Consider the following 55,759-nt stretch of genomic DNA (forward strand, 5'->3'; position numbering starts at 1 on the left):
GCGCGCCGCTGCCGAGGGTGGCCGGGGCGGGGTGCTGCTGGTAGAGGGCCAGTCGGGGATGGGCAAGAGCCGGCTGCTGGCCGAAGCGATCGACGTCGCCGCCGGGCACGGCTTCATGCTTGCCCAGGGCACGGCCGACGAGTCCAGCCGGCTGCGGCCGCTGGAGCCGCTGATGTCGGCGCTGGGAGAATCAGCCCACACCCTGTGGGCGGCGTGGGCCGAAGCCCGCCCGGACGCAGCCGACGTGCGGTTGTGGCTGCTGGAGCGGTTGCAGGCCCGGCTGGAGGAACGCGTCGCGCGCGGCCCGATGCTGATCGTGCTGGACGACCTGCACTGGGCGGACCCCACCGCGTTGCTGGCGTTGCGGTCGCTGGTCCCCGAGTTGGCCTCCTACCCGCTGGTGTGGATCCTGTCCCGCACCACCGACGACGACCCCGGCAACGCGGAACGGCTGTTCGACTTCCTGGAAGGCGACGGCGCCACCCGGATCAAGCTGCGACTACTGGACCGGGTGGCCACCGCCAAGGTCGTCGCCGACGTGCTCGGCGCCGAGCCCGGCCCCGAACTGCTCGCCCTGGCCGAGGAGGCCGGCGGCGCCCCCTACGTGCTCATCGAACTGTTCGAGGGACTGCTGGACGAAGGCGCGATCGAGATAGCCGACGGCCGTGCCCGGCTGACCTCCCGCCAGGTCCCGCGGCGGGTGCAGGCGGTCACCCGCACCAGGCTGGGCAGGTTGTCGCCCGCCACCCGGCATCTACTGGAGGTCGCGGCCGTCCTGGGGCGTTCCTTCCCGGTGGATGACCTGGCCGACCTGCTCGGCGAACCCGCCAGCGCCCTGCTGCCGCGACTGGAGGAGGCCCAGCGCGCGGGGGTCGTGACGCCCGACGGGGACCTGCTCACCTTCCGGCACCACCTGATGTGGCGGGCCGTGACCGAAACCCTCTCCCAGCCGGTGCGGCTGGCCCTGCACCGGCAGGCCGGGGAGATGCTGCTGGCCCGCGGCGGCTCGGCCATCCCCGCCGCCGGCCACCTGATGCGCTCCGTACGGCCCGGCGACACCAGCGCCCTGGCCGCCCTGGACCAGGCGGTACGAGAAGTACTGCCCTCCTCCCCGCAGACCGCCGCCGACCTGGCCGGCCGGGCGGTGGAACTCACCGTTCCCACCGACCCCGAGCGGTTCGACCGGTCGATGACGGCCGTGTACGCCCTGACCGCGGGGGGACGGCTGGCCGAGGCGTCCGAACTCGCCAACGCCGTGCTGGAGCAGGCGTCCCCCGACAAGGTCGCCCGGCTGCACTACGAACTGGCCTACATCCGGCTCCTGAGTGGCCGGCCGGCCGACGCCGTCGCCGAGGCGGAGCGGGCGCTCGCCGAGGAGGGCATCTCCGACGAGCTGCGCGACCAGGCCGAGCACGTGCTGTTCCGGGCGCTGTTCGTCGCCTTCGACCACCCGCGCGGGCGGGAGCGGGCCGAGGCCGTCGTGGCGCATCCGGAACGGCACGGCCACGCCGTCCTGGCCGGGGCCCACGCGCTGCTCACCCACATCACCTGGGCGGAGGGACACGCGGCCGAAGCGATCGCCCACGGCTGGACGTCCATGCGCATCGCGGCCTCCGGGCCGATCCGGGCCCAGCACGCGCATCCGGCGCTGCACCTGGTCGCCCTGCTCATCAACCTCCGGCGGCTCGACGAGGCGGAGGCCGTCCTGCGCGCCACCGAGGAGGAGATCACCTCGCTGGGCCACACCGTGCACGCCGCCAGCCCGGCCCTGTTCCGCGCTCGGCTGCGGCTCGCCGCCGACCGGCTCGACGACGCCGCCGCCGAGGCCCGGGCCGGGCTGGCCCTGGCCGATGAACTCGGCATGCACGCCTACACCCTGCTGGGAATCACCGTGCTCGCCGTCGTCGCGGTGCGCCGCGGCGACCTGGACACCGCCGCCCGGCAGGCCGAACTGCATGACTCCAAGTACCAGGGTGGCCGGGGCATCATGTACGGGAGCGTGTGGAGCACCTGGGCCATGGCGACGGTCACCGAGGCCCGAGGCGACCTGGGCAAGGCGCTGGAGATCGCCCACCTCTGCTACACCGACCGGACGAAGCGGCGCTGGCTGCTCATGGTCGAGCCCGACGCCGCCGCCTGGCTGACCCGCACCGCGCTCACCGCCGGGCACCGCTCCGCCGCCGAAGACATCACCGCCACGGCCGAGTGCCTGGCCGCCGGCAATCCGGAGTTCCCCTCCCTGGCCGCCGCGGCCGCACACGCCCACGGCATCCTGCACCGCGACGCCGCCGCCCTGGCCCGCGCCGCCACCACCCACCAGGGGGCATGGGGCCGCGCCTCCGCGGCCGAGGATCTCGGGGTCCTGCTGGTACGCCAGGACACCGACCGCACGGCCGCGATCGGCGCCCTGGAACAAGCCATGGACGGCTACCAGCAGACCGGCGCCTCCCGGGACGCCGCGCGCGTCCGCGCCCGCCTGCGCGATCTCGGTGTCCGGCATCGGCACTGGACCGGCGTCGAACGTCCCGACACCGGCTGGGACAGCCTCACCGACACCGAACGCAAGGTCACCGCGCTCGTCGCCCAGGGGCTGACCAACCCCCAGATCGCCGGCCAGATGTTCATCTCCGCCCACACCGTGAAATTCCACCTGCGCCAGGTCTTCCGCAAGCTCGGCATCGCCTCCCGCGTCGAACTCGCCCGCCTGGCCGCCGAACAGCACCCGGCGAATCCGGGCCCCGCCCCACCTCACCTCCCCGGCTGACCGCCCGGCCGCCTCCTCGCCGGACCCGCGGCTCATCCACACCATCCGGTGGCCCAGTAATCACCGAAACCGGACTTCAGCCGGGTATATCGGCCCTGGACGACCAACCGGGGGAAACATGACCAAGCGCACCACACGCCTGCGGCACCTGCTGGACGCTCCGGAGATCCTGGTGGCGCCGGGCGCCTACGACGGGACCGGCGCACGGCTCGTCGAGTCCACCGGCTTCCAGGCGATCTACCTCAGCGGGTTCGAGACCTCCGCCGCCGTGCTGGGGCAGCCCGACGTGGGCTACCTGACGATGACGCAGATGGCCGAGCGGGTCGCCGCCATCTCCGCCGTGGTGGACCTGCCGCTGATCGCGGACGCGGACACCGGTTACGGGAACCCGCTCAACGTCCGCCGGGCGGTCCGCGCCTACGAGGACGCCGGGGCCGCGGCGATGCACATCGAGGACCAGGTCTCGCCCAAGCGCTGCGGGCACATGCTCGGCCGCGAGGTCGTCCCGGCGGAGGAGATGGTCCAGAAGATCAGGGCGGCGGTCGACGCCCGGCGCGATCCCGACTTCGTCATCATCGCCCGCACCGACGCGCGGACGACGCGCGGTCTGCAGGAGGCGATCGACCGGGGCGCCGCCTACCACGAGGCCGGCGCCGACCTGCTGTTCATCGAGTCGCCCGAGAGCGAGGACGAGATGCGGCGGATCTGTGCCGCCTTCCGCGGCACCGTTCCCCTGCTCGCCAACCAGATCGAGGGCGGCCGGACCCCGATGCCCGGCGTCCGCGCCCTCCAGGAGATGGGGTACGCGCTCGCGGTCTTCTCCCTCGGCACGGCGTTCGCCGCCGCCAAGGGCATCCGGGACTACCTGGAGGTGCTCGCCACCACGGGCGACACCCGCGCGGCGCGTGAGGGCATGATCCTGTTCGACGACTTCAACAAGCTGATCGGCCTCGACGAGCACACCGAGCTGGAGCAGCGCTACCGGATCGCGGGGGCTTGAGGAACACTCCGCCCCGGCCGGGACGCGTTCCGCCGGGCCCGGCTCCGGCCGCGATGCGCGGCCGGAGCCGGTCCCGGGTGGCCGGGGCCGGCCGGCCCCGGCCCTACGAAGGTCCGGGAGTACCCCGGACCGTGGTCAGTCGGCGCAGATGGCGAAGACGCTGATCCCGACGTCGTTGTAGCCGTCCTGGCGGCCGATGCCGATCCATCCCCGGCCGTCGCCGGTGGGGAAGGAGCCGACCAGGATCGCCCGGTTGCCCTGTGCCTCGGCTCCGCCGCCGAGAACCCGCTTGGCGCCGGGGCAGTAGAGGGTGCGGCGCTGGAAGTTGGGGACGTTGGCGTTGGGCAGGGTCACCAGCTGCCAGCCGGCGGGCAGCGCCCTGGCCTGCGCCGGAACCTGCGCCGGGGTCTGGGCGTTGGCCGCTCCGACCGTCGCCATGCAGGTGCCGACGGCCAGGCCGGCGAGGACGAGGGCAATGGACCTCTTCGAGTACATCCACTCTCCTTCTGTCGGCTCCCCGCCCGCCCGCGGCACGGCGCCGCCGGACGGGAATCGGGGAGACCAGCAAGGCCTTACACGAAGAGTGTCCATATCTTTACTGAGAGTTTCAATACCTATAGTGGTTGAATGACTACAGAAAGTGCCCCATCCCGGTCTAACTCGCGGTACGGACCACCGGGATCAAGCCGCTCACCTGCGAGAACGACGGGGCACGGGAGCACGGTCGGCCACATCCGGCCACGCCAGGCACCCGTGGGGAGCCTCGGGGCACGACCCCGCGCCCGGTCCCTCCCGGTGATCCGTACGGACGTGCGACACGCCGGCCGGTCAGCCGTCCGCGGCGTCCACCAGGCCCCAGGCCAGGGCGGTCGGCAGGTCGAGGGGCGCGCCGGTCAGGGCGAGGTACAGCGTGCGGTGCCGGCCGATGCGGCGGGGAATGCCGACGGTGCCGCCCGCACCGGGGATCAGCCCCATACCGACCTCGGGCAGCCGGAAGGTGGTCCCCGCGGCGGCCGTCACCCGGCCGGCGAAGGCGGGCAGTTCGATTCCGGCACCGACACAGGCGCCGTGCAGGCGGGCCTCGACCTGGCCGGCGAGGGCGTGGACGAGCCGGCCCGCGCCGGCGCGGGTGCGGACCAGGTGCGCGGTGGTCAGGTCGGGGGCCGTGCCGAACTCGTCCAGATCCCCGCCGGAGCAGAACGACGGCCCGGCACCGGCGAGCACCACCCGGGTCACCGTGCCGTCGAGCAGGGCCAGGTGCAGGGCGTCGACCAGCGCGTCGCGCACCTGGCGGCCGTAGGCGTTGCGCCGTTCGGGCCGGTTCAGCGTGACGGTCAGGCGATCCCCGGCACGCTCGACCAGCACCGGGTGCTCGACCGGCGAGGGCAGCGGCCGGGGGCCGCGGGACTCCAGCCAGCGGCGGAACTCCGGGCCGCCGAGCAGGGCGGAGTAGGCGAAGGACTCCACGTCCAGGGCGGCGCCCACCGGCAGCGCCTCCGTCGCCCGCAGCACCTCGCCCAGGACCGTGGCCGCCTGCGGGTTCCGCGTCGCCGCCCCGTGCAGGGCCGCCAGCGGTTCCTCGGGGTCGGGAACGGCGACGCACTCCGGCCCGCCCGCCGCCCCGCCCCCCACCAGGGTCAGGTCCAGCGCCCGCGCCAGCTCCGCCACCCGGGGGGAGAGCCGGCCACGGGCGAGACCGATCAGCAGCCGGTCACCGGACCGGGCGCGCTCCAGCGCCTCACCCGGAACCTCCGTGACGCCGTCCAGTTCCACCGCCACCAGCGGCTCGTGGACCCGCCCGGCGGAGTCGAGCAGCGGGGCGTGGACGGCGCCGCCGGCCAGGTCGGCGACGGAGACGCGGCGCGGGCCCGTCAATCGGCTCACCTCGCTCTCGGACCGGCGGGCGACCACGCGTCCGGCCAGGTCGGCGGCGGTGATCGCTTCCGGGCCGGAAGTGTATCTTCGGGACGTGCCGAACACCGCCCGTGATGCCGGTTTCCTTCCCGCGGTGGCCGGGTCCGACCCGGCGGCCGACTGGGCGCGCAGCGGCATCGTGGCCCTCACTGGCTGGGCGGACGGGCCGCCGCTGGTGCCGCCCGGGCGGGCCGCCACCGCCGCCCGGGAACTGGCCGACCTGTTCGCCGCCCGCACCGGGGTCCGGCTGGACGGCGCCCGGCTGCTGTCCGAACGCGCCGCGTTCACCGGGCACCGGCGGCGCGGGGAGTTCTCCGCCGGGGGATCCTGCCGGCTGCTGCCCACCGCCGACGGCTGGGCCGCCGTCTCCTGCGCCCGCCCCGACGACCCCGCGCTGCTGGGTGCCCTGGTCGGGGCCGCGCTGGGCGACGACCCGTGGCCCGCGGTCGCCGGCTGGCTGCGCGGGCACACCGGCGCCGAACTCGCCGAGCGCGCCGCGCTGCTCGGCGTCGCCGCCGGACCGGTCCGGCACCGCCGCACCCCTCCGTCCCTCCCCCGGCCGCCGGCCCACCGCCCGGTGCGGGACCTGCTGGTGGTCGACTTCAGCGCGCTGTGGGCGGGCCCGCTCTGCGCCCACCTGCTCGGCCTGGCCGGTGCCCGGGTCGTCAAGGTCGAGACGCCCGGGCGGCCGGACGGGGCGCGCCGCGGGAACCCCGGCTTCTACCGGCTGCTGCACGCGGGCCACCGCTCGGTCGTCCTGGACCCCGGCACCGCCGCCGGGCGGGCGGCGATGGCCGCCCTGGTCGGTGCCGCCGACATCGTGATCGAGGCGTCCCGGCCGCGCGCGCTGGCCCGCTTCGGGCTCGACGCCGAGGCCGCCGTCGCGGCGGGGACCACCTGGATCTCGATCACCGCGTACGGGCGCGGTGCCGACCGGGTCGGGTTCGGCGACGACGTCGCCGCCGCCAGTGGCCTGGTCGCCCGTGCCCCCGGCGGCGCCCCGCTGTTCTGCGGCGACGCCATCGCCGACCCGCTCACCGGGCTGACCGCCGCGGTCCTGGCCACCGGCGGCGAGAGCGCGCTGTGGGACGTCTCCATGTCGGACGTGGTCGCCGCCACGCTGCCGCCGGCCGCCGGGGCACCCGCGACCTCGCCCCCGGCCCGGGCGGCGGGCGGCGGGTGGGTGGTCGACACCGGCGCGGGGCCGGTACCCGTGGCCGTCCCCCGCCGGCGGGAGGCGGCCGGGCGGGCGGCCGGCGCCGGGGAGCACACCGGCCGGGTGCTGCGCGAGCTGGGGATCGCCGCGCCGTGACCGGCCTGCTGCTGCGCGACGCCGAACTCGACGGCGGGGTCCGGGCCGACGTCCGGGTCCGCGACGGCCGGATCGCCGAGGTCGGCGCGCTGCGGCGGCGGCCCGGGGAGGCCGAGCACGACTGCCGGGGCGGCGCGCTGCTGCCCGGCCTGTGCGACCACCACCTGCACCTGCACGCCCTCGCCGCCTGGCGGCGGTCCGTGCGCTGCGGGCCGCCGGAGGTGACCGGCCGCGCGGGGCTCGCCGCCGCGCTCGCCGCCGCCCGGCCCGACGAGCACGGCTGGCTCCGGGGCGTCGGCTATGTGGAGACCGTCGCCGGCGACCTCGACGCGGCGGCCCTCGACCGGTGGTACGCGCGCGGGCCGGCCCGGGTCCAGCACCGCAGCGGCGCCCTGTGGACGCTCAACACCCCCGCGATGGACGCGGTCGGCCTGGCGTCCGCCGACCACCCGGGCGTCGAGCGGGACGGCCACGGCGCCCCCACCGGGCGGCTGTGGCGGGCCGACGGCTGGCTGCGCTCCCGGCTGCCGCCCGCGGCCCCGCCCGACCTCGCCCCGGTCGGCACCGCCCTGGCCCGGCTCGGCATCACCGCCGTCACCGACGCCACCCCCGACCTGGACGCGGGCTCCGCCGGCGCGATCGCCGCGGCCCTGCGCGGCGGGGCGCTGCCCCAGCGCGTGCACCTGCTCGGCGTCCCGCTGGACGGGCCCGCGCCCGAGGGCCCGAGCGTGGGGCCTTACAAGATCGTGCTCGCCGACTCCGGGCTGCCGGCCTTCGACGCGCTCGCCGACCTGATCCGCGCCGCCCACGCGGCCGGGCGCGCGATCGCCGCGCACTGCGTCACCCGCGAGGCGCTGGTCCTCCTGCTGGCGGCCCTCGACGTGGCCGGGGTCCGGCCCGGCGACCGGATCGAACACGCCGCGCTGGTGCCCGCCGAACTGGTTCCGGTGCTCGCCGGGCGCGGCCTGCGGGTGGTCACCCAGCCCGGCTTCCTCGCCCACCGGGGCGACGACTACCTGCGGGACCTGCCCACCAGGGACCACCCCGACCTCTACCGGTGCGCCTCGCTCGCCGCGGCGGGCGTGCCGCTGGCGCTGTCCAGCGACGCCCCCTACGGGCCGCTCGACCCCTGGGCGGTCATCGCCGCCGCGGTCCACCGGCGCACCCCGGCGGGCCGGGTGGCCGGCCCGGACGAGCGGCTCGCCCCGGCCCGGGCCCTGGACGCCTATCTCGCGCCGCCCGGCGATCCCGGCGGCCCGCCCGCACGGGTGCGGCCGGGCGCCGCCGCGGACCTCGTGCTGCTGCACGTCCCGCTCGCCGTGGCGCTGGCCGGGCCGGAGCCCGGGCTGGTCCGGTCGGTCTGGATCGGCGGCCGGGCCCGCTGAGCCCGGCCCGCCGGCGTGCAGGGGGTGCGCCCCGCACGCCGGCCGGGTACCCGGTCAGGCTTCCTCGGCGGCCTTCCGCTCCGGCCGCCAGAAGACGGCGAGCAGCAGGGCCCCGCCCACTCCGCCGGCGCCCGCGGCGATGGCCAGCCCGAGCCACCCGTCGAGGGTGTCCTCGATGCCGAGGACCCCGTCCAGCGAGACCGCGCCGCCGCCGAGCGCCCCCGCGGCGCAGGCGACCAGGATCAGCATCAGGACGTACTCGTAGCCCTCGCCGGGCCGGAAGATGAAGAAGCCGTTGCGCAGGTGGTTGGTCACCATCGCCACCAGCATGGTGCCCACCACCCCGGCGGCGGCCAGCGGCGTGAACAGGCCCAGCGCCAGCATCGCCCCGGCGCCGAGTTCCGTGCCGGTGGCCATCAGGGCGTGCAGCCGGCCGGGCCGCAGCCCGATCGATTCGAACCAGCGGCCCGTGCCCGCGATCCGGCCGCCGCCGAACGCGTGGTTCCAGCCGTGCGCGAAGATCGTCAGGCCGACGGTCAGCCGCAGGATGAGGGACGCGATGTCCACGCTCTCCATGGAGCGCTCCGTTCTGAAGTGGTGAAGGTTCTGGCGGGTCGTCTATCTGGTCAGGGGATCGCGAGGCAGTCCGAGGATGCGCTCGGCGATCTGGTTCCGGGTGATCTCGGAGGTGCCGCCGGCGATGGACAGCGCCCGGGCGCCCACCGTCAGCAGCGCCGCCGGCGTGTCGGTGAAGGCCGTCTCCGGCCCGGTGAGCTCGGCCATCAGTTCCGCCGACCCGCTCTGGTGCTCGGCGAGCACCAGCTTGGTGATGTTGCCCTCCGGGCCGGGCTCTCCGCCCGCGACGGCGCGCTCGGCCCGGCGCAGGTTGAGCAGCCGCAGCGCCTGCGCCCGCGCCAGGTGCCGGCCGACCCGGACCCGGGCGCCGGGCGCCCGGTCGCCGGACTCGCGCAGCAGGTCCAGGAGGGCGGGCGCGCCGTCGCCGCCGAGGCCGCCGCCGATGCTGACACGCTCGTTGCCCAGGGTGGCGCGGGCGACCCGCCAGCCCTCGTTCGGCGTGCCCACCACGTCGGCGTCCGGGACGAACACGTCGGTGAAGAACACCTCGTTGAAGTCGGAGTCCCCGGTGATCTGCCGCAGCGGGCGCACCTCCACCCCGGGGGCCTTCAGGTCGACCACGACCATGGTGACCCCCGAGTGCTTGGGCGCGTCGGGGTCGGTGCGCACCGTGGCCAGGCCGCGCCGGCAGTAGTGGGCGCCGCTGGTCCACACCTTCTGGCCGTTGACGATCCAGCCGCCGTCCGTGCGGACGGCCCGGGTCCGGATCCCGGCGGCGTCCGAGCCGGCCTCCGGCTCGCTGAACAGCTGGCACCAGATCTCCTCGCCGGCCAGCGCGGGCCGCACCCACCGGTCGATCTGGTCCTGCGTGCCGTGCTGGACGAGCGTCAGGATCACCCACCCGGTGATGCCGTACTGCGGGCGCTGCACCCCGGCCGCCGCGAACTCCTCCTCGATGACGAGCTGGACGCCCGCGCTCGCCGCCAGCCCCCACGGCCGCGGCCAGTGCGGCTGGACGTAACCGGTCTCGATCAGCCGGGTGCGCTGCTCGCCCGCGGGCAGCGCGGCCAGTTCGGCGGCCAGTTCCCTGATCTGCGCCCGGGCCGCCTCGGCCTCAGGCGGCAGGTCCAGGTTCCCGCGCCGGGTCACGCCCGCCGCGCGCAGCGAGGCGACGTCTTCGGCCGCCGCGTCGGCGTCGAAGAGCGCGGCCAGCGCGGTGGCCCGGCGCAGCAGCAGGTGCGCGTCGTGCTCCCAGGTGAACCCGATCCCGCCGTGCACCTGGATGTTCAGCTGGGCGTCGGCGGTGAACGCCGGGACCGCCAGGGCCAGCGCGATCGCCGCCGCCAGTTCGAACTCGGCGGCCGGGCCGTCCGCCGCGCGGGCGGCGTCCCAGACCGCGGCCGTGCCCAGCTCGGCCGCCACCAGCATGTTCGCGCAGTGGTGCTTGACCGCCTGGTACGTCCCGATCGGGCGGCCGAACTGCTCGCGCGTCTTCGCGTACGCGGTGGCCGTGTCGGTGCACTCGCGGGCCCCGCCCACGGCCTCGGCCGCCACCAGCGTGCGGGCCACCGCCAGGGCCCGCGGCCGGGCGCCCCGGAGCACCCGCTCGGCCGGCACGGCCACGCCGTCCAGCCGCACCCGGGCCGACCGCCGGGAGTGGTCCACGTTCGGCGGCACCTCGACGGTCACGCCGGGGGCGTCCGCCTCGACCACCACCAGGTCGTCGCCCGCCGCCAGCACCAGCAGGCGGGCCGCCCCGGCGCCCAGGACGGCTCCGGCGTCGCCACCGGCGGCCCCGCCGGTCAGGGTGAGGGAGCCGCCGAGGCCGAGGGCGGCCGGGACGGTCCCGCCCGCCAGGCCCGGCAGCAGCGCGGCCCGCTGCGCGTCCGTGCCCGTGTCCGCGACCGCCGCGGCAGCCAGCATGGTGGGCAGGAACGGCCCCGGCGCCACCGCCCGGCCCAGTTCCTCGGCCACCACCACCAGCTCCGGCAGCCCCGCCCCGCCGCCGCCGTACTCCTCGGGCAGGTGCAGGCCGAGCAGGCCGAGCGCCGCGAACTCCGGCCAGAAGTCCGGCAGCGGCTCGTGCTCGGCCTCCAGCAGCGCGCGGCCGGCCGCGCGCGCCCGGTGGGACTCCAGGAAGGCACGCACGGTCGCGGCCAACTCGCGGTGCTCGGTACCGATCGCTATGCCGTTCGTCGTCGCCATGGGCTCTCCGCTCCTCGCTCAGCCCCGGTCCAGAGGGGTGAAGACCGGGGGCCGCTTCTCTTTCCGGGCTGTCAGTGCCTCGGCCAGGTCCGGACCGCCGAACGCGACGTCCATCCGCCGCAGCGTGTCGGCCAGGGCGTCGGCACGGGTGCGCTCCAGGTCCGCGTACACCTGTTCCTTGATGGCGGCCAGGGACGACGGCGCGCAGCCCGCCGCCAGGTCCGCCGCGTAGTCCAGCGCGGCCGGCAGGAGGTCCTCGGGCTCGACGACCCGGTGCACCAGGCCGATCCGCTCGGCCTCCTCGGCGTCCAGCGCCCGCCCCGACAGCAGCAGTTCCATCGCCCGGGACGTGCCGAGCAGCCGGGGCAGCAGCCACGCCAGCCCGTACTCGGCGACCAGGCCCAGCCGGGAGAAGCTCGTCGCCAGCCGCGCGCCGCGCGCCACGAACCGGATGTCGCTGCCCAGCATGTACGCGAACCCGATGCCGGCCACCGGCCCGTTCACCGCGGCCACCACCGGCGTGCGCAGCCGCAGCGCCAGGTCCGGGAGGTCCTCGGGGTCGGGCACGAACGCCCGGATCGCCTCGGGGCCCTCGCCCAGCACCGCCAGGTCCGCGCCCGCGCAGAAGCCGCGGCCCGCGCCGGTCACCACGATCGCCCGCACCGCGGGGTCGGCGTCCGCGGTGCGCAGCGCCGCCGCGTAGGCCAGCGCCATCGGCCGGGTGATCGCGTTCAGCGCCTGCGGCCGGTTCAACGTGATCACCGCGACCGCGCGCTCATGACGCACCAGTACGGTCTCCTCGCCGGTCTCCATCCGCTCCTCCTTCGCGCCGCCGGGAAAGCGTCCTGATCGTGTCATGCCAGGCTCAAACGATCATCAGCGGCTCGTCTCGACGGGCCCGCAGCGCCGTGACGATCCCCGCGACGACCTCCGCGGCGGGGCCGCCGGCGCCGGCGGGCCAGGCAACGCCGAGCCGCAGTTGCAGGTCCGGCTCGTCCAGCGGGAGCAGGGTGATGCGGGCGCCGGCGAAGACCCGGCGCGTCAGGGAGTTCATCGAGATCACCGCGATGTCCCGCGACCGCCCCACGTGCACCGCCAGCCGCACGATGTCGCTGTGCGGCAGCTCGCGCACCCGGCGCAGCCCGGCCTCGACCAGCCGCCGGCGGAACTCCCCCATCGCCTGCGGCTGGACCTTGGCGGACGTCAGCAGCACCGTCCGGTCGGCCAGGTCGGCGACCTTGACCGCCGGGAGCCGGGCGAGGTCGTCGTCGCCGCGCAGGGCGACGCCGAGCCGGTACCGCGCCAGCGGCAGGGAGTGCAGCCGCGGGTCCTCGACCGGCAGGTGCACCACGGCCAGGTCGAGCCGCCCGGCGGCCAGCAGCTTCAGCAGCGCGGCCGACGGCTCCAGGGTGACCGGCGGCTCGGCACCGGGACGCTCCTGCCGGTACGTCTCCAGGACCAGGTCCAGCACCTGCGGCGGAGCCAGCGGTGTGGCGCCGATCCGGGGCGCGGGCGGCTCCGGCGGCCCGTCGCCGGGGGCCAGCCGCGCCAGCGCGTCGAACCGCTCCAGGACGTCCCGGGCCGGGGGCAGGAACCGCCGACCGAAGCCGGTGAGCTCCACCCGGCGGTGGCCGCGGTCGAACAGGTCGTGCCCCAGCTCCTTCTCCAGGTCGCGGATCCGGCGGCTGAGCGGCGAGGGCGTGAGATGCAGGCGCTCGGCCGCCCGCCCGAAGTGGAGTTCCTCCGCGACCGTCACGAAGTACCGCAGTTGCTGGATCTCCACCGGGCCCAGCGTACCTTCGGCGATCACGGCCGGGCAGGGGCGGGCGGCTCCTCCAGCGCGCCCGCGACGACGAGCGCGTCGATCTCCGCCGCCGGCATGCCGAGGACCTTCGTGCAGACCTCCCGGGTGTGTTCGCCGGCCAGCGGCGCCGGGCGCAGCTCGGGGTCGGCGACGTCCCGGAAGGTCGCCGGGCCGTTCTCGGTGGGCAGGGGCGCGTCGAACTGCGGCTGGTGCAGTTCGCGGAAGAAGCGCCGCGCCGCCAGGTGCGGGTCCGCGGCGTACTCGGTGATCCGCTGCATCATCCCGGCCGGTACCCCGGCCGACTGCAGGTGGGCCGCCGCCGCGCGCGGCGGGTGCGCGGCCGTCCAGCCGCCCACCGCGGCGTCGATCAGCTCCCGGTGGGCCACCCGGCCGGCGGAGGTGGCCAGGCGGGGGTCGTCGCGCAGGTCGGGGCGTTCGATGGCGGAGCACAGCCGCCGCCAGTCCGCGTCGTCCCGGACGGTCACCACGCACCACTCGTCGTCGCCCGCGCACGGGTAGACGCCCTGCGGGGCGTCCCACTCGCCGGCGTTCCCCCGCGGCCGGAACGAGCCGGGTTCCAGTGACTCGCGCAGGAACGACTCCGCCAGCTGGACGAGGATGGTCTCGGCCTGCGACACGCTCACCGTGCCGCCCGCGCCGGTGCGGCGCCGGGCGATGAGGACGGCCAGCACCGCCGTGGCGCCCACCCGGGCGGCGACGTGGTCGGGGTAGACCGTGATGCCGTCGCAGAAACCGTCCTCGCCGTCGGGGACCTCGGGGTCCCGCCACAGGCCGGTCAGCCCGGCGACGGCCCGGACGAGCGGGCCGTACCCCATCTGGCGGCTCCACGGGCCGGTCGCGCCCAGGGCGCTGCTGTCGGCCACGACCAGCCGCGGGTTGATCCGCCGGAGCGCCTCCGGGCCGAGCCCGAGGGACTCCAGCGTCCCCGGCTTGAAGTTGGACAGCACGACGTCGGATTCGGCCACCAGCCGGCGGAACACCTCCGCACCGGCGGCCGAGCGCAGGTCGATCCCGCAGCTCAGCTTGTTGCGGTGGCCCCAGACGAAGGAAGGGGTGAGTTCCGCGCCGGTGGCGGACTGGCGGCTGCCGTCCGGATGGGCCCGGTTCTCGATCTTGATCACCTCGGCGCCCTGGTCGGCGAAGAGCCGGCCCAGCTCCGCGCCGACCACGATCACGCCCAGGTCGAGGACCCGCAGCCCCGCCAGGGGACGCCGGGGCCCGGCCGGTGCCGCCGGTGCGGCGCCGGGGCGCGCGTCCGGCGCGAAGCCAGCACCGAAGCCAGCGCCGTCGTGCTCGCCGACCTGCGGTGCCCGGTACCGGAAGCCCGCCCGGATCCCGTTCACCTCCACGTAGCCGGCGGGGACCCTGCCGTGCAGGCCCGGCGCCACCTCGGCGTCCACCAGCCCGCCGCGGGCCAGGAAGTGGTCGCTCGCCAGCACCTCCCCCGGCGTCAGCAGCGCCGCGATCGGCACGCCGAGCCGCTGCCCCCGGGCGACGAGCTCCTCCCTGTTCCGATGCTCGAACAGCGCTCCGATCAGCGGGTACAGCCGCCGGGCGGCCTTGTAGCGCGCGCGCAGCGTGTCGAACTCGGGGCCGGCGAACTCCGCGGGCTCGCCGAGCCAGGTGAACATGCCCCGCCACTGGCGCCTGGACAGCAGGCAGATCCGCACGTGCCCGTCGGCGCACGGGAAGATCGGGTAGAGCAGCCCGGGCCGCGGGCGCCCCCGCGGCAGCTGCGACGCCGTCATGCCGCCGGTCGCCGAGCCGCCGATCCCGAAGCCCGGGTCGAGAGCCTGGACGGTCATCTCGTGCACCGAGCAGTCGACGTGGTCGCCCCCGCCGGTGTCCAGCCGGCCGGCGTAGGCGAGCAGGGCGGCCCAGGCCGCCTGGACGCCGGCGGCCTCGTAGGCCAGCGATCCGGGCGGCAGCAGCGGCGGCCGGCCCGGGATTCCCGAGCGGGCCAGTACCCCGCCCATCGCCAGGTGCGTCCAGTCGGTGGCCGCCCAGTCGCGGTAGGGGCCGGTCTGCCCGAAGTCGGTGATCGACACGACGACGAGTTCCGGCCGGCGGGCCAGCAGGGCGGGCGCGCCGAGGCCCAGCCGGTCGAGCCGCCCGGGGCGTTCGGTCTCGATGAAGATGTCGGCCGCGTCCACCAGGTCCCGCAGCCGGTCCCGGCCGGACGGCTCGCCGAGGTCCACCGCGACCCCGCGCTTGTTGGCGTTGCGGGTGGCGAAGTGGAGGCTCACCCCGCCGTGGCGGGGCTGCCGGCGGCGCGACGGGGCTCCGCCCGGCGGCTCGACCCGGATGACGTCCGCCCCGAGGTCGGCCAGGTAACGGCCGCAGGTCTCCGCCCCGCCGTCCGCCATGTCGACGACGCGGAGACCGGCCAGCGGAAGGCCGGAACCGGCTGCGGTCATGGCGCTCTCCTCACCCGGGTCGCGGACGCGCCGGTGGCCCGCCCCGTGCAGCGAAGGGTGGCATGAAAGCGATCGCTTGCATATGTCCGATAGCGCAACGACGCACATGTCCGCACCCGCAACACGACCGGAAAAACCGGCTCGGGAACCCGATCGAACGCCCCGCATATTCCCGGCCGCTCCGGCCGCGGATGCGGCGATTTCCGGAATGCCGCGGCCGGCGCGCTAACGATTCTCCAGAACCGGGAGGCGGACGGTGAACGTCGCGCCGACGCCTGGGCGGCCGTCGGCGGTGATCGTGCCGCCGTGGGCGTCCACGACCTCGCGGGCGAGGGCGAGGCCGAGGCCGGACCCGCGGTGCCCGCTGACGGATCGGGTGAAGAGCCGTTCGGCGTCCCGCGGGTCGAACCCGGTGCCGTCGTCGCGGACGGTGAGCTGTGTCGTCCGGGGCGGGCTCGCCGACAGGGTCAGCCGGATGCGACCGCCCGCGGCGGTGTGCGTCAGCGCGTTGTCCAGCAGGGCGGAGATCACCCGGCGGAGCGCGGTTTCCGCGCCGCGGACGACATGGTCGCCGGGGTCCCGGCGCACCTCGACCGTCACCCCGCGCTCCCGGGCGCGGGCCGCCTCGGCGGCCACCGCCTCCTCGGCCAGGGCGGCGAGGTCGACCGGGCCGAACGGCCCGTGCGGCCGCCCGGACTGGGCCGCCAGCAGCAGGTCCTCGACCACCTCGCCGAGTTGCCGGGTGCCGGTGACCAGCCGGTCCATCTCGGCGGCGACGAAGGCCGGGGCGGCTCCCCGGTGCAACCGGCGGGCGACGAGTTGCGCCCGGGTGTGCAGCCGGGCCAGCGGGGCGCGCAGCTCGTGGCTGACGTCGGCCGCGAACCGCCGCCGGCGGGCCAGCGCCTCGCCCAGCGGCGCGATCGCCCGCCGGGCGAGGACCTGGCCGACCAGCAGCGCGGCCAGCAGGCCGGCGACCTCCGCGACGGCGAGCGCGCGCAGCAGCCGGCGCCGCTCCGCGGCCTGGTGGTGCAGGTCCATCGCGACCTGGACCACCGCGTCGCCGCGCGGCTGGGTGCGGACGAGATAGGCGTGTCCCGCCGCCTCGACCCGGATGGTCCGTGGCGCGCGGTCGGCGGCGACCCGGTCCAGCACCGTGCGCACCGGTAACGCCGCCGGGGCGCCGGGAGAGCCTTGCACGGCGCCGCCGCGCAGTTCGAACAGCCAGGTGCACGGCGGCGGGTGGGCGACCGAGGCGCGGCGCGCGGCGTGGGCCAGTTCGTGCCGGGCGGCGGCCTCCTGGCCGCTGACGGTGACGCCGTAGACCAGCGCTCCGGCCAGCGCGAGCACCGCGGAGATCGCGCCCGCCACCTGGACGGTGATCAGCCGGCGGGTCCGGGTCAGCAGCCTCCGGTCCCGGTCGAGGGGGTCGGGCACGGCAGCGCCCTCACAGCTCGCCCAGGCGGTACCCCACGCCCCGCACGGTGCGCACGACGCCCGTCCCCAGCTTGGTCCGCAGGTAGTACACGTAGGTGTCCACGATCGCCTCCGTCCGGGCGCCGTCGAAGACCTGCCGGCGCAGCGCGGCGCGGGTGTGCACCTGGCGCGGGCGGGTCGCCAGCGCGCGCAGCAGCAGGCACTCCCGTCCCGACAGCGTCACCTGCTCGCCGGTGGGCAGCCGCACCACCTGGGAGCCGGGGTCGAACCAGCCCGCGCCGAGCGGCAGCAGCCGTGCCTGGTCCAGGTTCCTGCGGTGCAGCGCCCGCACCCGGGCCAGCAGTTCGTCGATCTCGAACGGTTTGACCAGGTAGTCCTCGGCGCCCGCGTCGAGGCCCGTGACCCGGTCGGCGACCGAGCCGTAGGCGGTGAGCACGAGCACCGGCGCGGTGACGGCCCGCCGGCGCAGCCGCCGGAGCAGGTCGAGCCCGTCGATCACCGGCAGGCCGCGGTCGATGATCATCACGTCGTAGCCGCGGGTCAGTCCCAGATGCAGTCCGCGCTGTCCTTCCAGCGCGAGGTCGACGGTGTATCCCTGCTCGGCGAACAGGTCGGTCAGCATCCGCCCGAGCTCGCGGTCGTCCTCGATGATCAGCAGCCGGAGGGAGGGCCGGTCGGCTGATCGCAATGTCGCGGCCACGGGATAACGGTGGCAGCACCACCGGATAATCGCCATAGTGCGGACAATTGTGGACAATTTCCAATTTCTTTGAACCGATCCCGCGATCAGCACGTCATTTAGCTTTCAACTAGCTCCCTGGATCGCCCCGGCGCGGTCGGGCGGTTCGCTCGGGGGCACGTCGGTGGCAGGCTGGGACGCCTGGTCACGCTCGTACCGTTCCGGCAGTGCCAGCCGGTAGAGCGGCATGGCGCTGGCGGTGGTGACGACGGCCACCAGCACCAGAATGGCGAACAGCTCCTGCGTGATCATCCCCTGGGCCAGGCCGATGTTAATGAAGATGAGAATCATCAGCCCGCGCGCGTTCATCAGCGCGCCCACCGCGTACGCCTCGCGCCACCCGAACCCCAGGGCCCGCATCGACAGCGCGCAGCCGAAGTACTTCCCGGCGAACCCCGCGGCCATGATCACCAGGAGCGCCAGCAGCAGAGAGCCGCCGGTGATGCCGCCCAGGTCGGTGTTCAGCCCGGAGAAGGTGAAGAAGACCGGCAGCAGCAACGTCGAGACGACGCTCATCATGCGGCTGTGCAGCGCCTGGCGGAACGCCGGGTCGCGGGGCATGGCCAGCCCGGCGACGAACCCGCCGAAGACCGCGTAGATGCCGATCCAGTCGGTGATCCAGCCCGCTGTGAGCGGCACCAGGACGACGACGTACATGGCGGTGGGGCCGAGCTCCCCGGTCCGCGCGAAGTCCCTGCCCAGCGGCCGCAGCAGCCGGGTGACCAGCAGCAGCATCACCACCGCGAACAGCGCCGCCAGCACGATGGTGCGCAGCGCCCCCTCCAGGCCCGAGCCCAGGTGCACCGCCGACAGCACGGCCAGCAGGCACCACGCCGCGGCGTCGTCGATGGACGCCGCCACCAGGGAGAGCCGGCCGAGGGGGGAGTTCTCCAGCCCCCGCTCGTACAGGATCCGGGCCAGCATGGGGAACGCGGTCAGCGACAGCGCGCCCCCGACGAAGAAGGCGAACTGCCAGCGGCCGACGTCGGGCCGCGAGAGCACCCCCCACAGGGCCGCGCCCGCGCCGGCGCCCAGCAGCAGCGACGGGACGACCCCCGAGACCGCCAGCGTCGCCGCCCGGCGCCCCTCCCCCGGCACCCGCGCTCCGTGGTCCAGCCCGGCGCCCACCAGGAACATGTACAGCGTCAGCCCGATGGTGCTCAGCACGTACAGGATCGGCCTGACCTCGCCCGGGAACACGGCCGCCTGGGCGTCGGGGAACAGCGCGCCGAACAGCGTCGGGCCGAGCAGCACGCCGGCGACCATCTCGCCGAGGACGCGCGGCTGCATCACCATGAGCGCCAGCCGGCCGCAGATCGCCGCGGCCACCAGGATGACGACCAGGGCCGGCAGCACCTTGAGGACCAGTTCGAGGTTGGGGTCGCCGGGGGCGGCGACCTGGGTCAGCGCGGGCATCCCGCTCCTTCCGGCCGATCTCCTGGGGTGGTCGCGAAATGGCGCTCGCACGGCCGCAGCCGGCGCGCGTCCCAGACCATGTAGGTGCCGAGCACCAGTTGCACGAGACCGCGCCAGACGTCCTCCCAGCGGTCCCGCAGCCGCATCCGCAGCAGCGCCGGTCCCGGCCGCCCGGGGGCGTCCCGCGGGAGGAGCAGGCACGGCCCCCGGCTGGGCAGGGACCGGGTGTGCGCGGCGGACGAGCGCAGGACGTGCCCGCGCAGCACCTCCCGCGCCGCGGCCCGCAGGGTGATCGGCGCCAGCCGCCAGGCGGGGCAGGGCCGGTTGGCGGCGACGCCGAACGGGATGTGGTTGGCCTCCCGGGCCGCCGGCCCCGCCGCCCACCGGTCGGGGTCGAACCGGTCGGGGTCGGCGAAACCCGCCCGGTGGAACTCGGGGTAGTTGAAGCACAGCACCGAGCCGGCCGGGATCGTCGTGCGCTCGTCGAGGTCGATGTCGCCGGTGGTGACGCGGTGCGCGACGCCGAACAGGGGGTAGCGCCGCAGCGTCTCCGCGATCACCTGGTCGAGGTAGGCCGGGTCGCCCGTGCGCGCCCGGTCCTGCACGTCCGGATGCCGGGCGAGGGCCAGCAGCAGGTGGGCGGTGGCCTCCGCCATCTGGACGACCGCGGTGTTGAAGAAGGTGCCCTGCAGGTACAGCGCGCACTCCTGTTCCGACAGCCCCGCCGGCAGCGGGCGCCGCACCCGGGGCAGTTCCCCGGCCAGGTACCGGGTCAGCCGGTGGCGCCGGTCCATGTGCCGCAGCCCGCAGCCCTTGAGCGCGGTGACGACGTCGGCGGCGTTGCCGACGATCAGGTCGCGCGCCGCCCGCGGGCACGGCTCGCCGAAGACCAGCTCGTAGTAGAACTCGGCCCAGACCGGCATCATCAGGTCGCGCAGCCGGACCCGCCGCGGGGCGTCCCGCAGCGCCCGGGCGACGCACCGGCGGGTGAGCTCCTCGGCCTCGGCGCGCGGGACGGCGAGCAGGCCGCGGGTGGCCCGGGCGACCGCCTCGTAGCGCTCCCCCGCCTCCAGGTGCTCCTGGTGCACCTCGGGGCCGGGCGACAGCCAGTACCAGAACAGGTCCGACAGGGCCGCGCCCCGGCTCCGGCCGCCGGCCGCAGGGTGGGAGTAAACCTCCCGGAACCGCTCGACGCCGACCAGGTCGCCGGGTACGGGGATGCCCTCGTCCCCGTTGATCCGGGCGAAGACACGTACCCGCAGCGCCACCACCCGGCCGGGCAGCCACCACGGCAGGCTCGCGACGAACGCGACCGCCACCACCGCCGCGATCAGCATGACCGCCGCACCATGCTCGGCTCCAGGTCGCGCACGGACGCGCAGCCGCACAGGGTGAGGGCGTGCTCGACCTCGGTACGGAGCAGTTCCAGCACCCGGGCCGCGCCCCGCTCGCCGCCGGCGGCCAGGCCCCAGACCACCGGCCGGCCGACCGCGACCGCCGCGGCGCCCAGCGCCAGCGCCTTCAGGACGTCGGTGCCGCACCGGATCCCCCCGTCCAGCAGCACCGGGACGGCTCCCCCGACGGCGGTGACGATCTCCGGCAGCACGTCGATCGTGGCGGGGACCGCGTCGAGCTGCCGGCCGCCGTGGTTGGAGACCAGCAGCGCCGCGGCGCCGTGGTCGAGCGCGAGCCGCGCGTCCGCGGGGTGCAGAATCCCCTTGAGGACGATGGGGAGCGCGGTGATCTCCCGGAGCAGGCCGATGTGCTCCCAGGAGATCTCCGGCGACATGACGATCGGCCGCACCCGCCCGCCGTCGCGCAGGTTCTCGCAGCACAGCCCCGCGGGCAGGTCGTGGAAGCCGCTGTGCCGCTCCCGCTCCCGCAGCCCCCGGGCCGGCGAGTCCACCGTGACGACCAGGGCCGTGCAGCCGGCCGCCTCGGCGCGCCGCACGACCGCCTCGGTGAAGGCCATGTCCGGCTGGACGTAGAGCTGGAACCACAGGGTGGCCCCGGGCGCCACCGCGGCCACCTCCTCGACGGCGACCGTCGCGGCCATGCTCACGATCATGATCGTTCCGGTGGCGGCCGCCGCCCGCGCCGTGGCGCGCTCGCCCTCGGGGTCGGCGAGCCGGTGGAACGCGGTCGGCGCCACCAGCACCGGCATCGCCGCACGCCCGCCGGGCAGGGTCACGCCGGTCCGCGGCCGCCCAGCGCCCCGCAGCACCCGCGGCACCAGCGCCAGCCGCCCGAACGCGGCCTCGTTGGCCCGCAACGTGACCTCGTCGCCGGCGCCGCCGGCGAAATAGCCGTAGTGCGCGGGGTCGAGCCGCCCGCGGGCCACGGCCTCGAACTCGTGCAGGGTCTCCGGCGCGCGGACGCCCATCACACCGGGGCCGCGGCGGTCTGCCGGGCGAAGAAGGCCCACAGCGGCTCGAAGTGAACCTCCCGTGAGGTCCACTCGTTCTCCAGGTTCTCGGTGACGTGATGCACGGCCGGGGGCAGGCCGGGCCGGTGGTGCCGCACCACGGGGTGCAGGTAGTGGCCCTCGGCCGCGCGCGCGGCGTCGCTCTGCCGGATCCGGCCGACCGACACGTCGAAGGGGTCCACCTGGTCGTGCTCGGGCCCGTACTCCAGGGTGATCGTGAAGTGGCCGGCGGAGCCGATCGGCGGCCCCTCCAGGTCGACCGGCAACTCCTCCAGGTAGCGGGCCCCACCCCGGCCGTCGAGGACGACGACGTCGCCCAGCAGGCCGAACTGCTGCCACAGCGCCGAGGAGCGGTTGACCCGGTCGAGCACCGCCTCCGCCAGCGCCCCCGGGTCTGCGGTGAGGTCGCGGCCGGGCCACCGCTCGCCGTGGTGCCGCACCTCCAGCAGGCGGTGCAGCGCCCGGACGCCGTACCGGAAGCCGTGGATGAACCCGCTGGTGCCGCGCTTGAAGTCACGGGACTGGGTCAGCGTCCCGGCGAAGTACAGGCCCGGGACGTTGACCGACTCGTAGCCGGGGGTGAGTGCCGGGAACCGGTCCCCGATCACCAGGTCCGGGCGGCACTCCGCGGCGAAGATCGAGGCGTCGAACCGGAAGCCGGTGCAGACGATCACCTTGTCGTAGGGGATGTCCTTGGTGACCTCGTCGGCGCGGGCGAAGCTCACCGTCACCAGGTACGAGCCGTCGTCCCGCCGCTCGACGCGCTTGACGTCGCCGTCCAGCAGCGCGTTCTGGGACTTGAGCTGGTAGGTGTCGAGCAGGTTGTTGTTGACCGCGCGCAGGTGCCCGACGTAGTGGGTCCGCCACGCCATCTTGAGGGAGTTGGGCCCGGCGACGTGGATGACCGCGGCCGTCTCGACCAGGTTGTCGGCCGTCTCGAAGGCCGAGTTCCCCCGGCCGATGATCAGCACCCGCTGGTTCAGGTAGTCGGCCGGGTCGGTGGAGGCGGTGTTGTAGACCTCGGCGGTCTCGATGCCCGGGATCGGCGGGACGTTCGGCAGGCTCACCCCGGTCGCGACGACCAGCCGCCGGGCCGCATGGGTCCGGCCCTGCCCGTCGGTCGCCCGGAAGTCGCCCGCCGGGCCGCGCTCGACCCGGGCGACCCGGGTGTCGTAGGCGATCCGCAGGTCGCGGGCGGCGGCGAAGTCGGCCAGGTAGCGGACCATGTCGTCGGCGCCGGGGAAGTACCGGTCGCTGTAACGGGTGAACAGCAGGTCGGGGTCGTCCGACAGCAGCGAGTTCCAGTCCATCCGGAGGTTGAGCTCCGGGTCGTCCCATCCGGTGTGCTTCTTGTTGATCGAGATGAGCTTGCGGTGGCGCGGGAAGGTACGGAAGAACGCGCCCGGGGCGGGGCCCGCCTCCAGGATCAGGTACCTGCGGCCCGTCTGCTCCAGGAAGTGTCCCAGCTGCAGGCCCGCGGGACCCGCGCCGATCACCAGGTAGTCCAGGACGTCGTCCGGCACGGCCACCTCCGTTACGGCGATGCGATTCGGTACGGACGAGCGCCAGTATTCGCGCGGAATCTCAGAGAACGATCAGAGGCCGTGCCGGGCCAGCAGCGCGCGCTTGTCGGGTTTCCCGCTGGCGGCGACCGGGACGCCAGGCACCACGGTGATCGTCTGCGGCACGCTGTCGGCGCCGAGTTCGGCGCGGACCAGCGCGGCCAGCGCGGCGCGGTCCGGGGTCCGGCCGGCGGCCAGCACGACGAACGCGTGGACGGCCTCCCCGGTCCGCTCGTCCGGCGCCCCGGCCACGTACGCCTCGGCGACGTCGGGGTGGCCGGCCAGCGCCCGCTCGATCGGGCCGGCGTACACCACCATCGCATTCACCATGATCACGTCGCGGGTGCGGCCGACCAGATGCAGGAACCCCGCCTCGTCCAGGCGGCCGAGGTCGCGGGTGCGCAGCCAGCCGTCCCGCAGGGTGTCGCGGGTCTCCGCCGGGTCGTCCCAGTAGCCCGCCATCAGGTACGGGCTGCGCACGTGGATCTCGCCGGTCTCCCCGGGCGGGACCGCGCGGCCCGTCTCGTCCCGGACGCCGATCTCCACGCCGGGGTGCGGGCGGCCGACCGAGGCCAGGACCCGCGGCGGGCACCCGGCGATGTCGGCGGGGGTGAGCATCGAGATCGAGCCGGCCTCGGTCTGCCCGTACCCCTGGTAGACCACGGGGCCGAGCCGGCCGGCCGCCTCCGCCAGCCGGTGCGGGCTGATCGGCGATCCGGAGACCATCAGCGCGCGCAGCCGGCCGACGTCGGCCGGTTCGTCCCGGAGCAGGTCGAGCATCTGGCACAGCCGGGGCACGGTCACGATGGAGCCGGTGATCCCGTGGCGCTCGATCCCGTACGGGAACAGCGGCCGCCCGTCCTCCTCGGGGATCACCGCGGTGCCGCCGCCCAGCAGGCACAGCGCCAGGAACTCCATGACCACCATGCTGGCCAGGGTGCCGAACAGCAGGTAGCGCTCGAAGCCCGCGGCGAGTTCGGCCGCGACCGGGGACCACGCGTGGGGCTGCCACGACCAGTGCGCGCCGAGCGCGCGGTAGGTGATCGCGCAGCCCTTGGGCCGGCCGGTGCTGCCGCTGGTGAAGGTCAGCGCGGCCACGTCGTCCGGGCGGGCCGCGACGGTGAGGGGCCGGCCGCCGTCGGGCCGGGCCAGCAGTTCGTCGAGGGGCAGCACCGTGGCCGGCCCGGCGGCCCGGAGCAGTTCCGGGGTGACGGCCTGGGCGTCGACGAGGACGGCGTCGATCCGCGGGCCGAGCACGTGGGCGAGTTGCCCGGCGGTGTACCCGGGCCGGACGCCCACCACCCGGCAGCCCAGCGCGTGCGCGGCCATGTGGGCGGCGAACGCCTCGGGTGAGACGGCGGTGCGGATGGCGATGCCCCGGCCGGGGCCCAGCCCGGCGTCACGCAGCGCGCCCGCCAGCCGCCGGACGGTCTCCAGCAGCTCGCCCCGGGTGACGATCCGGGTCCCCTGTTCGAAGACCGGGCTGCCGGGTGCCTGCCGCAGTGCCTGGAAGAGGGCATGCGGAAAAGGCGGCTCGGCGGGATCGTGCATCGCTGGCTCCTCGGTCTTGCGTTCCGGTCAAGTGGGCATATCGTCATACGACCGGCTTTTCGCCCACTGCATGTGCGCTGTCCTCCCCCGCGAAACTAAGCAACGCAGATCAGAGGCGGATCAGAGCGCTCCGCCCGGCACATGCGGAAGGAGCACGGGATGAAGGTGATCGGCGCAGGTTTCGGCCGGACGGGGACGGCGTCGCTGAAGGCGGCGCTGGAACTGCTGGGCTACACCCCCTGCTACCACATGTACGAGGTCATCCAGCAGCCGTACCGGGTCCGCCAGTGGCTCGACATCGGGGAGGACCGCGCCCGGAACTGGGACGAGGTGTTCGCCGGATACCAGGCCGCCGTGGACTGGCCCGCCGCCTCCTACTGGCGGGAACTGGCCGACCACTACCCCGACGCCAAGGTCGTGCTCACCGTCCGCGACCCGCAGCGGTGGTACGACAGCGTCAGCGAGACCATCTTCGCCAGCGCCCTGGCGGAACGGCGCCCGCTGTCGCCCCGCCGCCGGGTGATCCGGTGGCTGGTGGCGCGCCGGTCACCGGACTTCGCCCTCTTCCCGCAGATGACCAAGGCCACCGTCACGGACCGGGTCTTCGACGGCCGCATCGACGACCGGGCGCACGTCCTCAAGGTCTTCGAGCAGCACATCGCCGAGGTGGAGGCCGCGATCCCGCCCGACCGGCTGCTGGTCTTCGACGTTCGGGAGGGCTGGGAACCGCTGTGCGGCTTTCTCGGCATCCCCGTTCCGGACGCGCCCTTCCCCCAGGTCAACGAGCGGGCGGCGTTCCGGCGCAAGCGCCCCCGCCGGCTGTTCCGCCTGATCGTCCGCGGGCGCTGACCGGTCACTCGCCGGGATCGGGGCCGGACCGGCCGGCGAAGGCGTCCCACAGCAGCGCCGCCGGTTCGGCCACGTCGAACAGCGCCTCGACGTTCGAGCCGTCGTCCTGGAGGTGGGCCAGGGTCTGCACGCCGAGGAACATCGAGACCATGAGGAAGCCGACCTCCCGGGCCGGGAGCACGTCCTCCAGGGTGGTGTCCGCGACCACGCGCCGGGCCACGGTCGCGGCGAAGTCGACCCAGCGGTCGACGTGCGCGAGCAGTTCCGCGCGCAACCGGGGCGCGGCCGGCGCGGCGGCGACGAGTTCCTGGACCGCGGCGACGTGCCCGTGGCCCCGCATGTCCTCGGCGTACAGTTCCCGCAGCCGGGCCAGTAGTTCGGCGGCGCTGTCGCAGGAACCCAGCTCCTCCTCGTAGGCGGCCATCCGCAACCGGGTGGTGTGCCGCAGCGCCGCCAGCAGGAGGTCTTCCAGATCCTCGAAGTGGTAGTAGATGACACCCGGGGCGAAGCCGCCGACCCGGGCGATCGACCGGGCGGTCGTCCCGCGGTAGCCCTCGGTCGCCAGCGTCCGGACCGCCGCCTCCAGCAGGCGTTCCCTGGCTTCCGCGCGGCGGGCCATCGGCGTCAGATCACCTTCCAGGGACGTACACCCGCCTCGGCCAGGAACGGGTCGAGCCGTCGTGCCAGCCGCGCCAGATTGTGGCTGGGCACCTGGGGGTAGAGGTGGTGCTCCAGATGATAGGTCAGCTCCAGGAAGACGGCGGGGACGACCCTCCCCCGCAGGGTCCGGGTCTGGGTGAGCGGGGTGTCCCCGTAGTCGCGGTGCGGCAGGTGGACGGTCAGCAGCGGGTAGACCCAGCTGCCCACGATCATCATCACCGCGTACACCAGCAGCCCCCGCCACCACAGGGCGCCCGCACCGACCGCCAGCACGGGCACCGCCGCCTCCGCGAGCAGCCACACCCGCTGCCGGCCGGCTGCCCTGCGGTACGCCCACCACCACAGCCGGACGAGGAAGACCGGGCCGTACAGGACGGCGCCCAGGGCGCTCAGGTCGGCCGGGCGCCCCTCGGGGTCGTCCTCGCTCGGGAACGTCCGGTGGTGCTGCAGGTGGGTGGCGCGGTAGGCGTGCCCGCTCTCCAGCAGCACCGCGCCCAGCAGGAAGAGCGCCCACTCCGTCGCCGCCCGGCCCAGGCCCAGGGAGCGGTGGACCACGTCGTGCGTCGCCGTCACCACCGCGACGAAGATCCCGAACGCGATCGGCGGGGTGAGCCACCACCAGCCCGCCGCCGCGGCCAGGGCGAACAGGGCCACGCCCGCGTACGGCAGGGACAGCGTGAGCGCCCGCCGCCGGCGGGTGGTGACCAGCAGGTCGGGGCCGAGGTCGGCCAGCTTGGGGATCATCGGCGCCGCGCCGCGCGCAGCACCTCGCCGGCCACGATCCGGCTGCCCATCGCGCAGGCGACGGTGCCCAGCCCCGGCCAGGTCGAGTCGCCCACCAGCCACAGGCCCGGGACGCCCAGCGCGTGCGGGATCGCGTTCTGGTTGGCGTTGCCCGGCCACTGGTGCGCGCCGCCGACGGCACCGCCCGGCCGGAACGCGAACCGCTCGTAGGAGCGCGGGGTACCGACCTCCCTGACCCGCGCCCGCGCGCCGAGCTCGGGGTGGACGCGGCGGGCCAGCCGGACGAGCCGCTCGCCGATCTCCCGCTTGCGGACCTCGTAGTCGGCGTCCGGCAGCCCCGCCCAGTCGGCGAGCCGGGTGTGCGTGGAGATCATGACGGCCCGGTGGTCCGGCGGCGCGCTGTCGGCGTCGCCCGGGGCGGAGACCGAGACGAACATGTTGTTGCCGTCGCCCAGCGGCCGCCGGTAGTCCTGCAGCAGCTGGTGGTGGGTGAACTCCTGGCCGGCGACCTCGTCCTCGGGCACGCCGAGGAAGACGACGATCGCGCCGCCCAGGTCCCGCGCGTCCCGGTCCAGGAAGGGGCGCAGCCGGTCCGTCAGGGCCGGGCAGACCCGGGCGGTCGTGTCCGCCGGAAGCGCGCTCACCACCTGCGTGGCGTGGACCGTGCCGCGCCGGGTGTGCACCGTGAAGGCCCCGGCCCGGCCGCTCACCCGGTCGGCCCGGCAGCCCACCCGCAGCTGCCCGCCCAGCGCCCGGTAGTGGGCGGTGAAGCGCCGCCAGAATCCCCGCATGCCGCCGTGGGCGCGGGTGAGCCCGGCGCCGCGGATGGTCACCCCCAGGGCGGCGTTGATCAGCGGAGCCCGGTCGACCGTGCTGTGCACGGTGTCCTCCACCAGCATCGACAGCAGGCCCACCAGCGGCGCCTCCGCGCGCAGGCCGTGCCGGGCCAGGGCGTCCCCGAGGGTGGTGTTCATGTGCCGGGCGAGCGGGAGGTTGCGCGGCCCGAGCGCCCGCAGGTTGTGCACGGCGTCCGCGGGCCGCCGCAGCGGCAGCCGCACCCCGGCCCGGCTGGCGGCCCAGAACACCTGGGCGAGCCGGTCCAGCCGCGCCCAGAACGCCCGGTGCGCGGCGGTGTCGCCCAGCATGCGCAACCGCTCACGGTGCCAGGCCGGGGTGTCGCGGTGGAGGGTGACCTTGCGGTCGGGCAGCCACCCCAGGTACCCGGGCAGCGCTTCCCCCGGTACCGGATCCATGCCGATGCTCTCCAGCAGCTCGGCGCCGACCCCGCCGGGCTCGAAGTCGACCATCGTCGTCGCGCCCACGTCGAAGGAGAAGCCCCGCCGCCGGTAGTACCCGGCGCACCCGCCCACATGGCCGTGCGCCTCGATCACCACCGTGGACAGGCCCGCCGCCTGCAACCGGGCCGCCGTCGCCATCCCCGCGAGCCCGCCACCGAGCACGGCCACCTCGCAGGACACCGGGAACCGCGCGCTTCTCCGCTCCGCCTGATCTTGAACAGTTGTTCTGAACATGTGTTCAGTTCTCCATGCGCACCGCCCTCCTGTCAATACCGGCCGGCGATCCGGCACGCGCGGGACGCGACCGGTCACGCTCCGCGGCGCGGCCGGAGGCGGAACCCGGCGATGAGGTGTCCCGACCTGGTGCCCGCGGCGTCCCCCGTGGCCGGGACGGGGCGCGGCGCGCCTACGGGACGGACGACGAAAGCGCAGGTCGCGGCAGATCTGCGGATCACCCCGGACGCTTTTTCCGATACAGCGGAAAAACCTGTTGGCTTACCGGACGATCCCCCTTACTCTCTTCATATACCGCCGATACGGCGAACGGCAGAAGACCGAAGGGAGCGCGGGCGTGAAGAATCTCAACGAGTACTCAGCGTGGCGCTCCGGGATGCGCCATTTGCAGCGCGGCGAAGCCTTCTCCGAAGGTGCCTCTGGATAGGGCCTGGCCAGGTCCGCACCAGAGGCCGCCTCAGGGGAGACCCGAGGCGGCCTTCTCCTTTCTTGTGGGTGAGCCAAACGGTTAGGCGACCGGCTTCCAAATCCGGTGAGAAGCAGGTTCGAGTCCTGCCACCCATGCGATGCCCCACCCCGGTGGCGGCCATGAAAAACGAACCGAACGGTTCATCTTGACAACTCCACAGTGGAGAACACCAGACCTGCCGGCCCATGTCCGGTAGCGCCTGTGGGATCACGCCCTCGTGCCATGGGGCGCCCGCGACAGGCCATTCACGGGCCGATGGTGACAACGGCATCATGTCTGCCTTGCAAGCAGAAGTTCCGGGTTCGAATCCCGGTTGGTCCACGCCTCTGTAGCTCAATGGACAGAGCGCCCGCCTACGAAGCGGGAGGTTCCAGGTTCGACCCCTGGTGGAGGCACGCATGGCTCTTTAGCTCAACCGGCAGAGCACCCGGTCGAAGCCCGGGGGGTTCGGGGTTCGATTCCCTGGGGAGCCACCAGGTGACCGAAGTGTTGACAGATACACGCCGCGCTTCCAACGCGGAATAGCGGGGGCGGTACCCGCCGGTTGCTCTCACCGCTCGCGCCCGGCAGGACGGGCACCAGACTCTTAATCTGGCGTGGCGGGGTTCGAGGCCCCGGGGCGGTACGACCAGTGGCCTCCGGCCACCGGTAACACGCGGGAATGCCGGAACGTGGTAGACGACCCGGGCTCAAACCCCGGTGGGCCCCTGGCCCGTGCGGGTTCGAATCCCGCTTCCCGCACTCGATGCTGGGTGGTCTAACCGGTAGGACACCTGACTCTGAATCAGGTCGGCGCAGGTTCGAATCCTGCCCCAGCAGCGCAGTTCTCCAGCCCTTCGGACCAGTGTTCACCCGCCTTTGGTAGGGGCGGGGCGCCCGGCGCGACACCGGGGAGGGGCTCTGTGTGGGTGAAGTGTTCACGGCCGCACGCCGCCATGCCACGGCGGTAGGGCGGGTTCGACTCCCGCCACCCACTCTGGCCCGGAATCCCCGATTCCGGGATGAGCCGTCCTGGCCCAATTGGTAGAGGTGCCCGGCTTAGAACCGGGAGGTTCAGGGTTCGAATCCCTGGGACGGTACGCAGGGAAGGCGTCCGGTCGGTCGAGGAGCGCCGTTGGAAGCGGCGTACGCGGCACACCGCCGCGGCAGGGTTCGAATCCCTGGCCTTCCGCTTGCTCGCACCGGAACCCGGCGGGGTCCCGGAAAGCGCACGAAGGGGAAAACGAAGGGAAAACGCAGGGAAGGTTGGCGGAGTCCGGTATCGCGCCCGTCTCGAAAACGGAGGCCAGGGTCACACCTGCGGGGGTTCGAATCCCTCACCTTCCGCCAGAACAGCAATGCGCGGCATGCCGCGCGCACGGCCCGTTGGTCTAGTCAGGCCGAGGACGCCCGGTTCTCATCCGGGAGGGCACCGGTTCGAATCCGGTACGGGCTACTACTTTGCCGGGCCCCGTCGATTATGGGTTAGGTTCCGAGGTTTTCACCCTCGGGGAGCGGGTTCGAGTCCCGCCGGGGCTGCTCGGAGCGCAGTAGGGGAGTTCGGTCGTCCCCGCGGGCCTCATAAGCCCGAAATCGCCGGTTCGAATCCGGCCTGCGCCACCACGTTCACCACCGATCCGGTGTCGCCCAATCGGTAGGGCAGCGGGCTGTTAACCCGTACCGTGCAGGTTCGAGTCCTGCCACCGGAGCGATCGGCCCCGACCCCGTCGGGCGCCGCAGGCTCGTGTAGCTCAACGGTAGGGCATCGCCTTGTCAGGGCGAGAGGTGCGGGTTCGACTCCCGTCGCGAGCGCTGGACCTCCGTGGCTCAGTGGACAGAGCGCCCGTCTCCGAAGCGGGAGATCGCCGGTTCGACTCCGGCCGGGGGTACGCAGGTCAGTGGCCGGTAGCTCAGCGGTAGAGCGGCTGTTTCACGCACAGCGGGTCGCGGGTTCGATCCCTGCCCGGCCAACGACGTCCCGCCCGCGCCCGGGGGCGGCGGGACGTCCTCGACACTCCCGGGACCATGGTGAGCGTGGTGTAAGGGCGGCACGCCGGGTTGTGATCCCGGAAGGAATGGGTTCGAGTCCCTTCGTTCACCCCAGGCGCGAGCTGGGCACCGGTGGGCCCACCCGACTGTAGATCGGACTCCTCGGACGTGCAGGTTCGACTCCTGCCTCGCGCACGCGTCGCCCTCGTGGCCCAACCGGACAGGGCGCCGGCCTTCGAAGCCGGGAGGTGCGGGTTCGACTCCCGCCGAGGGTGCCCTGGTGTTCTCCACTGTGGAGCGCTCCCCCGCCGCACGGGACTCAGTGTCCGGCCCGGCGGGCGGTGGACAGGATGCGGCGGGCCTGGCGGATCACGGCCTCGTCCACCATGCGGCCGCGGTCGTCCAGGACGACGCCGGTGGCGGCGGCCTCGAAGCGGGCGATCAGGGCGCGGGCGCGGGCCAGCTCGTCGGCGGAGGGGGTGAAGACCTCGTGGACGACCGGCAGCTGTGCCGGGTGGATGCAGGCGCGGCCGTGGAAGCCCAGCCGGCGCAGGGCCCGGGTGGACGCGCGCAGGGCGTCGGGGTCGTCGAAGACCGTGCTGACCGGGCCGAGCGGGGGGCCGAGGCCGGCGGCGGCCGAGGCCAGGACGACCTGGGACCTGACCCACAGCAGTTCCCGCTCGTCCGGGCCGGGTTCGATGCCCAGGTCGGCCCGCAGGTCGGCCTCGCCGAGCTGGAGCCGTACCACCCGGGAGCCGCGGGCCAGGTGCGGGGCGGCCAGGATGGCCGCGCCGCTCTCCAGGATCGGGCAGAGGGCGATGTCCGGCAGCCGGGCCAGGGCCGCGTCGAGTTCCGCCAGCCACGCGGTGCTCTCGGCCTTGGCCACGCAGATCCCGGTGACCGCGGGGTGCGCGACGGCCGCCACGTCGGCCAGCCCGGCGTCCCCCGGGTTGATCCGGATCCAGATCTGCCCGCCGGCAGGCGTCCCGTCGAGCCAGTCGGCGACGACGTCGCGGGCGCGGCCCTTGGCGGCCTGCGGGACGGCGTCCTCCAGGTCCACGATCAGCGAGTCCGCGCCGCGCCCGGCGGCCTTGGCCAGCTTCTCCGGCTGGTCGCCGGGCACGTACAGCGCGGACCTGACCGGGTCAGTCCCGGGCATAGGGGCGGGCCAGGTAACGGCCGGACGGCTCGCCGACGACCTTGCCGTCGGCCAGGATCCGGGAGCCCCGCAGGAAGGTGTCGGTGACCTTGGCGGTGAGTTCGAAGCCCTCGAACGGGGTGTACTCCTGGGTGGACTCGGAGTCCTGCGCGCGGACCGTCCAGGTCCGGTCCGGGTCGAGCAGGGCGATGTCGGCGTCGTGGCCGGCGGCCAGTGCCCCCTTGCCGCGCAGCCCGTACCGGACGGCCGGGTTGTAGGAGGTCAGCGCGGCGATGCGGCCGTAGGACAGGCCGCGTTTGCGGCCTTCGGTGACCATGCCGGGCAGTAGGTACTCGGTGCCGCCGAAACCTGACTTGGCGAGGAAGACGTCGTCGCGCGGCGTGCCGAACTTGGCCTCGTCGCGGCAGCAGGCGTGGTCGCTGACGACCCAGTCGACGGTGCCGTCGGCCACGTACTCCCACAATGCCTCGACGTCCTCGCGCGGGCGCAGCGGCGGGTTGACCTTGCCGCCGATGCCGTGCGCGGTGTCGATGTCGGCGAGCAGGTGGCCGACGGTGACCTCCCGGCGGAAGTCGATGTGCGGGAACGCCCGGGACATGCGCACCGCGGCGTCCACGGCCTTGCGGGACGACAGGTGCAGCAGGTTGATGGTGGGCAGGCCGGTCTCGTGCGCCAGGTAGGAGGCGATGGAGACGGCCAGGCCCTCGGAGTGCGGCGGGCGGGAGGCGCTGTAGGCGGCCAGTCCGGTCAGGTCCCCGGCCTCCTCCACCAGCTTGGTGTAGGCCGTCATGATCTCGGCGGTCTCGCAGTGCAGCGACAGCGAGATCTCCTCGGCCAGGTGGGGGAACTTCTCCCGGGCGGCCTGCACACCGCGCATGACGAACTCGAAGTGCGCGTAGTCGTAGCGCTCGTCCTCGGGGATCATCAGGAACTCGTTCTGGTCGGCCGACCGGCCGTGCAGCCCGTGGCCGCCGTAGAACATGAAGACCTTGAACGAGGTGACGCCGAAGCGCTCGACCAGGTCGGGGATCTCCTCGATGTGCCGCTTGGAGATCGGGGCGAGGTGGAAGGCGTAGTCGACGTGTGCGCGGCCCTGCGTCCGGGCCAGCACCTCGGGAAAGAAGTCGGCGTAGTCGCCGCCCTGGTTCAGGTAGTACCGGCCGGTGCGCATGTAGGTGAGCGCGGAGGTGACGCCGCCCTGGGCGGCGGCCCGGCTCTCGGTGGCGGTGTCCTCGGCCAGCGGGTTGTAGATGCCCCAGTGCTGGTGGGCGTCGACGACGCCGGGGAAGGCCAGCCTGCCCCTGCCGTCGACGACCTCGGGGACGCCCGTCACGTCGAGACCGGGGGCCACCTCGACGATCTTGCCCGCGCGGACGGCGATGTCCCCGGGCACGGGTTCGTCGCGGTCGTGGGCGACGACGCGCACGTTCTTGATGACCAGATCGAACTCACTCACGACCGTCTCCTGTCCCGGTTTCGAACTCCGCCAGGGGGCGGAGCAGTTCACTCATGTGCGCCAGCCCGGTCAGCCCGCGCACCTGTTCGGCCACCTTGGCGGCCACCGTTTCCGGCAACCGTCCCGCCGTGTTGTCGCGGAACTTGCGGCCCAGTTCCTCCTCGGTCAGGGGCCGGTCGGGTCCGCCGCGGTTGGTCAGCACCTCCTGGCGCCACCGGCGGCCGTCGGTGTCCACGGCGGTCAGGACGGCGGGGAACTGGGCGGGGAAGATCTCGGTGGCCCGGTCGTCGGGCACCACGTCGACCTTGGCCATCAGTGCCCGGCGCCGCGGGTCGCGGGCCAGTTCGTCGGTGTAGTCGGCCAGGCCCGCGCCCAGCCCGGAGCCGCCCAGCAGGCCGGTCGCCACCGCGTACGGGCCGCTGAACTGGGCCTGGTATCCGGTTTCCGGGGCCCGCTTGACCTCGATCGGCTGCCCGATCGTGCGGATCACCGGGGCGGGGACGCCCAGGACGAGGCGCTCGACCCGTTCGGGGTCCAGGCCCTGCTCGCGCAGGGCGCGCGCAGCGTCCACTGCGGTGTGCGTGAAGTGGTTGGCCGGGTAGGGCTTGAAGAAGATCCCCGGAACGGTCCATTCGGTGCCGAGGCCGCGGGTGATCTCTTCCGGGAAGGACCGGCCGTGCAGGAACGCCTGGAAGAACCCGAAGCGGCCCTCCAGCACGGTCGGCGGGCCGGTGAAGCCGCGCCGCACCAGGTCGGCGGCGGTCACCGCGGAGTGGGCGGCCCAGCCGCAGTGCAGCCGCTTGACGGTGCCGCCGGTCCGGTTGGACTCGATCACCCCGGACGCCATGGACGCCGCGACGCCCAGGCAGTCCAGCAGGCCCGCCGCGTCCAGTCCCAGCAGCAGGCCGGCCGCGACCGAGCCGCCGAGGGCGCCGCAGATCGAGGTGGCGTGCTGGCCGTGCTCGAAGAACAGCGAGTTGCCCGCCTCGGCGTCGTATCCGGCCATGCCGATGCGGACGCAGACCTCCAGCCCGACCGCGATGGCCCGGACGGTCTCCGTCCCGTCCGCGCCGGCCAGTTCGGCCGCGGCCAGCGCCGCCGGCACGACCGAGGCGCTCGGGTGCAGCACCGACGGCAGGTGGGTGTCGTCGTAGTCGAGCGAGTGGGCCAGGACGCCGTTGGCGAGTGCGGCCAGCGCGGCGGGCACCCGGGCCGGGCCGCCGCCGACGACGTGCGCCTGGGGCGCTCCGCCCTGGTCGCGCACGTACCCGACGATGGCCTCGCTGGTGGGCAGCCGGTGCGCGGCCACGCACAGGCCCAGCACGTCCAGGACCCGCTGGCGGACGCTGTCGACGACGTCGGGGGGCAGTGCCTCGTAGCCGGTGCCGGCGGCGAATTCGGCGAGGGTACCGCCGAGGGTCGGCTCGGCCATCATGCTCGCCCGACGACGGCCAGCGGCCGGACCGGCGAGCCGGTCGCGCCGAGCAGCGGCAGCGGGGACAGCACGAAGGCGAACTCGTGCACCCCGGCGGCGGCCACCTCCTCCAGCGCGAGCGTCTCGATGATGTAGATCCCGGACTCGACCAGCAGGACGCGGTGCGCGGGCAGCACGCCGTGCCCCTGGCCCGCCGGCAGGCACTCGAAGGCGATGGTGTCGGCGCCGGCGGCGTGGACGCCCCGGTCGGCCAGCCAGCGCGCGCCGGCCTCGCCGACGCCCGGCACTCCGGAGTCGTGGCCGATGTAGCGGGTGCGGTCCGGGTCGTCGAAGAGGCGGCCCCAGCCGCTGCGGATCAGGGCCACGTCGCCCGCGCCCACCGGGGTGCCCTGGGCCCGCACGGTCCGGTCGAGGTCCGCCGGGGTGATCTCGTAACCGGCCGCGCAGTGCTCCTCGCCGAGCGCCCGCGGCACGTCGAGCAGGACGCCGCGGCGGACCATCGGCTCGATGGTGTGCACCCCGTGCTCGGGGTAGCGGCCGTCCTGGCAGGCCTGTTCGGCGTCGGCGCCGCCGAACAGCCGGCCGTCGTGGGACACGTGCGCCAGGGCGTCGATGTGGGTGCCGACGTGGGTCCCCATGACCAGCATGTCGTTGGCGGCCGACCCGCCGTCCGGACGCACCCGGTCGCCGTGCCTGCGGGGCAGGGTGTGCCAGAAGGCCGGGTGGTTGGGCGACTGCGGCATCCCGATGTAGAGGGGGCGCCCCAGGTCGTACACGGTCAGTCCGCCGCGCAGCACCTCCAGCAGCGGGTCGGTGCCGGTCGAAGTCATGTCAGTGATCACGTCGTCTCGTCTCTGTTTCCGCGGGCTGCCTGCTTGCTCGCTCCGGCTCAGCGCACGATCTGCCTTTCCCGTAGTTCCGCCAGTTCGGCGGCATCGAGGCCCAGCTCGCCGGCCAGCACCTGGTCGGTGTCGGCGCCGCGGGCCCGGCCGGTGAAGCGGATGCGCCCGGGGGTCTCCGACATCCGCCACATCACGTTGTGCATGAGCAGCGGGCCGAGGTCGGGGTCCTCGACGGTGGTGAGCATCCCGGTCTCCCGGACGTGCGGGTCCCCGGTCAGGTCCCGGGCGTCGTAGACGGGCGCGACCGCGGCCCCGGCCTCGGTGAACGCGGCGACGACCGCCGCGCGGGTGCGCCCGCCGATCCAGTCGCCGACCAGCTCGTCGAGCAGTTCCACGTGTTCCACGCGGCCCCGGCCGGTGGCGAACCACGGCTCGTCGATCACCTCGGGGTGGCCGACCAGCCGCATCACCCGTTCGGCGATCGGCTGGGCGCTGGTGGACACCGCCAGCCAGTGCCCGTCGGAGGTCCGGTAGGTGTTGCGCGGCGCGTTGTTGGTGGACCGGTTCCCGTGCCGGGTCTCGACGATCCCGAGCTGGTCGTAGACGGTCGGCGACGGGCCGACCGCGGTCATCAGCGGCTCCAGCAGGCTCATGTCGATGACCTGGCCCCGGCCGTCGGCCGACCGCTCCCGGTGATACAGCGCCATCACCGCCGCCGACGACGCGGCGATGCCGCAGACGCTGTCGGCCAGGCCGAAGGCGGGCAGGGTGGGCGGGCCGTCGGGGTCGCCGGTGAGGTGGGCGAACCCGCTCATCGCCTCGGCGAGGGTGCCGAACCCGGGGCGGGCCGCGTACGGGCCCTGCTGCCCGAACCCGGTGATCCGGACGATGACCAGGCCGGGGTTGACCTCGTGCAGCCGGTCGGGGCCGAGCCCCCAGCGTTCCAGCGTGCCGGGCCGGAAGTTCTCGACGAGCACGTCCGACCGTTCCGCCAGGCGCAGCAGCAGTTCGGCGCCCTCCGGCCGGCCCAGGTTCAGGCCGATCGTCCGTTTGTTGCGGGACACCTCCTTCCACCACAGGGGGTGGCCGTCCTTGGACTTGCCGTGCCCGCGCATGGCGTCGCCGGTGGCCGGGTGCTCGACCTTGAGCACGTCCGCGCCGAAGTCCCCGAGGATCTGCGCGCACAGCGGTCCCGCCAGGATCGTCGAGACGTCCAGGACCCGCAGTCCCTGCAATGGCCCGTCCTGCATCGTTTCCCCCGAATCGTGCCGTAGTCGGTCAGTACCCGCCGTCAAGCCGTGCCCTCTCCCACCGGGCGGTGGCCGAGGTCGGCCGAGACCGCGGCGGCCGTCGCGATGACCTGCACGGCCAGCTCGTCGCGGCGGCCGCGGGTGAAGGTGTCCTGCGGCCCGCAGACCGAGATCGAGCCGACGGTCTGCCCCATCGCGCCGTACACGGCCGAGGCGACGCTCGCCGCGCCCGACTGCCGCTCGCCGGAGCTGGCCGCGTAGCCGGACCGCCGGATCCGGGCGATCTCCTCCCGCAGGGTCTCCGCGGAGGTGATCGTCGCGTCGGTGACGCTGTCCAGCCGGTGGCGGACGATGTAGTCGTCCACCTCGGTGTCCGGCAGCGCGGCGAGGATGGCCTTGGAGGACGAACCGGCGTGCAGCGGGTGGCTGGTCCCGAGCGCGACCGACATCCGGATCTCGTGCGACGACAGCACCTGGTCGACGTACACGCGGGACCACCCCTGCCGCAGCGACAGGGTGGCGGTCTCCCCCGTCCGCTCCGACAGGGCCACCAGGTGCCGGTGCGCGATCGTCACGACGTCGAGTTCGCGCATCGCCGCCAGCCCGATGTTCAGGGCGAGCGACCCGAGCCGGTAGACCTTGGTGCCCTCGTCGAACCGCAGGAACTCGCCGGCGACCAGTTCGCGCAGGATCCGGTGCGCGACCGCCTTGGACAGGCCGGTCTCCCGGGCGATCATCGAGACGCCCTGCGCCTCGGCGGACCGGGCGACGGCGTCCATCACCGCCAGCGCCCGGGCGATGCCCGAACGGGGCGGACCCTGCTCTTCTGCCAGGTCATCGATGTCCATGCGAACCTCGTGGGGCGCGGGGCCGGGCTCGGCCGCGGGGGGCGGGAAGTCGGTCATGCGGGCAAGTCAACGGCCATCGCCGGCCGGGCACCACCGATGACACGTCGAATTCGCGGGCGGTCAACGGACGGTGACACCGCCGTCCACGAAGATCGTCTGGCCGGTGGTCATGGCCGCGGCCGGGCCCAGCAGGAAGGCGACGGTGTGCGCGACGTCCTCGGGGCGGGCCATCCGGCCGAGCGGGATGCTGGCCATCTTGTCCCGCATGTAGGCGTCGTCGGCGCGGACGTCGGCCGTCATCGCGGTCGGCACGATCGTCGGTCCGACGGCGTTGACGCGGATGCCGTCCGGGGCCCACTCCAGCGCGAGCACCCGGGCCATGTGCATGACGCCCGCCTTGCTCACGCAGTAGCCGAGGGAGTCGGGGACGGCGACCCGGCCGTTGGTCGAGCCGAGGTTGACCACGCTCGCGCCGTCCGACGCGCGCAGCGCCGGGTGGGCGGCCTGCGACATGCGGAACGTACCGGTCAGGTTGACGTCCACGACGTCGGCGAAGTCGCGTTCGGTCATGGTGGCGGCCGGGCCGCGGCGGACGATCCCGGCGTTGTTCACCAGGTGGTCCAGCCGTCCGTGGGCGGCGAGGACCTCGGCGACCAGGGCCCGGCAGGACTCCGTGGACCGCACGTCCACCCGGTGCCGGGTGTGCCCGGCGCCGGTGAGTTCCGGCAGGTCCCACTCGGCGTCCGGCAGCAGGTCGGCGAGGGCGACGGTGGCGCCGTACCCGGCGAGCGTCGCCGCGATGGCCGCGCCGATGCCCCGGCCCGCGCCCGTCACCAGGGCGACCCGGCCGTCGAGCCGGTGCGCGTCGGGGCCGCTCATGCGCCGATCACCCGGTTGTCCTCGGCCCAGAAGGCGAAGCGCCGCTGGACGGCGCGGATGAGGAAGTGCGCGACGAGACCGAGCAGCGACAGCACGACCAGCACCGCGAACATGCCGGAGATGTCGAAGTTGTAGTTGGTCTGCAGCAGCAGGTACCCGAGCCCTTCCTTGGCGCCGATGAACTCGCCGACGACCGCGCCGAGGATCGCGAACACGATGCCGATGTCCAGCCCGGCGAAGATGAACGGCAGCGCGGTGGGCAGCCGGACCATCCGGAACACCTGGGACCTGCTCGCGCCGAACACCGTCAGCATCTGGATCCGGTCGGCGTCCGCCGAGCGCAGGCCCTCGATCACGTTCACCAGCATCGGGAAGAACGAGATCACCGCGGCCATCACGATCTTGCTGGTGATGCCGAAGCCGAACCAGACGACGAACAGCGGGGCCAGCGCCACCTTCGGAACGGTCTGGAAGGCCACGATGTAGGGCATCAGCGTCCGCTCGACCAGCCGGATCTGCGAGATCAGCGTGCCGAGCACCAGCGCGGTGACGACGCCGATGAGGTAGCCGGCCAGCGACTCCTTCAGGGTGACCCAGAGGTGTCCCCAGAACAGGTCGTCCGAGAGCTGGTCGCCGAGCGAGGCGGCGATCTGGGACGGCCGCGGCAGCACGTACTCCTCGACGCCGAGCGGCCCGAGGAGGTACTCCCAGCCCAGGAGCACGATCACGAAGACCGCGGGCACGAGGGCGAACTCCGGGTTCTCCCGCAGGTCGAGCCGCGGCCTGCGCCGGGTTCCGGTCGTCGGGGCCTTCCCGGGGGCCTTCCCGGAAGCCTTGGTGGTGGTCATGGTCGTCCTCGTCAGTCGATGGCGCCGGCGCCGTTGAAGTGTTCGCGGATCCGCTCGACGTAGACGCCCGCCGCGTCCGAGGACACGATGGAGATGTCCCGCGGGCGGCCCAGCTCGATCGGCACGATCTCGGCGATCCGGCCGGGACGGCTGCTCAGCACGATCACCCGGTCGGACAGGAACACCGCCTCGGAGATCGAGTGGGTGACGAACACGATGGTCTGGCCGCTCTCCCGCCAGATCCGCAGCAACTCCACGTTCATGTGCTCGCGGGTCATCGCGTCGAGCGCGCCGAACGGCTCGTCCATCAGCAGCACCGCCGGGTCGTGGATCAGCGCCCGGCAGATCCCGGCGCGCTGCTGCATGCCGCCGCTCAGCTCGCTCGGGTACTTGTCCTCGAACCCCTCCAGGCCCACCATCTTCAGCAGGTCCCGGGCCCGCTCGCGGTGGGTGGAGGCGTCGAGCCGCTGCACCTCCGCCGGGACCATGACGTTCTGCAGGATGGTCCGCCAGGGCAGCAGGGTCGCCGCCTGGAAGACCATGCCCACCTCGGGGATGGGCTTGAGCACGTCCCGCCCGGCGATCTTGACCGTGCCCTCGCTCCGCGGGATGAGCCCGGCCAGGATCTTCAGCAGGGTGGTCTTGCCGCAGCCGGAGGGGCCCACGACCGAGACGAACTCCCCCCGCCGGACGGTGAAGCCGATGTCGGACAGCGCGTGCGTCGGTTCCGACCGGCGCGGCCGGTAGAACTTCTGCAGCCCGTCGATCTCGATCCACGCCTCCTCGTCCGCGGTGACCGGGGCCGGGGCGGACTGGCGGCGGCCGAGCAGCTTGATGGCCATGGGGCGCTCCTTTCTGTGCGGCGCGGGACCGTCAGCTCGCCGGGTAGGCCTTCGCCTTGGCGACGACGGCGGCGGCGTCGAACTGGTTTGCGCCGGCGAGCAGGGCGGGCTCCCAGACGTCGGGCAGGTTCACCTTTTCGGTGATCTGGCCGGCTCCCTGGGTGTAGGTCTGGGTCTTGTCCCACTCGGCGTCGCTGATCGCGCCCCAGTTCGCGTACGTCTCGGGCTTGCCGGTCGGCGGGACGGCGGTCTTGATCCAGGCGTTGATGACCTTGGTGTCGCCCGGCAGCTGCGCCTTGGCGTCCTTGCCGGCGAGGATCGCCGGGAAGACCTTGTAGCCGATGCTCATCGCGGCCTCGGGGTTGACCGCGGAGAAGAGCATGCCCTTGTAGGCGGCGCGCAGGTAGCGGGTGATCGCGTCCCGGTCCTTGGCCAGGGAGTTCTCCCGGACGGCGAACGTGATCGACCGGATGCCCTGGAACATGTCCGGGTTGGCCAGGTAGTCGAAGGCCGTACCGGAGTTGGTGATCACCTGGTACGCCTGGTCGTACAGGGCCAGGGCGTCGACCTTGCCGCCGTTGATCGCGGCGGCCGCCTGGGCGCCCACGCCGACCGGCACCAGGTCCACGTCCTTCTCCGGGTCGAGCCCGGCGTTGCGGACGAAGGCCCGCGCGTACGGCGCCGAGCCCGAGGCGAGGCTGATGACGCCGATCTTCTTGCCCCGCAGGTCAGCCCCGGTCCTGATCGCGCTGCCCTGCTTGACGGCGATCTTCCAGGGCCAGTTCTGCACCAGCCCGCCGATGGCCTTGATCTTCAGGCCCTTCTGCCGGGCGGCGAGGATCGAGCCCGCGTCGGCGCCGACGATGTCGGCGCTGCCGGAGGCGACCGCCTGGATCGCGGCGACCGAACCGTCGGCGTTGATCGTGGAGACCTCCAGCTTCTCCTCAGCCAGGAAGCCCTGGTCCTTGGCGACGGCGTAGGTGGCGACCTCCTCCTTCGGCGCGTTCACCGCCGAGGAGACGGCGAGGGTGAGCTTGGTGGTGCCGCCGGGGCCCTCACTGTCGTCCGAGCCGCAGGCCGACAGCGCGAAGGCGGTGGTGAGGGCGAGGGTGAGGGCACCCACGCGCAGGGGAAGTTGCATATTCGGCACCTCGTTCGAGCCTGGGGGTTGGTCAGGAGGCGGGGACCCGGGTGATCCCGGCCTCGGGGAGATCGTTGAAGACGTGCTGCTCGGCGATCAGGCCGTCGCGCAGCACGAAGACGTCGGCGTACCGGACACCGGAGAACGCCTCGCCCGCGAGGTCTTCGCCGTAGAGCGTTCCGAGCGAGGTGACGACCCGGTCGGAGCCGTCACCCGGCGCCTCGAAGTAGCGGTCGCGCCGCTTGCGCACCCACCGGTAGTGGCCGGCGGCCGCGGCGGCCATCTGCGGCAGCGAGGTGTGGATCCGGCCGCCCGGGAAGCACAGCCGGGCGTCCGGGGCCAGGAGCAGCGCGGCCTCCGCCAGCCGCCGGTCCTCGCACAGTTGCAGGTAGTGGTCCACCAGGGCGGCGGGAGACCGCTCCTCCGCCGGCCGCCGCTCGGCACCGTGGTCGGCGGAGGACTGCCGCTGAAGGTCTTCCATCGCCCCACTCCCGAATGTTCGGCTCACCGATACGGCGTTCTCTTGAGCGGGACAGTATGGGGTGATGTGCGACATAGTCAATGGGTTGCCCCAAATGACCCATCAAGGAAACGACCAGGAAATATTCTCCCGAGATGCACTCACTATGAGAACAACTTGGCTCGGCAACCATCCCCCGACGGCCGGCTTCGCGGCTCGTCTCAGGTGGGCCCGGAAGGAGCGGCCCCGTCCCCGCCCGCCGCCCGGCGGGACTCCTCGGCGGCCCAGGTGTAGATGCCCGTCGCCATCAGGGAGGGCTCCGCCTCCGCGCGGGCGGCGTAGACCTCGGCGCGGACCTCGTGCAGGCGCGCGTCGCCGGGGTCCGCCTGGACGGCCATCTCGGCCAGGTGGGCGGCCACCCGCAGGTCCCCGGCCGCGGCGGCCCGGCGGGCGGAATCCGCAAGCCGGGCGGCGCCGCCCGCGAGGCCGGCGACGGCGCGGGCCAGGTCGGCGTCCCGGGCGGGCTTGAGGCGGGCCGGGTTGCCGTCGTACCAGCCCCCGTACATCCGCCACAGGTTGCGGACGATGAACTCCGGCTCGTCGTACTTGGCCTGCAGGTAGACGCGGTCGGCCAGGTGCGCGGGAGGCACGACGGCGGACACGACGTCGTCGAGGCGGCACCCCTCGTTCAGCATCGCGAGGGTCTGCTCGACGATGCTCTCCAGCCACTCGGCGGTCTCCAGGAGGGCCTGGGCGACCCGGTCGGCACCGAAGATCGGCACACCGTGCGAGGGCATCATGATCTCGGCGTCGAGGGCGGCCATGCGGCGCAGCGCCTGGGCCCACTCGCGCGGGTAGCGCTGCACCTTCTGCGGGTTGCCGCAGTTGGGCGCGAGCCAGATGAACAGGTCACCGGGCAGCAGCAGCCGGTACTCGGGGACGTAGGCCACCGCGGCGTCGTCGGTCTCCCCCTTGGCGTGGAAGAGCTCGAAGGTGAGCCCGCCCCGGGTGACGGTCATCGCGTCGCGGAAGGTCACGTCCGGCTGCCGGTACCGGGTCGGCCAGCGCAGCCCCGGAAGCCGGAACTGCCGCTGGTTGATCACCGAGTTGTACCCCGCGGTGAGGACGTACCGGTCGAAGCGGTCACGGACCAGCTCGTGCGCGACGACCTGGGGCCGGGAGCCCTCCTCGGCGTCGAAGGGCCCCAGGCCCATCACGTGGTCGATGTGCCCGTGCGAGTAGAACGCCGTGGTCAGCGGGCGGTCCGTCCACTCCCGGACGCCGGCGTGGATCTGCTCGGCGGTCACCGCGTTCCCGGTGTCGAAGAGGATCAGCTCGTCCGCGTTGCGGAACGCGATCACGTTCCCGAACCCGGCCTGCCAGCCGAGCCCGTCGGCGACCTCCACCACCCCGCCGCCGCTCATCCCGGCGTGCGCGATGCTGTCCTCGACCTCGCCGGCCCAGACCCTGTCCGCGTAGTCCCTGATGTCCATGGCGTTACCTCCGTGGCCGGATCACCGGGCCCTGCGGTGCAACCTCGATCGCGAGCGGGCCACCGACGATCATGCGGTTACCTGGACTCTAACCCCACCCGTCCGGCGCGCCGCAAGATCTCCCGGGACGCCTCGCTTCGACGGCTCGGCCGGTCAGAAGAGGGTGAGCGGCTCGGCCGGGAGGGGTTCGGGCAGAGGGTCGACGCCGGGCAGGTAGGCGCGTACGTCGTCGTGGAAGCGGCGGGCGAGGGTGAGCGCCTCGGCGTTGTCGGGAGTGTGGATGAACACGGTCGGTGAGCGGCCCTCGCGGAGCCAGCCGGCGACCGTGCCGATCCAGGGCTGCCAGCCCTCGACGGTGCGGGCCGGGTCGTCCCGGCCGAGGTAGCGGACGATCGGGCGGTCGGTGAGGGCGCGGACCCGGCGCGGCATGCGCGGCTTCTTGGCCCACGCGTCGCGTTCGGCGTCGCTGGTCGGGGGGCTCTGGAAGAGGGCGACGGTGTCGAACGGGACCCACTCGGCGCCGGCGTCGGTGAGGACGCGCTCCAGCATGCGCTCGGCCCGGGCGTCCTCGAAGAACGCGCGGTGCCGGACCTCGACGGCGTACCGGTGCGAGCGCGGCAGGCCGCGGAGGAAGGCCGCCAGGGTGCCGAGGTCGGCGGGGCCGAACGAGCCGGGCAGTTGCACCCAGAGGGCGTGCGCCCGCTGGCCGAGCGGTTCGATCGCCGTCAGGAACGACCGGAGTTCCTCGTCGGCGCCGGTGAGGCAGCGCTCGTGGGTGATCGACTTGGGCAGCTTGGTCAGGAGGCGGAAGTCGGGGTCGGTCTGCCGCGCCCAGGACTCCACCGTGTTCCGGGCCGGTGTCGCGTAGAAGGTGGTGTTGCCCTCCACCGCGTTGCACCAGGTCGCGTAGGCCCGCAGTCGCTCCCTGGGCGGGAGCGGCTGTGGCAGGAGACGCCCCTGCCAGGGCGCATGGGTCCACATCGCGCATCCCACATGAAGCCGCATGGACCCGACGCTACCGAAAGGGGACGCGGCGCGCCGTCAGGCCCGATCCGGCGGGAGGCCGTGCACGACGCGGAAGAGACCGAGCCACTGGTCGGGGTGCACGAAGCCCACCGCGGTCTCCCGGTCGAGGCCGGTGGCGCGGAAGGCCGCGTCCACCCGGCCCTTCGGGAACGCCCGGCGCAGGGAGGCGTGCAGGGAGCCGCCCACCCCGCCGAACCCGACCTCGACGAACCCGCGGTAGTCCGGCAGCGCCGGGTCGGGCAGCAGGCAGGTGCCCCGCCGCTCCAGCCGCAGGATCGCCGAGTCCACGCCGGGCACCGGGCGGAACTTGTCCCGGTCGATCCGTCCTCCCAGCTCCCAGTCGAACCGGGGCCAGCTCTCGACCGTCACCTTGCTCCAGCGGCCGTAGTCGCCGGTGCGCTTGCGCGCGTACTCCAGCTGGGTGACCAGCGTGGCCGACGTCAGCCGGGGCGCCCGCAGGCACCACTCGACGATCTTGGCGGTCACCGAGTAGGGGATGTTGCCGACGACGGCGAACGGCACGCCCGGCGGGCGGCTGCGCAGGAAGTCCCCCAGCACGCACCGGACGTTGGCGAGGTCCCGGCAGCGCGCCCGCTGCCGGGCCGCCATGACCGGGTCGATCTCGTAGGACACCACCTGCCCGGCGCGGGCGGCGAGCGCGGCGGTCAGGCCGCCCTCGCCGCCGCCGACCTCGACGACGAGATCACCGGAGCCGGTCCGGGCGGCCCGCACGATCCGCTGGATCGTGGGGCGGTCATGCAGGAAGTTCTGCGACAGGGCGCGCCGGTTCCGGCCGCGGCCGGGAGGCCCGCCGCCGCGCCGTCCCGCACCGCCCGGGTTGCGGTGGCCGTGGTCGCCGAACTGGATTCGTGGGTTGTACGTCATGGACGCCGTCCTTCGCTACCGGCCTCGGGGCCGGGCGGACGGGCGGCACGGGTGTTCTCGCCGGAGTCGGCACGAGCACGGGATCAGTGGTCGTGCGGAGAGCGCGGCGCGTTCCGTGGGCCCGTCCGAGATGGTCGATGGGCACTCGGCGGCCCCGGACCGCGAAAGGCGGCGGACATCTGCGGGCACGACGGCCCGCGACGCCGTGTCAGGACGTCAGGCGATCTTCAAGGAAGCGGTGCGGATCAGATGTCGGCGCGGCCCGTCAGGTCCAGGGCAGGGCGCCGCCCGCGCGGACGTCGGTAGTCCACGGCGCGGGTGGTCACCCCGGTGACCACCCGGCTCACGATCGCGTTCACGCACATGCCCCGCACATTACGCGCGGTCCCCTGACCCGGCCAATCCATTTTCCGGCCGGTCACGGCCCCAGGTCCGCCAGCAGCCGGTAGTAGCGGGTGCGCTCCGGATCCGGCTCGACGCCGTAGGCGGCCAGCAGTGGTTCCTCCCAGCCGGGGCCGTAGTTCCACCCGGTGCTCCAGGTGGCGACCGCCAGATCGGCCCACCGGTCGGCGACGCCGAGCGTACCGAGGTCGACGTGCCCGGACCACCGCCCGTCGCCGTCCAGCAGGGTGTTCGGCGCGCAGGTGTCGCCGTGGCAGACCACGAGCGCGTCGGGTGGCGGGGCGTCCGCGAGCACGGCCAGGGCCTCGTCCACCCCGGCCAGGTGGCGGTGGTCCGCGTGCCAGCCGCGCGGGTCGATCAGCCCCGCGGACGCGCGGCGGCGGGCGTCCGCCAGCCGTTCCCCGGCCGACCAGGTGAACGGGCACTCCGCCACCGGCAGGGCGTCGTGGAACGCCCGCAGGCCCGCCCCGATCGCGGCGACCGCCGTCGCCGGGTCCGCCAGCCACCGCTCGGCGACCGCGTTCTCCCCCGGCAGGCCCGCGGTGACCAGCCAGTCGCCGTCCGCGCCGGAGCCCAGTTCCAGCACCTCGGGAACCGGAGTGAACGCCCTCGCCCAGCGCAGCCGGGCCGCCTCGGCGGCCAGTTCGAGGACGCCGCCGGCCGGCGCCCACTTCACGAACCACCGGCCGGGCCCCTCCCCCACCTGGAAGGTCAGCCCGCCGGCCTCGTTCTCCCAGACCGCCCGCACCGGACGCCCCGCCGCCGCCCGCAGGACGGGCACGGGCACGGAGACATCGTCGAACACGGCTCCACGATGCCACGCGCGGTCGCTGGAGGGCCCGCGCGGCATCACGGTCGACAAGTCCGGCCCGGCGGGTCGGGGCGGTGTCTAGTCCAGTCCCCGCTTGCCGGGGGCCCAGAAGGCCTTGACCCTGATCGCGGTGCGCGGCCAGCCGCGTTCGCGGACGAGGTGGTGGCGCGCGGCCTGGCAGGCGCGGGCCTCGCCGGCGACGTAGGCGACGCCGGGCCCGTCGGGGAGGTCCAGTGCCCGGACGCCGCGGAGCAGGGTGTCCGTGTCCGTGGCTCCGTTCCGGTACGCCCAGGTCAGCTCGCGGGGCAGCGGCAGTTGGTCGGCGGGGTCGGAGACGGCGACGCAGCTGTGGACCTGGGCGGTGCCGGGCACGTCGCGGAGCATGGCTCCGAACGCCACCGAGGCCGTCTCGTCGCCCACGAACAGGTGGAAGGGCGCGTCCGGCCGGAGGACGAGCCTGCCCTCCGGCCGGGTCAGCGCGATCGGCAGGCCGGTGTCCGCGCGCCGGGACCACAGCGCGCCGGGGCCCGCTCCGTCGTGGTCCAGGATGCACAGGTCCAGGTGGCCATCCGGGTCGTAGGCCCAGACGGAGTAGCTGCGGAGCACGTCCCGGAGGCCGCGCAGCCAGGTCTGCGGGGACCCCAGGTCCCCGACCTTCAGCCGGACGTTCTGGCCGGGGACCCAGGCGAGGTCCCGCAGGGCCGGACCGGCGATCCGGACGCGGCGCATCCGCCGGGTGAGGTGTTCGACTTCGGTGACCGTGCCGGGCAGCAGGATCCGGTCCAGGAGGCTCATCGGGCGACCTCCGGAGGCGTCTGGTTGCTCATGCGGCAACTATCAAGGTTCATGTGCACCTGAAGTCAAGCGTGACCATCGGTGCACGGCCGGCGGGTTCGGGCCGCCCGTGCACGTCCCTCGGTGCCGGGAGGGCGTCGACCTGCTGGCCCAGCACCATGGCGGCCACCGGGGCGCTACGAATCCTTCGAAATCGACTCCCCTGGGCCGGCACGGCGGCGTCCAGGACGTACCGGCTTCGTTAGGTTGGGGTGGATGCGGCGCGACGATCTCCCCGATGGCGGGTTGCGGCTGGGCCTGGACGCGCCGGCGCGCCCGCGGCTGCGGGTCGAGGTCGCCGGGCGCGACCGGTTCCGGGTGTGGCAGGAGACGCGGCCGGTGCTGCTGGGCAAGGTCGCCCGGGGGAACTACGGCGTCCACTACCTGCGGCTGCCCGGGTACGTCCCGGTGCTGCCGCCGATCACCGCGGCGGTGGCGCGGGCGGCGCCGTCCTGGCCGCACCGGTACGCGACCTGGCTGTCCGGCGGGGCGGGCCCGCTGCACACCGGCTGGTGGGCGCTGCGGCCCTGGCGGCCGTCGTGGGCGGAGGCCGTCTGGCGGCACGAGCTCGCCGCCGACCCGGCGGGGTACCTGGACTGGTGTGCCGGCTGGCAGGGTGTGCTGCCGATGCGGCCGCCGCCCGGTACGGAGCAGGGCAGGGTGAAGGCGTACCGCAAGCTCGCCCGCGAGGGTGTGCTGCCGCCGCTGCTGCTGTGGTGGGTCAGCGGCCTGGACGGCTGGCTCCTGCTGGACGGGCACGCCCGGCTGGCCGCCGCGCTCGCGGAGGAGGTCCTCCCGCCCGCGCTGGAACTGTCCCTCGCCCCCTCCCCCGGGCAGATCGACGAGCGGATCGGCCACGTGACGCGGAACGAGTCCGTCATCGCGGCTCGGCTGGAACGCGACCGCGGGGCCGGCCGTCCCGGTGTGGACGGCGCCGCCCGAGCCCGGCAGTGGCACTTCGGGGCGGTGTACGCGGGTGTCCCCGCCGAACGTGAGCGGACCCGGGCCTGGCCGCTGCCCGGCGGTGTGCCCGCCTGGGCGGAAGCGGCCGCCGCGGCGCCGCCGGGGTGGGCGGCCGATCCCGGCTGACGCCCGTCCGCCTCCCTGCCGCCCGGGAGCCGGAGCACCGGCCCGGGAGATGCCGGGCCGGGCCGCGAACACCCGAGGTCGCCCTCCGGCGGTGGAAGGCGCCGCGGGTCAGGAGATTCGGCCCAGCCCGCGGGCCAGCAGGGACGCGGTCCGCGCGAGAACACGGTCGTCCACCGTGCCACCCGGCGCGGTGCGGTAGGTGTAGATCGCGATGACCACCGGTGCACCGGACGGCGGCCAGGCGATCGCGATGTCGCTCGCGGTCGGGTGGGCGCCGCCGCCCGTGCCCGTCTTGTCGCCGACGGTCCAGCCGGCGGGCAGCCCGGCGCGGATGCGGGCGGCACCGGTGGTGGCGGCCCGCAACCAGCCGACCAGCCGCTGCCGGTCCTGCGGGACGAGGGCGGGGCCCAGGGTGAGCCGGTGGAGGTCGCGGGCCATGAGGGCGGGCGTGATGGTGTCGCGCCGCTCGCCGGGACGCCAGACGTTGAGCTCGGTCTCCCAGCGGTCCAGCCGCCCGGCCGGGTCACCGAGCGAGCGGTAGTAACGCGTCATTCCCGGCGGGCCGCCGATCTGCTCGAGCAGCACGTTCGCCGCCGTGTTGTCGCTGGTGGTGATGGTCGCGTGGCACAGTTGTGCGGCGGTCATCCCGCCCTCGACGTTCTTCCGGAGGCCGGTGATCGGCGAGTGGGCGACCAGGTCGTCCTTCGTCCACCGCAGCGTCCGTTCCAGCAGGCCCGGGTCGGCCGTGCGCGCCCTGGCGAGGATCGCGCCGCACAGGATCGCCTTGAAGGTGGAGTTGCCGGGAAAGCGCTCGTGCTCGCGGTGGCCGACGGTCCTTCCGGTGCCCGTGTCGAGCGCGAACGCCCCGATGCGCCCCTGGAAGGAAGCCTCCAACCGGCGCAGCTCCGCGCGGACGTCGACCGCCCCGCGGAGCGTCGGCGCGCCGGCGGTACCGGTTTCGGGCCGCGTCGCATGCTCGCCGGTCGCCGCCGGCCCCCCGCCGCAGGCGCTCACAACGAACATGATGGAGATCACCAGTGCGGAGACCCTCCGGCTCCCCCGGGAGCCGAGCCGCCTTCCCGCCTTCACGTCCGCGTTCCTGGTCCCCATGGGAGACCAGGAGACCAGAGGGCGTTCGGAGCTGTCGAATCGTGCGCGCAGCGGACGGACCGGCGTCCTCGGCGGCACGTCACCTGCGAGGCGAACCCCGCCGGGGCTCCGGGCCCACGGGAAGCCGCCGCCTCACGGCTCGCCCTGCCTCCCGGCGTACTGGCGGACCTGGAGCATGGCCGCCGCTCCCGAGGCCAGCGCCCCGACTCCCGCCAGGACCGCGCCGAGCGCGGCGATCCACGCGGCGCCCGTCCCGCTCGCCGGGGGCGGGCCCGCCTGGGTGACGGTGACCGTCGGCCCGGGCCTGGGGTCACCGCCCGATGGGACGGGCTCCGGGCTCGGCACGGGGCTCGGCGACGACCCCGAGGGAGCGGGGGACGAGATCAGGGGCAGGGGGTCGGAGGGGTCGTCGGACGCCGTCGCCACGACGAGGAACGCCAGGATCAGGAGGACCAGCGCCACGAAGGCGGCCGCGGCGCATCCCCAGAGCCATCGGGTCTGTCCCACGGGCGCGGCCGGGCCCGCCCCGTACGGCCCGGGGGGCCCGTACGGGCCGTGGCCGCCCGGCGCGGGAACGGCACCGGGCGGCCGGTCGCGTCGGAGGATCACCCCTGCGAGGCCGATGCCGACCGCCCCGACCGATGCGGCGACCAGCGCCGCGATGAGAGCACCCACCGCACCGACGGTAGAACCCGTCACCGCGCGTAGAGGCCGAATGGCTGGTTGTGGCCATCTTGTGCGGTGGACGCCGCCCGCCGGCCGGCCCGTCCCGGGACGCCGGCGGCCGCCGGGCCGTCATCGGGTGGCGAGGTAGGCGCGCCAGCCGCCGTGGGCGGAGATGTCGGCGGCGCCGATGACGGCGTGCGGTTCGCACAGGAAACCGGTGGCGGTGGTGCCGTCGTCGAGCAGGAGCCGGCCGAGGGCCATCGGTTCGGGGAGTTCGGCCAGGAACGTCCCCAGCGCGGCGGGTGGCAGCAGCCACAGCTCGCCCTCGATGGAGTGCCCGCCGGTGGCGACGCGGACCAGGCCGGGTTTGGCGGGGGTGGTCGGCAGGGCGTACATCCGGTAGCGGGGGGCGGTGCGGACCGGGCCGGACAGCCGGGCGCCGCGGGCGGTGAGCTGGTGGTTGAGCGGGCCGCCCGACAGGTGGGCGCCGACCACCACCAGCGGCAGGGCGGGCGCCGCCGGGGGGACGGGCGGGGCGGGGTGCAGCAGCCGGGCGATGTCGGCGACGGCGTGGTCGGCGAACGCCCGGCCGAGCACGGTCACCCCGAACCCGTCCTCGCCGGGCACCGCCAGCGCGCACAGGTCGAGCGGGTTGACGAAGTTGGTGTAGGCGCCGAGCCCGCTGTTCACGCCGATCGGGTCGGCGGCGACCGCGGCGATCGCGGGGTGTTCGGGGGCGGTGGGCAGCAGCAGCGCGTCGGCACCGTCCAGCGCGGCCAGCGCCCGGGCGCGCAGCCGGTCCAGCCGCTCGGTGTCGGCGACCAGCGCGGCCGCGGTGATCGACCCGGCGGCGCCGATGATGGCGCGCACGCTGGGGTCCACCTCGCCGGGATGCTCGTCGATGAAGTGCCCGACAGCGGCGTACCGCTCGGCCGCGAACGCCCCGTCGTAGAGCAGGGGCGCCGCCGCCAGGAACGGCTCGACGTCGATCGGGACCAGTTCGGCGCCCGCCTCGGCCAGCCGCCGGAGCGTCCGGTCGAACGCGGCCGCCCACGGCTCCGCCAGCCCCGGGGGCGTCGTGTCGGGGACGGCCACCCGGGGGCGGGGCGGGGCGGCCAGGGGGGCGTCGGCGGGCCAGGTGCGCGAGCGCGGGTCGGCGGGGTCGGGGCCGGTCATCAGGTGGGCGGCGGCCTGGGCGTCGGCGACCGTGCGGGCGAACACGCTGACGCAGTCGAAGGACCGGGCCGCGGGCACGACCCCGGCGGTGGGGATGAGCCCGAGGGTGGGTTTGAGGCCGACGATGTCCTGGAACGCGGCGGGCACCCGGCCGGAGCCGGCGGTGTCGGTGCCCAGCGCGAGGTCGGCGATGCCGAGGGCGACCACGACGGCGGACCCGGAGCTGGACCCGCCCGAGACCAGGGCGGGGTCGCGCACCGACCCGGTCACCCCGTACGGGGTGCGGGTGCCGACCAGCCCGGTGGCGAACTGGTCCATGTTGGTCTTGCCGAGCACGACCGCCCCGGCGGCCCGCAGCCGGGCGACGGCGGGCGCGTCGGCCGCCGGGTGGTAGGCGTAGGCGGGGCAGCCGGCCGTGGTGGGCAGCCCGGCGACGTCGATGTTGTCCTTGACCGCGACGACCGTGCCGGCCAGCGGCAGGTCCTCGCCCGCCGCCGCCCGGGCGTCGATCAGCTCGGCCTCCGCCAGCGCGTCGGCCTCGGAACGCAGCGTGATCCACGCCTCGGGGCGGCCGGCCTCGGCGATCCGGGCGTACGCGCCGCGGACCCGGTCGGCGGCCCGCAGTCGATCATGGGTGGGCACGGAACCTCCAGCGAGTTCGGGGTGGGAACCGGACGTGTCCGGCCGAGAGGTCACAGTGCGGCCAGCAGCCGGTCCGAGGTGGTCACCGCCCCGAACACCCCGCCCTGCATGGTGACCATCTTCACGGCCGCCGCGTAGTTGCCTTGGTCGGTGGCGCCGGTGCAGTCGGTCAGCAGCAGGCATTCGTAGCCGCGGTCGTTGGCCTCCCGCATGGTGGTGTGCACGCACACGTCGGTGGTGATGCCGGTGAGGATCAGGTGGGTGATCCTCCGGGTGCGCAGCAGCAGGTCCAGGTCGGTGGCGTAGAACGCGCCCTTGCCCGGCTTGTCGACGACCAGTTCGCCGTCGGCGGGGGCGACCTCGGGCACGATCTCCCAGCCCGGCTCGCCGCGCACCAGGATGCGACCGCAGGGGCCGGCGTCGCCGATCCCCGCCCCGATCCGGCGGGACCGCCACAGCTTGTTGGGCGGGCAGTCGGCCAGGTCGGGCCGGTGCCCCTCCCGGGTGTGCACGACGGTGAAGCCGCGCGCCCGCACCGCGTCCAGCACCCGCCGGGTGGGTTCCAGGCCCGCCCGGGTGAGCGACAGGTCGTAGCCCATGGCGTCGACGTACCCGCCGGGGCCGCAGAAGTCGGTCTGCCAGTCGATGCACAGCACGGCGGTGGTGCCGGGGTCGAGGACGCCGTCGTAGGGCCAGGCGTACGGTTCGGCTTGGACGGTGGTCACGGGGTGCCTCCCGGGGAGCTGAGTGCGGTGATCACGGCGGCGCTCGTGCCGACCGCGCCGAAGATCCCGCCGGACATCTCGATCGTGGACAGCGCGCCGGCGCGCAGCGGGGGTTCGGCGGCGGCGCAGGCGTCGTGGACGAGCAGGCACTCGTAGCCCCGGTCGTTGGCCGAGCGCAGGGTGGAGTGCACGCCGGTCTCCAGGTGGGCGCCCGCCAGGAGCAGCAGGTCGCGGCCGCGGGCGCGCAGCAGCCCGTCGAGGGGGCTGCCGTGGAAGCCGTCCCAGCCGGGGGCGGTGACGGCGAGGTCGGCCCGGGTCCGGGGGGCCGCGCCTGCGCCCCGGACCCGGACGTCCACCACCAGCCCGCCCGCCGCCCGCACCGCGGCGGCCAGGCCGGCCGGCTCGGCCTGCCCTTCGGCCTGCGGGCAGGTCACGACGAGCAGGGCGAGCGCGGCCGGGTCCAGCCGCCCGTGCCAGGGCCAGGGGTAGGGCGTGGTCCCCGCCACGTGCCGGGTCACTTGGGGAGCTTCCCCACGACCCCGTCGACGAAGTAGTCGATCTTCTCGATGGCGGGGTAGTCGGGCACGGTGCCCTTGGGGATGCGGACCGTGCCGCCCTGGTCGGTGACCGGCCCGGCGAACGGCGAGCCCTGGGCGGTGGCCAGCCAGGACCGCGCCCGGGCGACCTCGTCCTTGACCTCGCCGGTGACGGACGGGCCGAAGGGCGACTGGACGAACGGGTTCTGCCCGGTCTTGAACCCGACCCGGTAGTTGGCGTTGTACTTGCTTCCGGTGAACTTCCCATCGCGGGCGGTGCGCACGATGTCGGTGAACAGCGCGGCCCACTGCCACTGGGAGCCGGTGAGCCAGCCCTTGGGCGCCAGGGACGAGGCGTCGGCGTGGTAGCCGACGGTGTACTTGCCCGCCGCCTCGGTGGCCTTGATGATCGTCGCGGTGCAGTCCTGGTGCTGGGTGATCACGTCCACGCCCTGCTTGAGCAGGTTGGCGGCGGCCTCGGCCTGCTTGGCCGGGTCGCACCAGGAGGAGGTGTTGACCACGAAGGTGCGCGCCTTGGGGTTGACCGAGGCCGCCCCGCGCTGGAAGGCGTTGATGTTGCTGATGGTCTGGTTGATCGGGAACGCGTAGACGTAGCCGAGCTTGTCGCTCCTGGTGGCCCGCCCGGCCGCGACCCCGGCGAGGTAGACCGGCTCGTACACGGTGCCGAAGTAGGTGCCGGCGTTGCGCGGGACCGCCTTGGTGATCAGGTTGCCCTGCTGGACGACCGCCACGTCGGGATGCTCGGCGGCGACCTTGAGGGCGGCGTCCAGGTGCCCGTAGCTGGTGGCGAAGATGACCTTCGCCCCCTTGGCGATCATGCTGTTCATGACCCGGGCGGCGTTGTCGTCCTCGGGCACGTTCTCGGCGGTGAGCACGTCCAGGTCGGGGAACGCTTTGGCGACCGCCTGGCTGCCCTGGTAGGCGGCCTGGTTGTAGCCGTAGTCGTCCTTGGGGCCGACGAAGATGAAGCCGACCGCCTCGGTGCCCTTGCCGGGCGCCCCGGAACCGGCGCCGGCCGACGAGCCCGCGGTGTTGGCCGCGCAGGCGGACAGCAGCGCGCCCGTCATGGTGATCGCGGCGATTTTCGGCATACGTGACCTGGTGAACATGGGCAGGGTCCTTTCGGCGGGGGTCAGCTCGTCGAGGAGCTCTCGAAGACGCGGCGCAGCTCCTGCGGTGCCGCGCGCAGGGTGCGCCGCCCGATGACGGCGAGGATCAGCAGGGTGATCACGAACGGCAGCGCGTCCAGCGCGAACTGGTTGAGCGCGTGCCCCCGGGCCTGCAGGACGGGGGCGACCGCCAGCATCGCCCCGAACAGGTAGGCGCCGGCCACCACCCGCAGCGGGCGCCACGCCGCGAAGATCACCAGCGCGACGGCGATGAACCCGCGGCCCGCGGTCATCCCCTCGAACCAGGCGTGCGCGTAGGCGGTGGACAGCTGCGCGCCGCCCAGCCCGGCCAGCGCGCCGCCGGCGACCACCGCCGAGCCGCGGATCAGCCCGGCCCGGTAGCCGTACAGCGGCAGCACGTCGGCGCGCTCCCCGGCCGTCCGCACCAGCAGCCCCGACCGGGTGCGGCGCAGCCACCACCACATCAGCGGGGCGACCAGGTAGGAGGCGTAGGTGACGGGGTCGTGCTGGAACAGCACCGGGCCGAGCAGCGGCAGGTCCGCCAGCAGCGGGACCTCCACCGGCGCGAACCCGGGGGCCGCCTTGCCGACGTAGGCGGCGCCGAACAGCGAGGTGAGGCCGAGGCCGAGGAACATCAGCGTCAGCCCGGTGGCGAACTGGTCGGCGCGCCGCCAGATCACCAGCGCCGCGTGCAGCAGCGCCAGCCCGGCACCCGCCAGCGCGCCCGCGACCAGCCCGGCCCAGGGGTTGCCGGTCTCGGCCGCGACGGCGTACCCGGCCAGCGCCCCGACCAGCAGGCATCCCTCGGTGCCGAGGTTGACCACCCCGGCCCGCTCGGCGAGCGTCTCGCCCAGCGCGGCCAGCATGATCGCCGTTCCGCCGCGTACCCCGCCGGACAGCACATCGGTGATCAGGTCGCTCATCGGTCGCTCCCCTTGCGGCGGGTCCAGCCGAGCACCGCGAGCAGCACCAGGCCGGTCAGGACGTGGACGGTCGCGGCGGGCAGGCCGCTGTCGAGCTGGAGGCTGTCGCCGGCGATGGTGACGCCCGCCAGCAGCAGCGCCGCACCGATCACCGGCAGCGGCCGGTGCCTGACCAGCCAGCTCGCCAGGAACGCCAGGTAGCCGATGTTGGTCGTGAGGCCGGGCCGCAGCTTGAACTCCACCCCGGCCAGATGCACCGCCCCCGCCAGCCCGGCCAGCGCCCCGCCGACGAGCATCGCGGTGAGCAGCAGCCGCCGCACCGGCAGCCCGGCGCGCCCGGCCGCCTCGGGGTTGCCGCCGACCACGCCCAGCCGGAAGCCGAA

47 protein-coding genes and 19 tRNA genes (2 of these 66 only partly in view) are annotated in these 55,759 nt (G+C 74.3%); 25 read left to right on the forward strand and 41 right to left on the reverse strand.

The window, feature by feature from the left end; translation table 11 throughout:
• A protein-coding gene (locus DPM19_RS04385; protein WP_158566694.1) for a helix-turn-helix transcriptional regulator crosses the window boundary here: on the forward strand, positions 1–2,764 show its 3' portion. The gene continues 116 nt to the left of window position 1, outside the view; 2,764 of the gene's 2,880 nt are visible here — the last part of the coding sequence; its start codon lies beyond the left edge, outside the window; the stop codon is at positions 2,762–2,764.
• 118 nt (positions 2,765–2,882) lie between these two features.
• Complete coding sequence (locus tag DPM19_RS04390; protein ID WP_111863506.1) at positions 2,883–3,764, forward strand: isocitrate lyase/PEP mutase family protein; 882 nt, start codon at positions 2,883–2,885, stop codon at positions 3,762–3,764.
• 135 nt (positions 3,765–3,899) lie between these two features.
• Here the strand turns inward: DPM19_RS04390 and DPM19_RS04395 are convergent, their stop codons facing one another.
• Positions 3,900–4,259, reverse strand: a complete 360-nt coding sequence (locus DPM19_RS04395) for a hypothetical protein (protein WP_111863507.1) — start codon at positions 4,257–4,259, stop codon at positions 3,900–3,902.
• Between the two features lie 333 nt (positions 4,260–4,592).
• The gene (locus tag DPM19_RS04400; protein WP_199484848.1) at positions 4,593–5,639 is read right to left on the reverse strand and encodes an enoyl-CoA hydratase/isomerase family protein; all 1,047 of its coding nucleotides are present in this window, start codon (positions 5,637–5,639) and stop codon (positions 4,593–4,595) included.
• 94 nt (positions 5,640–5,733) lie between these two features.
• Between DPM19_RS04400 and DPM19_RS04405 the strand changes: the two genes are divergently transcribed.
• Together DPM19_RS04405 and DPM19_RS04410 are read left to right on the forward strand one after the other, a co-directional pair.
• Complete coding sequence (locus DPM19_RS04405) at positions 5,734–6,990, forward strand: CoA transferase (protein WP_199484849.1); 1,257 nt, start codon at positions 5,734–5,736, stop codon at positions 6,988–6,990.
• The gene (locus DPM19_RS04410; protein WP_111863509.1) at positions 6,987–8,375 is read left to right on the forward strand and encodes an amidohydrolase family protein; all 1,389 of its coding nucleotides are present in this window, start codon (positions 6,987–6,989) and stop codon (positions 8,373–8,375) included. Before DPM19_RS04405 ends, DPM19_RS04410 begins: the two co-directional genes overlap by 4 nt.
• 54 nt (positions 8,376–8,429) lie before the next feature.
• Here the strand turns inward: DPM19_RS04410 and DPM19_RS04415 are convergent, their stop codons facing one another.
• The 12 genes from DPM19_RS04415 to DPM19_RS04470 form a co-directional block, all read right to left on the reverse strand.
• Positions 8,430–8,951: a DoxX family protein gene (locus DPM19_RS04415; RefSeq protein WP_111863510.1), complete on the reverse strand. Its 522-nt coding sequence runs from the start codon at positions 8,949–8,951 to the stop codon at positions 8,430–8,432.
• A gap of 42 nt (positions 8,952–8,993) precedes the next feature.
• A complete protein-coding gene (locus DPM19_RS04420) occupies positions 8,994–11,156 on the reverse strand; it encodes an acyl-CoA dehydrogenase (RefSeq protein WP_111863511.1) in 2,163 nt (720 codons plus the stop codon).
• Between the two features lie 18 nt (positions 11,157–11,174).
• A complete protein-coding gene (locus tag DPM19_RS04425; protein ID WP_111863512.1) occupies positions 11,175–11,969 on the reverse strand; it encodes an enoyl-CoA hydratase-related protein in 795 nt (264 codons plus the stop codon).
• Positions 11,970–12,021: 52 nt separating this feature from the next.
• Entirely contained in the window at positions 12,022–12,966 is a 945-nt protein-coding gene (locus DPM19_RS04430; protein ID WP_158566695.1) for a LysR family transcriptional regulator, read from the reverse strand.
• The gene (locus tag DPM19_RS04435; RefSeq protein WP_111863514.1) at positions 12,963–15,398 is read right to left on the reverse strand and encodes a CaiB/BaiF CoA transferase family protein; all 2,436 of its coding nucleotides are present in this window, start codon (positions 15,396–15,398) and stop codon (positions 12,963–12,965) included. Before DPM19_RS04435 ends, DPM19_RS04430 begins: the two co-directional genes overlap by 4 nt.
• 225 nt (positions 15,399–15,623) lie before the next feature.
• Complete coding sequence (locus DPM19_RS04440; protein WP_111863515.1) at positions 15,624–16,832, reverse strand: sensor histidine kinase; 1,209 nt, start codon at positions 16,830–16,832, stop codon at positions 15,624–15,626.
• A 10-nt stretch (positions 16,833–16,842) separates the two neighbouring features.
• Positions 16,843–17,532 carry a response regulator transcription factor gene (locus tag DPM19_RS04445; RefSeq protein WP_233509847.1) on the reverse strand — a complete coding sequence of 230 codons (690 nt, stop codon included), beginning with the start codon at positions 17,530–17,532 and terminating at the stop codon, positions 16,843–16,845.
• Positions 17,533–17,637: 105 nt separating this feature from the next.
• Entirely contained in the window at positions 17,638–18,987 is a 1,350-nt protein-coding gene (locus tag DPM19_RS04450; RefSeq protein ID WP_111863516.1) for a cation:proton antiporter, read from the reverse strand.
• Complete coding sequence (locus DPM19_RS04455; protein ID WP_111863517.1) at positions 18,975–20,324, reverse strand: cytochrome P450; 1,350 nt, start codon at positions 20,322–20,324, stop codon at positions 18,975–18,977. The genes DPM19_RS04450 and DPM19_RS04455 overlap by 13 nt, the downstream gene beginning before the upstream one ends.
• On the reverse strand, positions 20,318–21,370 hold the full coding sequence (locus DPM19_RS04460) for an alpha-hydroxy acid oxidase (RefSeq protein ID WP_111863901.1): 1,053 nt from the start codon (positions 21,368–21,370) through the stop codon (positions 20,318–20,320). The genes DPM19_RS04455 and DPM19_RS04460 overlap by 7 nt, the downstream gene beginning before the upstream one ends.
• Positions 21,370–22,935, reverse strand: coding sequence for an NAD(P)-binding domain-containing protein (locus DPM19_RS04465; RefSeq protein WP_199484850.1), 1,566 nt, complete (start codon positions 22,933–22,935; stop codon positions 21,370–21,372). Before DPM19_RS04465 ends, DPM19_RS04460 begins: the two co-directional genes overlap by 1 nt.
• Before the next feature lie 72 nt (positions 22,936–23,007).
• Positions 23,008–24,525, reverse strand: a complete 1,518-nt coding sequence (locus tag DPM19_RS04470) for a class I adenylate-forming enzyme family protein (protein ID WP_111863518.1) — start codon at positions 24,523–24,525, stop codon at positions 23,008–23,010.
• A gap of 159 nt (positions 24,526–24,684) precedes the next feature.
• Here DPM19_RS04470 and DPM19_RS04475 point away from each other — a divergent pair, with 159 nt between their 5' ends.
• Entirely contained in the window at positions 24,685–25,374 is a 690-nt protein-coding gene (locus tag DPM19_RS04475) for a sulfotransferase family protein (RefSeq protein ID WP_111863519.1), read from the forward strand.
• A gap of 4 nt (positions 25,375–25,378) precedes the next feature.
• On the opposite strand, the gene DPM19_RS04480 is transcribed toward DPM19_RS04475, so the two are convergent.
• The 3 genes from DPM19_RS04480 to DPM19_RS04490 are packed head-to-tail and all read right to left on the reverse strand — an operon-like array spanning position 25,379 to position 28,256.
• Complete coding sequence (locus tag DPM19_RS04480; RefSeq protein ID WP_111863520.1) at positions 25,379–25,993, reverse strand: TetR/AcrR family transcriptional regulator; 615 nt, start codon at positions 25,991–25,993, stop codon at positions 25,379–25,381.
• 5 nt (positions 25,994–25,998) lie between these two features.
• Positions 25,999–26,778, reverse strand: coding sequence for a fatty acid desaturase family protein (locus DPM19_RS04485; protein WP_111863521.1), 780 nt, complete (start codon positions 26,776–26,778; stop codon positions 25,999–26,001).
• Positions 26,775–28,256, reverse strand: a complete 1,482-nt coding sequence (locus DPM19_RS04490; protein ID WP_233509848.1) for a phytoene desaturase family protein — start codon at positions 28,254–28,256, stop codon at positions 26,775–26,777. Before DPM19_RS04490 ends, DPM19_RS04485 begins: the two co-directional genes overlap by 4 nt.
• A gap of 545 nt (positions 28,257–28,801) precedes the next feature.
• Between DPM19_RS04490 and DPM19_RS04495 the strand changes: the two genes are divergently transcribed.
• The 19 genes from DPM19_RS04495 (at position 28,802) to DPM19_RS04580 (ending at position 31,022) form a co-directional block, all read left to right on the forward strand.
• Positions 28,802–28,874 (forward strand) — tRNA-Gly (locus DPM19_RS04495).
• Between the two features lie 154 nt (positions 28,875–29,028).
• Positions 29,029–29,100: transfer RNA gene (locus DPM19_RS04500), tRNA-Ala, on the forward strand.
• 1 nt (position 29,101) lies between these two features.
• Positions 29,102–29,174 (forward strand) — tRNA-Arg (locus tag DPM19_RS04505).
• Between the two features lie 5 nt (positions 29,175–29,179).
• Positions 29,180–29,255 (forward strand) — tRNA-Phe (locus tag DPM19_RS04510).
• A gap of 179 nt (positions 29,256–29,434) precedes the next feature.
• Positions 29,435–29,520 (forward strand) — tRNA-Leu (locus DPM19_RS04515).
• A gap of 5 nt (positions 29,521–29,525) precedes the next feature.
• A tRNA-Gln gene (locus tag DPM19_RS04520) sits at positions 29,526–29,598 on the forward strand.
• A gap of 85 nt (positions 29,599–29,683) precedes the next feature.
• Positions 29,684–29,755 (forward strand) — tRNA-Gly (locus tag DPM19_RS35135).
• Between the two features lie 29 nt (positions 29,756–29,784).
• Positions 29,785–29,858, forward strand: a tRNA-Leu gene (locus DPM19_RS04525).
• A 160-nt stretch (positions 29,859–30,018) separates the two neighbouring features.
• Positions 30,019–30,108 (forward strand) — tRNA-Ser (locus DPM19_RS04530).
• Between the two features lie 30 nt (positions 30,109–30,138).
• Positions 30,139–30,214 (forward strand) — tRNA-Glu (locus DPM19_RS04535).
• Positions 30,215–30,225: 11 nt separating this feature from the next.
• Positions 30,226–30,297 (forward strand) — tRNA-Glu (locus DPM19_RS04540).
• Between the two features lie 5 nt (positions 30,298–30,302).
• Positions 30,303–30,381: transfer RNA gene (locus tag DPM19_RS04545), tRNA-Met, on the forward strand.
• Positions 30,382–30,394: 13 nt separating this feature from the next.
• Positions 30,395–30,467, forward strand: a tRNA-Asn gene (locus DPM19_RS04550).
• Positions 30,468–30,498: 31 nt separating this feature from the next.
• Positions 30,499–30,570 (forward strand) — tRNA-Asp (locus DPM19_RS04555).
• Positions 30,571–30,574: 4 nt separating this feature from the next.
• Positions 30,575–30,647 (forward strand) — tRNA-Arg (locus DPM19_RS04560).
• A 10-nt stretch (positions 30,648–30,657) separates the two neighbouring features.
• Positions 30,658–30,729 (forward strand) — tRNA-Val (locus DPM19_RS04565).
• A gap of 57 nt (positions 30,730–30,786) precedes the next feature.
• Positions 30,787–30,861: transfer RNA gene (locus DPM19_RS04570), tRNA-His, on the forward strand.
• 1 nt (position 30,862) lies between these two features.
• A tRNA-Tyr gene (locus tag DPM19_RS04575) sits at positions 30,863–30,942 on the forward strand.
• Positions 30,943–30,948: 6 nt separating this feature from the next.
• Positions 30,949–31,022 (forward strand) — tRNA-Arg (locus DPM19_RS04580).
• Positions 31,023–31,066: 44 nt separating this feature from the next.
• Here the strand turns inward: DPM19_RS04580 and DPM19_RS04585 are convergent.
• From DPM19_RS04585 to DPM19_RS04660, 16 genes are all read right to left on the reverse strand, one after another.
• A complete protein-coding gene (locus DPM19_RS04585; RefSeq protein ID WP_111863523.1) occupies positions 31,067–31,906 on the reverse strand; it encodes an HpcH/HpaI aldolase/citrate lyase family protein in 840 nt (279 codons plus the stop codon).
• Positions 31,893–33,362 carry a dihydroorotase gene (locus tag DPM19_RS04590; protein WP_111863524.1) on the reverse strand — a complete coding sequence of 490 codons (1,470 nt, stop codon included), beginning with the start codon at positions 33,360–33,362 and terminating at the stop codon, positions 31,893–31,895. Before DPM19_RS04590 ends, DPM19_RS04585 begins: the two co-directional genes overlap by 14 nt.
• Positions 33,355–34,794, reverse strand: coding sequence for an MmgE/PrpD family protein (locus tag DPM19_RS04595; RefSeq protein ID WP_111863525.1), 1,440 nt, complete (start codon positions 34,792–34,794; stop codon positions 33,355–33,357). The genes DPM19_RS04590 and DPM19_RS04595 overlap by 8 nt, the downstream gene beginning before the upstream one ends.
• On the reverse strand, positions 34,794–35,627 hold the full coding sequence (locus DPM19_RS04600; protein ID WP_111863902.1) for a cyclase family protein: 834 nt from the start codon (positions 35,625–35,627) through the stop codon (positions 34,794–34,796). Before DPM19_RS04600 ends, DPM19_RS04595 begins: the two co-directional genes overlap by 1 nt.
• Positions 35,628–35,686: 59 nt before the next feature.
• Entirely contained in the window at positions 35,687–36,889 is a 1,203-nt protein-coding gene (locus tag DPM19_RS04605; RefSeq protein ID WP_111863526.1) for a CaiB/BaiF CoA transferase family protein, read from the reverse strand.
• Between the two features lie 41 nt (positions 36,890–36,930).
• Positions 36,931–37,794, reverse strand: coding sequence for an IclR family transcriptional regulator (locus tag DPM19_RS04610; RefSeq protein ID WP_199484851.1), 864 nt, complete (start codon positions 37,792–37,794; stop codon positions 36,931–36,933).
• Positions 37,795–37,857: 63 nt separating this feature from the next.
• Positions 37,858–38,616: an SDR family NAD(P)-dependent oxidoreductase gene (locus DPM19_RS04615; RefSeq protein ID WP_111863527.1), complete on the reverse strand. Its 759-nt coding sequence runs from the start codon at positions 38,614–38,616 to the stop codon at positions 37,858–37,860.
• A complete protein-coding gene (locus DPM19_RS04620) occupies positions 38,613–39,464 on the reverse strand; it encodes an ABC transporter permease (RefSeq protein ID WP_111863528.1) in 852 nt (283 codons plus the stop codon). The genes DPM19_RS04615 and DPM19_RS04620 overlap by 4 nt, the downstream gene beginning before the upstream one ends.
• A gap of 11 nt (positions 39,465–39,475) precedes the next feature.
• Positions 39,476–40,306 (reverse strand): ABC transporter ATP-binding protein, encoded by an 831-nt coding sequence (locus DPM19_RS04625; RefSeq protein ID WP_111863529.1) that lies wholly within the window; start codon positions 40,304–40,306, stop codon positions 39,476–39,478.
• A 31-nt stretch (positions 40,307–40,337) separates the two neighbouring features.
• Positions 40,338–41,447 carry an ABC transporter substrate-binding protein gene (locus DPM19_RS04630; RefSeq protein WP_111863530.1) on the reverse strand — a complete coding sequence of 370 codons (1,110 nt, stop codon included), beginning with the start codon at positions 41,445–41,447 and terminating at the stop codon, positions 40,338–40,340.
• Between the two features lie 31 nt (positions 41,448–41,478).
• A complete protein-coding gene (locus DPM19_RS04635) occupies positions 41,479–41,928 on the reverse strand; it encodes a nuclear transport factor 2 family protein (protein WP_111863531.1) in 450 nt (149 codons plus the stop codon).
• 200 nt (positions 41,929–42,128) lie between these two features.
• Positions 42,129–43,400 (reverse strand): alkyl sulfatase dimerization domain-containing protein, encoded by a 1,272-nt coding sequence (locus DPM19_RS04640; RefSeq protein WP_111863532.1) that lies wholly within the window; start codon positions 43,398–43,400, stop codon positions 42,129–42,131.
• A 153-nt stretch (positions 43,401–43,553) separates the two neighbouring features.
• Positions 43,554–44,405 (reverse strand): DUF72 domain-containing protein, encoded by an 852-nt coding sequence (locus tag DPM19_RS04645; RefSeq protein WP_111863533.1) that lies wholly within the window; start codon positions 44,403–44,405, stop codon positions 43,554–43,556.
• A 36-nt stretch (positions 44,406–44,441) separates the two neighbouring features.
• A complete protein-coding gene (erm, locus tag DPM19_RS04650; protein ID WP_111863534.1) occupies positions 44,442–45,311 on the reverse strand; it encodes an ErmE/ErmH/ErmO/ErmR family 23S rRNA (adenine(2058)-N(6))-methyltransferase in 870 nt (289 codons plus the stop codon).
• A gap of 418 nt (positions 45,312–45,729) precedes the next feature.
• On the reverse strand, positions 45,730–46,518 hold the full coding sequence (locus DPM19_RS04655; protein ID WP_199484852.1) for an aminoglycoside 3'-phosphotransferase: 789 nt from the start codon (positions 46,516–46,518) through the stop codon (positions 45,730–45,732).
• Between the two features lie 84 nt (positions 46,519–46,602).
• Positions 46,603–47,319 carry a siderophore-interacting protein gene (locus tag DPM19_RS04660; RefSeq protein WP_111863536.1) on the reverse strand — a complete coding sequence of 239 codons (717 nt, stop codon included), beginning with the start codon at positions 47,317–47,319 and terminating at the stop codon, positions 46,603–46,605.
• Between the two features lie 255 nt (positions 47,320–47,574).
• Between DPM19_RS04660 and DPM19_RS04665 the strand changes: the two genes are divergently transcribed.
• Positions 47,575–48,447 (forward strand): hypothetical protein, encoded by an 873-nt coding sequence (locus DPM19_RS04665; protein ID WP_146778739.1) that lies wholly within the window; start codon positions 47,575–47,577, stop codon positions 48,445–48,447.
• 108 nt (positions 48,448–48,555) lie between these two features.
• Here DPM19_RS04665 and bla read toward each other — a convergent pair whose 3' ends face one another.
• The 8 genes from bla to DPM19_RS04705 form a co-directional block, all read right to left on the reverse strand.
• On the reverse strand, positions 48,556–49,470 hold the full coding sequence (bla, locus tag DPM19_RS04670) for a class A beta-lactamase (RefSeq protein WP_111863904.1): 915 nt from the start codon (positions 49,468–49,470) through the stop codon (positions 48,556–48,558).
• A 219-nt stretch (positions 49,471–49,689) separates the two neighbouring features.
• Positions 49,690–50,232 (reverse strand): hypothetical protein, encoded by a 543-nt coding sequence (locus DPM19_RS04675; RefSeq protein WP_146778740.1) that lies wholly within the window; start codon positions 50,230–50,232, stop codon positions 49,690–49,692.
• Positions 50,233–50,352: 120 nt separating this feature from the next.
• On the reverse strand, positions 50,353–52,041 hold the full coding sequence (gene atzF, locus DPM19_RS04680) for an allophanate hydrolase (protein ID WP_233509849.1): 1,689 nt from the start codon (positions 52,039–52,041) through the stop codon (positions 50,353–50,355).
• Between the two features lie 50 nt (positions 52,042–52,091).
• Entirely contained in the window at positions 52,092–52,766 is a 675-nt protein-coding gene (gene biuH, locus DPM19_RS04685; protein WP_111863539.1) for a biuret amidohydrolase, read from the reverse strand.
• The gene (locus tag DPM19_RS04690; protein ID WP_111863540.1) at positions 52,763–53,284 is read right to left on the reverse strand and encodes an isochorismatase family protein; all 522 of its coding nucleotides are present in this window, start codon (positions 53,282–53,284) and stop codon (positions 52,763–52,765) included. Before DPM19_RS04690 ends, biuH begins: the two co-directional genes overlap by 4 nt.
• Entirely contained in the window at positions 53,281–54,432 is a 1,152-nt protein-coding gene (locus DPM19_RS04695) for a BMP family ABC transporter substrate-binding protein (protein ID WP_111863541.1), read from the reverse strand. The genes DPM19_RS04690 and DPM19_RS04695 overlap by 4 nt, the downstream gene beginning before the upstream one ends.
• Before the next feature lie 23 nt (positions 54,433–54,455).
• Positions 54,456–55,376: an ABC transporter permease gene (locus tag DPM19_RS04700; RefSeq protein ID WP_111863542.1), complete on the reverse strand. Its 921-nt coding sequence runs from the start codon at positions 55,374–55,376 to the stop codon at positions 54,456–54,458.
• Positions 55,373–55,759 carry the 3' end of an ABC transporter permease gene (locus tag DPM19_RS04705; RefSeq protein ID WP_111863543.1) on the reverse strand. 693 nt of this gene lie beyond the right edge of the window, so 387 of the gene's 1,080 nt are visible here — the last part of the coding sequence; the start codon falls outside the window, past its right edge; the stop codon is at positions 55,373–55,375. Before DPM19_RS04705 ends, DPM19_RS04700 begins: the two co-directional genes overlap by 4 nt.

This window comes from Actinomadura craniellae (assembly GCF_003289645.1).
In the GTDB taxonomy this organism is placed as follows: Bacteria; Actinomycetota; Actinomycetes; order Streptosporangiales; family Streptosporangiaceae; genus Actinomadura_D; species Actinomadura_D craniellae.

What these genes read in the sequence shown, in the direction of transcription:
- DPM19_RS04610 (WP_199484851.1), bottom strand. Translation starts at nt 37,794, where the DNA reads ATGACCGACTTCCCGCCCCCCGCGGCCGAGCCCGGCCCCGCGCCCCAC.
- DPM19_RS04700 (WP_111863542.1), bottom strand. Translation starts at nt 55,376, where the DNA reads ATGAGCGACCTGATCACCGATGTGCTGTCCGGCGGGGTACGCGGCGGA.
- DPM19_RS04435 (WP_111863514.1), bottom strand. Translation starts at nt 15,398, where the DNA reads ATGACCGCAGCCGGTTCCGGCCTTCCGCTGGCCGGTCTCCGCGTCGTC.
- DPM19_RS04665 (WP_146778739.1), top strand. Translation starts at nt 47,575, where the DNA reads ATGCGGCGCGACGATCTCCCCGATGGCGGGTTGCGGCTGGGCCTGGAC.
- DPM19_RS04480 (WP_111863520.1), bottom strand. Translation starts at nt 25,993, where the DNA reads ATGGCCCGCCGCGCGGAAGCCAGGGAACGCCTGCTGGAGGCGGCGGTC.
- DPM19_RS04470 (WP_111863518.1), bottom strand. Translation starts at nt 24,525, where the DNA reads ATGCACGATCCCGCCGAGCCGCCTTTTCCGCATGCCCTCTTCCAGGCA.
- DPM19_RS04600 (WP_111863902.1), bottom strand. Translation starts at nt 35,627, where the DNA reads ATGACTTCGACCGGCACCGACCCGCTGCTGGAGGTGCTGCGCGGCGGA.
- DPM19_RS04585 (WP_111863523.1), bottom strand. Translation starts at nt 31,906, where the DNA reads ATGCCCGGGACTGACCCGGTCAGGTCCGCGCTGTACGTGCCCGGCGAC.
- DPM19_RS04625 (WP_111863529.1), bottom strand. Translation starts at nt 40,306, where the DNA reads ATGGCCATCAAGCTGCTCGGCCGCCGCCAGTCCGCCCCGGCCCCGGTC.
- DPM19_RS04415 (WP_111863510.1), bottom strand. Translation starts at nt 8,951, where the DNA reads ATGGAGAGCGTGGACATCGCGTCCCTCATCCTGCGGCTGACCGTCGGC.
- DPM19_RS04660 (WP_111863536.1), bottom strand. Translation starts at nt 47,319, where the DNA reads ATGAGCCTCCTGGACCGGATCCTGCTGCCCGGCACGGTCACCGAAGTC.
- DPM19_RS04695 (WP_111863541.1), bottom strand. Translation starts at nt 54,432, where the DNA reads ATGTTCACCAGGTCACGTATGCCGAAAATCGCCGCGATCACCATGACG.
- DPM19_RS04615 (WP_111863527.1), bottom strand. Translation starts at nt 38,616, where the DNA reads ATGAGCGGCCCCGACGCGCACCGGCTCGACGGCCGGGTCGCCCTGGTG.
- DPM19_RS04620 (WP_111863528.1), bottom strand. Translation starts at nt 39,464, where the DNA reads ATGACCACCACCAAGGCTTCCGGGAAGGCCCCCGGGAAGGCCCCGACG.
- DPM19_RS04395 (WP_111863507.1), bottom strand. Translation starts at nt 4,259, where the DNA reads ATGTACTCGAAGAGGTCCATTGCCCTCGTCCTCGCCGGCCTGGCCGTC.
- DPM19_RS04645 (WP_111863533.1), bottom strand. Translation starts at nt 44,405, where the DNA reads ATGCGGCTTCATGTGGGATGCGCGATGTGGACCCATGCGCCCTGGCAG.
- bla (WP_111863904.1), bottom strand. Translation starts at nt 49,470, where the DNA reads ATGTTCGTTGTGAGCGCCTGCGGCGGGGGGCCGGCGGCGACCGGCGAG.
- DPM19_RS04460 (WP_111863901.1), bottom strand. Translation starts at nt 21,370, where the DNA reads ATGGGCGTCCGCGCGCCGGAGACCCTGCACGAGTTCGAGGCCGTGGCC.
- DPM19_RS04475 (WP_111863519.1), top strand. Translation starts at nt 24,685, where the DNA reads ATGAAGGTGATCGGCGCAGGTTTCGGCCGGACGGGGACGGCGTCGCTG.
- DPM19_RS04455 (WP_111863517.1), bottom strand. Translation starts at nt 20,324, where the DNA reads ATGCTGATCGCGGCGGTGGTGGCGGTCGCGTTCGTCGCGAGCCTGCCG.
- DPM19_RS04605 (WP_111863526.1), bottom strand. Translation starts at nt 36,889, where the DNA reads ATGCAGGACGGGCCATTGCAGGGACTGCGGGTCCTGGACGTCTCGACG.
- DPM19_RS04630 (WP_111863530.1), bottom strand. Translation starts at nt 41,447, where the DNA reads ATGCAACTTCCCCTGCGCGTGGGTGCCCTCACCCTCGCCCTCACCACC.
- DPM19_RS04595 (WP_111863525.1), bottom strand. Translation starts at nt 34,794, where the DNA reads ATGGCCGAGCCGACCCTCGGCGGTACCCTCGCCGAATTCGCCGCCGGC.
- DPM19_RS04420 (WP_111863511.1), bottom strand. Translation starts at nt 11,156, where the DNA reads ATGGCGACGACGAACGGCATAGCGATCGGTACCGAGCACCGCGAGTTG.
- DPM19_RS04640 (WP_111863532.1), bottom strand. Translation starts at nt 43,400, where the DNA reads ATGGACATCAGGGACTACGCGGACAGGGTCTGGGCCGGCGAGGTCGAG.
- DPM19_RS04635 (WP_111863531.1), bottom strand. Translation starts at nt 41,928, where the DNA reads ATGGAAGACCTTCAGCGGCAGTCCTCCGCCGACCACGGTGCCGAGCGG.
- erm (WP_111863534.1), bottom strand. Translation starts at nt 45,311, where the DNA reads ATGACGTACAACCCACGAATCCAGTTCGGCGACCACGGCCACCGCAAC.
- DPM19_RS04450 (WP_111863516.1), bottom strand. Translation starts at nt 18,987, where the DNA reads ATGCCCGCGCTGACCCAGGTCGCCGCCCCCGGCGACCCCAACCTCGAA.
- DPM19_RS04485 (WP_111863521.1), bottom strand. Translation starts at nt 26,778, where the DNA reads ATGATCCCCAAGCTGGCCGACCTCGGCCCCGACCTGCTGGTCACCACC.
- DPM19_RS04425 (WP_111863512.1), bottom strand. Translation starts at nt 11,969, where the DNA reads ATGGAGACCGGCGAGGAGACCGTACTGGTGCGTCATGAGCGCGCGGTC.
- DPM19_RS04390 (WP_111863506.1), top strand. Translation starts at nt 2,883, where the DNA reads ATGACCAAGCGCACCACACGCCTGCGGCACCTGCTGGACGCTCCGGAG.